Here is a 41,721-nt window from a genome sequence, read left to right as displayed (position 1 = left end):
AAAATCTAAAATCTAAAATCTAAAATCTAAAATCTAAAATCTAAAATCTAAAATCTAAAATCTAAAATCTAAAATCTAAAATCTAAAATCTCAGCGAAGCACAACATCCTTCACAACCTCTCGCCCTAGCTCTTCATTAATCATCTTAACGATTTTATATTTTCCATGTGTTAATTCCTCGCGTAGAACCGAAGAACCTAACTCTACATAAAGCGTACTTCCTTTTAAAATCACATTTCTGGTATACGTATTTACACCATTTCCCATAAGCTGTCTCCAAGCCTCACGAACGTCAATTTGATCCATTCCAGGCTGTAATTTATTCACCTGAATAATTTGCTGTAAAACAGCTCCAATAGTAGATTCGTTATTTAGTCTTTTCGCCATCGTTCAAAAGATTTACTGGTCCAGCTTTTTTATAATGATATTCTATTTTTTGTGGATTTTTAACCACTAATTTGTCATCCGAAAGCGAAATAATCTCTTCGCTCCATTTTGTGTACTTCGTTTTATAATCTAGGAAAACCTGCTCGTCTGCAAAACGAACTGAAACATTCTCAAAAGTATCTGTTGTCAAGAAAGTTCCATCAAACTGTGGCATCACCTTCGTTCGAAGCCCTTTGTTATTCTTAATTTGAAAAAAATCAAAAGTTTCGTTCATTTTATACTCCTTCTCTTCACCTTTCTCAAAAACCACTTTTTCAATTTCCCAATAGCCATTCAATTTAACAATATCTGCTGGCTTTATTTCTTGTTTACAGCCTGCAACCAAAAGTGCAAAAAACAAAATCGCAAAAATGTTTTTCATAATAAAAATATTAAAAATTATTCTTTTTTCCTTTAAATGAAGTCGAAGATTTAGGAGCTGAATCCTGCTGTCCGCTGTATCTTTTGTTTTTTAAAGAAAAAAACAAAAGGATGCCGCTCCCATCAGGGCTAGGGCTCCCGTTTTCAAAAGAAATTTTCCTTGGACAACAAAGATAGCCTTATAATCATCAAAAGAAATACTTTCTGTCCTATTATTTTTTCATATAAAATCAACCCTATTTTATTACAATAATAACTTACAAAGACATAAATCATATTTATTTATATTGAATTTTGAATCATTTTTATCTTACAGAAAAAATGTCTTTACAAAAATTAAAAAACAAAACTCAAAACGTTTTGATTCACAGTTAGATACAATGAAAAAAATAGCAATTATACTTATTGGCATATTCTTTTTTAATTGCAATTATCCAAAAAAAGAAAATAAAATAGCTTTTAAAGAAGTGAAAAACAATATTAGTCTTAAAGATAGCACCACAATGCAAAAAAAAAATATTTGAAAGAAAATCTCCCACTGAACTCTTGCATAAAAATAATAAAAGCTAAGTTGGTGAAAAATCATTATTCAAATCACAAAGACATAGAAATAACTTATAAGAATTTGGGCAAGAAAAACATAAAAGCAATAAAATTTGAATGGTTTTGCCTAAACTCCTTTAATGAACCCGCACACGGAAGACACTTTTACGGCGAAGGGAGATTCAGAGAAAATTCTACTGAATTAATAAAATCTAACGAAACTAAAACTCAATATTGGGAAGATTTTTCAACAGATGCAAATGAAATTATTAAAACAAGAGCATATTATATTGTTTATCAAGATGGCACAATATGGGAATTAGTTGAAGACGATTTTTCTTTCAACAAAACCATTCAACAATAAATTCATTAGAGTTTAAGCTAAAGTATCTAATTTTTTCGTTGAAATTTAATTCCAACCGGACCAAGTGATATCTTTATGGTCTTACAAGAAAGAAGAAAACATGTGCTATTCTAAACAAAAAAATATCTATTATAAAAATGAGAGATACTGCAGATAATATAAATACAGCTTTATTTGATTTTGACAAAACCTTATCGGAGAAAATTAATGCTCCCTCATAATAAAGAAAGAGTTTTTAAACAAAAGTCATTAGATTTTTATTTAAAAACTCAAATATTTTAGGACAATATATAAGAAAACTAGCGGTTAGTTTTTATTCTTTTAAGAACTCCCAAAAAGAATAAAACAATTCCTAAAACCAGAAGACTATAATATACTGAGAGATTCTTATCCTTTAAAACATTTGCCAAAACAAAAGATAGTACACTGGCAAAGTAGAATGTTAAAGCTGATATGTTTTTCATTACAAATTATTTAAAGAAACTATCAACGAATTCATATTTATTAAAGACTTGCAAATCTTCAATTCCTTCGCCGACACCAATGTATTTAACTGGAATTTGAAATTGATCTGAAATACCAATTACAACTCCACCTTTTGCAGTTCCGTCCAATTTAGTTACCGCTAACGAAGTAACTTCTGTTGCTGCTGTAAATTGTTTCGCTTGTTCAAAAGCATTCTGTCCTGTTGATCCGTCTAAAACTAAAAGTACATCATGAGGTGCATCTGCTACCACTTTCTGCATTACGCGTTTTACTTTTGTAAGCTCATTCATCAAATTGATTTTATTATGAAGACGACCAGCTGTATCAATAATAACAACATCGGCATTTTGAGCAACCGCAGATTGCAATGTATCAAAAGCTACAGAAGCAGGATCACTTCCCATTTGCTGTCTTACAATTGGCACATTTACACGATCTGCCCAAACTTGCAATTGATCAATCGCAGCAGCACGAAAGGTATCTGCAGCACCTAAAACCACATTATGACCCGCTTTTTTAAATTGATAAGCCAATTTACCAATCGTAGTTGTTTTTCCAACTCCATTTACCCCAACAACCATCAAAACATATGGCTTTTTATCTTTCGGAACTTCAAATTCAGTTGCTTCACCAGTATTCGTTTCAGACAGCAAAGCCCCAATTTCATCACGAAGAATTTGATTTAATTCGTCAGTTCCTAAATATTTATCTTCAGCAACACGTTTTTCAATTCTTTCAATGATTTTTAATGTTGTATTTACCCCAACATCAGAACCTACCAGAACTTCTTCAAGATCATCCAAAACATCATCGTCAACTTTAGATTTTCCTGCAACTGCCTTGCTTAACTTCGAGAAAAAAGTAGTTTTTGTTTTTTCAAGACCTTTGTCTAAAGTCTCTTTTTTTTCGGTAGAGAATAATTTTTTAAAAAAACTCATTTTTTGTAGTTTATTAGATTATTAGATTTCTTGACAAGAAACCCAAATCTTTAAAGAAAGCGTAATTGTTTTTCTAAAAAGAGCCAATTCTTACGATTCTTTAAATTTTTAGACAAATATAGGTAATAAAAAAGCTACTTCCGAATGAAAGTAGCTTTTCTATATATTGTAATTGCAATTATTTCTTTTTCAAGAATTCATCAACTTCTTCAGGAGCCATAATAGATTCTACGAATGTATATGCACCAGTTTTAGGAGATTTTACCATTTTGATGGCTTTTGACAATCTCTTAGAAGCTGTTTGTAACGATGCTACGGTTTTCTTTGCCATGATTCAAATGTTATTTGAAGTTTTTCATAAAACTCGAAATGGCTAAACCATTTGAGATTTATAAAAATCTCTAATTATTACTTAATTTCTTTGTGAACAGTTACTCTTTTCAAAACTGGATTAAATTTTTTAATCTCTAATCTGTCTGGAGTATTTTTTTTGTTCTTAGTTGTAATATATCTAGAAGTTCCTGCAACACCAGAAGCTTTGTGCTCAGTACATTCTAAAATTACCTGGATTCTATTACCTTTCTTTGCCATCTTGCTATATATTTATTTAGGAAAAGATTATTTGATAAATCCTTCTGACTGCGCTTTTTTCAAAACTGCAGTGATTCCATTTTTATTAATTGTTTTTATCGTAGATGCTGCTACTCTAAGAGTAATCCATCTATCTTCTTCTGGAAGATAAAAACGCTTTTTAACTAAGTTTACAGAAAACTTTCTCTTAGTTTTGTTCATAGCGTGAGAAACGTTATTTCCTACCATCGCTCTTTTACCTGTAAGGTCACAAACTCTTGACATTATACTTATCTTTTATCGTTATTCAAAATCAGGGTGCAAAGAAAAGAAAAATAAACCATTGTAGCAAAAAATTATTGCACAAATTTTAAAATTTCTTTCTGTAATATTTCCAAACTCTTAACAGATGCCCTATCTATCACTTTTTCACGCGGTTGTCCGAAGTTAAATTCTTCTACAATTACTCCATCTGGTGTCGCCAAAGCGATAAAAACAGTACCAATTTCGGCATCAGAATCGCCTTTTGAAGGCCCTGCGTTACCCGTGGTTGCTAGCGCATAGTCGGTTTTCAGCAATCCTCTAACATTCAAAGCCATAACTGATGCGACCTCAGCACTAACTACTGAAAACTGATCTATCAAATCTTGTGCAACTCCCAAAACATTAACTTTGACCTCTGTTGCATAAGAAACAACGCTTCCTTTAAAATAGCTTGACGAACCCGGAACAGACGACAGCAACGAAGCAATTCTTCCTCCTGTACAACTTTCTGCAGTTGAGATTGTTTTATTTTGTTTAGAAAGCAATTTGCCAATTACGGTTTCGATAGTTTCATTTTCGTCGTAGCCCACAATTATATCGTGAATTATGGCGTCCAATGATTGCACATTACTTTCTATAGCCTCTTCTAATTCTTCCTTATTCGTTCCGCGAGCTGTCAGACGGAGACGAACTCGTCCTGGATTTGGCAGATAAGCCAATTTTATAAATTCAGGAAGATTGTTTTCCCATTGCTCAATACGTTCTGCAACTAAACTTTCGCCTTGTCCATAAGTTAGAATGGTTTTATGAATAATATAAGGGCGTTTGTATTCGCGAACGATTTTTGGAATTACTTCTTCTTCAACCAAATATTTCATTTCGTAAGGAACTCCTGGAAGCGAAATAAAAACCGTATTTTCTTTTTTCATCCACATTCCTGGCGCCGTCCCCACTTTATTATGCAACACCGTACAAGTTGACGGAACCAGAGCCTGATCTTTGTTCATTTGAGAAATTGGCCTTTTATAAAAACCTTCTATCAGTTCTGTAACGTGAGCTAAAACTTTTTGATCTACAACCAACTCGTCATTAAAATACTCACAGAATGTTTTCTTGGTAACGTCATCTTTTGTTGGACCTAGTCCACCTGTCACAATAACAACATCTACTCTGTTTTGCAATTGCGCAAAAGTGTCTAAAATATGTTTTTTATCATCGCTTATCGATAGCATTTCTGCTACTTCAACCCCAATTCTATCGAGTGATTTAGCAATAAAAGCCGAATTTGTATCTACGATTTGACCAATTAAGATTTCATCTCCAATAGTAATAATTGCTGCTTTCATATCAGTGAAATATTTTTGTGTCTCACATAAAGCAAGACTATGATTTATAAGTAGAAAATTTAGATTTTGTCTTGGAGGAAGGTATTGACAGCTTTTACAGACTATAAGCCGCTTACAAAATTTAAAAAATGATTTTGACTTATTCCTTAATTTAAAGAAATCAGGAATAAGACAAATTTTATATTAAAGATCAAAATCTTTCTTTATTTCTTTAATCGCTTCTTTTACTTGTACTTTAATACTCTTAAAAGTTTCGATAATATCTTTTTTCTTGCCCTCAGCTTTTGTCCATGCTTCTACTTGCAAGATTTCTTCAAAAGCCACATTTAATCCCATCAAATCTAATGTTGGCTTTATTTTATGAGCGTATGAATAGGCATATTTATGATCCTTCTTTTTAATTCCTTCTTTGATTTGTTTTAAATCTTCTGGAACTTCTGTAACAAATAAAGTTAAAATCTGATTTACAAATTCAGGATCGTTATCTGAAAGCGCATATACTTTCGAAAGGTTGTACTTTAAAGCCATTATTTTACTTGTATTCTGAATAATTTTTTATCTTCTAAAAAGCCTTCTAAAACATCATTTGGTTTTACAGCCGCCACACCTGCCGGTGTTCCTGTAAAAATAATATCTCCAATTTTTAAGGTAAAAAACTGAGATACATGAGAGATTAATTCATCAATCTTCCAAAGCATCATACTCGAGTTTCCTTTTTGAACTGTTTCTGAATTGCTTCTTAATTCAAAATTAAGATTTTCCATAGAAACAAAATCAGTTTTTTGTAAAAAATCTCCAATAACTGCCGAACCGTCAAATGCCTTGGCTTTTTCCCACGGAAGTCCTTTTTCTTTCAATTTACTTTGCAAATCTCGTGCTGTAAAATCGATTCCAACACTAATTTCATCGTAGTATTTATAAGCAAATTTAGGCTCAATATATTTTCCGACTTTATTAATCTTTACGATTATTTCAATTTCATGATGAACATCTTCTGAAAATTCAGGAATAACAAACGGATGCTGTTTCAGTAAAACAGCAGAATCAGGCTTCATAAAAACAACAGGCTCACTCGGACGCTCGTTTTTTAATTCTTCTATATGATTGGCATAATTCCTGCCGACACAAATGATTTTCATTCTTTTTTAAGTTGCTAAGATACTGAGATGCTAAGATGCTAAGATACTAAGAATCTAAAAAACTTAGAATCTCAGAACCTTAGCATCTTAGAAACTTATTTGGTATTTAATTTTCTTAATTTAATTGCTGTCAAAACTTTTTTAGTGTACAACGGAAAATCGGCATTTTGAATCCAACTGAAATATCCAGGTTCTGATTCTAAAACTTTTTCCACTTTTGCTCCTTTGTGTTTTCCAAAAGTAAAAATTTCTTCGTCATCTTGATCAAAAGCTATCATTCCAGCAAAATCGGCAATTTTCTTACGAGTTGTAAATTCTGATAAAGATTTCATGTCGTTTTCCAATTCCGGATAACGGTCTAACTGCGCTTTCAAGATTTCGTAAGTCGCCATTGTATCTGCCTCTGCCGAATGCGCATTATCTAAACTTTTTCCGCAATAAAACTTTAAAGCAGCACTTAAAGTGCGCTCCTCCATTTTATGAAAAATAGTCTGAACATCTACAGAAACTTTGTTTTTCATATCAAAATCGACTCCTGCGCGAAGCAATTCTTCTGCCAAAAGCGGAATATCGAAACGATCTGAATTAAATCCGCCCAAATCACTATCTTTAATCATATTGTGAATATGTGGCGCAAGTTCTGCAAAAGTAGGTTCGTTGGCCACTTTTTCATCAGTGATACCATGAACTGCAGTTGTTTGTGGAGGAATTGGAATTGTTGGATTAACCAGCCAGGTTTTACTTTCTTTGTTTCCGTTTGGAAAAACTTTGAATATTGAAATTTCTACGATTCTATCTTTACCGATATCAATTCCCGTTGTTTCGAGATCAAAAAAGCAAATTGGTTTGTTAAGTTTTAATTCCATTTCTAATTTTTATAAGTTTACAAATGTAATTTTTAAAGCGGAATATCTTCCCTTATTCTGATTTTTTTTGCCAAAAATTGCTTTCAATTATGCAATTTTAACTTTTGAAAAATAAGCACTTAATAAGTCTACGTATTACTGCTTAATTCTTTTCTTACAAAAGAAAAAATCCGACAGGTTTTAAACCTATCGGACTTGAATTTATTTTTAAATTGAATTTTAGAAATCTCTATCTACATCAAAAGCTTCTAAATATTCTGCCACTCTTTTCACAAAACTTCCTCCTAATGCACCATCTACAACTCTATGATCGTAAGAGTGCGATAAGAACATTTTCTGACGGATTCCGATAAAATCACCTTCTGGAGTTTCAATAACCGCAGGTACTTTACGAATTGCACCAAGCGCTAGAATTCCCACTTGTGGCTGATTGATAATTGGCGTTCCAAAAACACTTCCAAAAGTACCAACGTTTGTTACCGTATAAGTTCCGCCTTGCGTATCGTCTGGTTTTAGTTTTCCAGCTTTTGCACGGTTTCCTAAATCGTTAACCGCTTTTGCCATTCCAACCAAATTCAACTGATCTGCATTTTTAATTACAGGAACAATTAAATTTCCGTTTGGCAACGCTGCCGCCATTCCTAAATTGATATTTTTCTTTTTAATGATATAATCTCCGTCAACAGAAATGTTCATTCCAGGAAAATCTTTTAAAGCTTTTGCAACTGCTTCCATCATAATTGGAGTAAAAGTCAATTTCTCGCCTTCTCTTTTTTCGAAAGCTGTTTTTACTTTATCTCTCCATTTTACAATATTTGTAACATCTACTTCAATAAAAGATTGTACGTGAGCCGAAGTTTGAACCGAAGCTACCATGTAACCTGAAATCAGTTTACGCATTCTGTCCATTTCCACAATTTCGTCAGCACCATTTACAGAAACAGGAACTGCTTGCTGGCTTTTTTGAACAATTGGCTCAACTGCTTTTGGAGCTTCAACCTTTGGAGTTTCTACAACTACTTTCGGAGCCGCTTCTACCGCTTGAGGCGCTTGAACAGAACCTGATTTGCGATCTTCTACATATTTCAGAATATCTTCTTTCGTAACGCGTCCATCTTTTCCTGAACCTGCAATACTTTCAAGTTCATTTAAAGAAACACCCTCTTCTTTTGCAATATTTTTTACTAAAGGAGAAAAGAATTTATCTGATCCTGAAAAATCTTGAGACGTTACCGTTTCTTTAACCGATTCGATTGTTTTTTCGATTTCGGCAACTTCTGCAGGAGCGGCTGTTTCTTGAACTGTATTTACAGCTTCTGGAGCTGCTGTTTCTCCTCCTTCAGTTTCAATAATGGCAATAGTTTGCCCTACCTGCACTAAATCATCTTTACCAAACAATTGCTCAACTAAAATCCCTGACACTTCACTAGGCACTTCGCTGTCAACTTTATCTGTTGCAATTTCGAGTACGGCTTCATCAGCCTCAATTTTGTCTCCAACCTCTTTCAACCAGTTTGTAATGGTTGCTTCAGCGACACTTTCTCCCATTTTAGGAAGCTTTAATTCAAATCTTGCCATATTGTTAATCTAAAAGATGTTTTTGATTTTCAGATTGCGAAATTAATGAAAATTTTAAATATAAATTTCATTTAATATAATTTTTTACTCAATTTTCACGATTTGCCCTCTGTCATTCCTTGAATTACTCCCAATAATAAAACCCGTATTTTTGGGAAAAATTTTAAAAGTAACCCGCTTATCTTTAAGAGTTTCTATGATTTCGATACATTTTTTGAATGAAATATAGTGATTATCCAAAATGATCTCTGCCTTTTTACCCTTTAAAATCAGGCACGAATTTACCAATTTTTCTCCTTTGAAATTTAAAAAAGCAACTTTATTTTCCAAAATCGAAGCCAGTTTTTTAGCGAAATTCTCATTTTCGGAGTATAAAAAATAACTTTCTGGTAATGTGTTTTCTTTTGATTTTCCTTGAAACATTTTAGCTATTGAAAACAAAAAAGCACCGATTTGAATAAAGATACTAAAGAACTGCGATTTCTTAAAATGTTTCTGATAAAAGAAATTCATAGCTTCCTGAAAGCGCATCATATACTTTTCGTCTTTTATGGTACTTTCTCCTTTATAATGCAAAACTGTGGTTTCATGAAAGTAATAATTTGCTTTCTGCATTTGTAGAGCGCGATACGACAAATCGATATCGTCGGCATACATGAAGCAATTTTCATCAAAACCATTTAACGCTTCATAAACTTCTTTTTCTAAAAACATAAAAGCTCCAACCAGAATAGCTACTTTTCCGGTTTCATTTTCATCTAAATGCTGAGCGTAATATTGGTTGAAAAATTTTGTTTTGGGAAAGATTTTATACAATCCGAAAATCTTTGTAAAAGCTACCCAAGGTGTCGGAATACCGCGTTTGCTTTCTGGAAGAAATGCTCCAGTTCCATCAATCAGCTTACAGCCAATAATTCCGAGATTGTTTTGCCTTTCGGCGAAAGCCAGAATCTTTTCAAATGTATCTTCTGCAACAACCGTATCGGGATTTAAAATACAAATATACTTTCCTTTCGCTTGACGAACACCAATATTATTACCTTTTGGGAAACCAAAATTTTCTTTGTTTTCAATCAGTTTTACATCGGGAAATTTCTCTTTCATCATCAAAACACTTTCGTCTGATGAATTATTATCGACTACAATAATTTCTGCATCGATTGACGCGATTGCTTCCTGAACACTTAAAATGCATAGTTCGAGAAAGTAACGCACATTGTAATTTAAAATAACAACCGATAATTGCATGAAATATTGAGTCTGTAGATTTTGGCCGAAGTTAGAAATTTTCTGATAACCCCAAACGCAGTGACCAATCGTTTTTACTGATTCCGTAATCTAGAGCTAGATTACTGCCATTACGTTTGTTCCATTTAATGCGAATTCCAGTTCCGACTGCAGGATCCCATTTTTTAAATTCGTAAGTATCAAGTTTGGAAACTGAAGAAACATTAGTAAAAAAAACAGCACCAAAAAATCCGTTGCGACTAATATCGGTTCTATATTCGGTTTCAAAATAAATTAAAGCGTTGCTTCTGTATCTATTTTTAGTAAAACCGCGACCCGTTTTTCCTTCGCGATCCCAACCAATACTTGGCAAATCCAAATAATGGGGTTTCCCTCCAAAAGTAGACCAAAAAAATGCTCTAGAAGCCCAAACTCTATGTTTGGTTTTACTAAAAGAATGATATTTTCTGGCATCAAAATATATAGACTGCCACTTATCTCCTTCCACTCCGCTGGTATTGAGCCGCAAATCGGCTTCGACATACAAACCTTGCTCTGGATTGATAATATTTTCTCTCGAATCGTACAAACCCTGAATTGCAAATCCAAACGAAGTCTCGTCTGAATAATCGCCATTCATATATTTGTAATAATCCGTTTCTCCTTCTATATAAGATTCTTCAGAAATATTTTTATAATTATCAAAAAGAAAACCAACCCCTAAACGATAGTTTCCTACAACCTGCCTCGTAATAAACTGATAAAAACGCCATTGCTGATAATCTAGCGTTGACATTTCTTCTTTAGAATTATCCTCTCCTAACCCATAAGTATCTTGAGGATAAATCATATAGCGATAATCTCCGATAAGATTCCATTTATTGTCTTTTGTATAAATATAAGACTGAATTGGAAACACAAATTGTTTGCTGAAACTAAAATAAGGCGAAAAGGTAATTTGTGACATTTTGGTTTTCTCTGAGTCACCTAAATTAAAAGTAGTCAGAAAAGAGACGACCAAACCTTCTCCAGAATTATTGCCAACAGGAACCGGCAATAATGAAAAAGCTAGTTTTCTTTTTCTTTCTGGCCGAATAGTATCTTTTTTGTCAAAAATTTTATGAATAACATCTAAGATATCTCTTTTCTCCACAGCCGTGCTATCATTTTGAGCGTGACAAAACGATCCAACCAAAAATAAAACTAAAAGGTATTTAATTTTTAAACTATTCACGCACAATATTTTAAAAACCCATTCTTACAAATTTAAAATTTTATTAAGAATAACGGTTAATTTTATGCTTGAAAGTTTTTTAGTCACGGTTTTTAGTTTTCAGTCGCAGTTTTCAGTCTCAGTTTACAAACTGAAAACTAAATCTTAAAGATGCAGTTGAATCTTATATCGGTTCAAAATTTTCATTACAAAAAGCATAATCGTAGAAAAGATCAAAGACCAGATAATTCCTGGAACTCCTTCTGTAAAATATTCTGGCAGAATATGAAGATTAAGCGCTTTATTGAAATAAAAAATAACGCCTGGCAAAATATAAATCAATAACGGATTTGCGGCAGCAGGCATAAAAAACTCACTCCATTTGGTTTGCTTTTTAACCTCCATAAGCCAATACAGAAAATAGAAAAGAACTGTACAAATTGCCGCTGAAAACATTGTCCAAGATGGCGTTCCTTTTATTTTTGAAATTCCAAAATACGGACGAAGCAAGATTGCTGTAATCGTAAATAAAACAATAAAGCCGATTACTGCCCAATTGATTTTGGAACTGATTTTTCGATCAAAAAACAATAACGAGATTATTATTCCCGCCGAAGTCAGAGAAACATGCGTAAGATGCCCAGCAATAAAACTTAACCAAGAAGTGCTTTGAACAAAAGAGTTTTCGATTAAGTTCAGAGAATTCATCGCGACGGCAAAAACTAAAAAAGCAATCATTGCCCATAAATTCCCAGAAACCAGCCAATAATAAATTACTGTAAAAAGATACGCCCAACCTATTAGCCCAAGAATTCCCCACCATTTTGGCGTCATTCCGCGATCTCCAGTATCTTGAACATATATAAAATAAAGCGCAATGAGAACTAAAATCCCACCATATTGAAGCACATTTTTTAACCAAACAGAAAAATCTTTTGGGTATTTATTCCAAATCGGAATTGGCATTGTGTACGCTAAAAGTCCCCAAAACGCAGGCGTAATAATCATTTTGGCTGCATCATAGCCATATTCTGCATTTACCATAAAAACACCAATTACGATAAGTGCAATCGCTCTTTTTAAAGTATGTGTCCAGATTGTTTTCGGACTGTCTCCTTTTATAAGTCGCGCATTAAAAGCAAACGGAATAGACATTCCGACAATAAATAAAAAAGCTGGAAAAACCAAGTCAACAAAAGTCATTGCATCTGCATCAGCGGGCATATGTTTCATCCATTGCGGTACATTTTTAATACTTGCAAGTTCGTTTACAAAAATCATTACAAAAATGGTAATTCCACGTAACGCATCAATAGAAATAATACGCTGATTAAACAAATTCTCTTTTATTTTCATAATTTTTTACTTTTTTACTAAAAATCAAATATAGTATAATTCTAAAATGTCTTATTACAAATTCTAGATTAATTTTGCGCGTTATAAAACTGATTTATACATTTTTGTTACATGTTATCATTCCTCAAATCAAAACCCGCATTAAAGGAACTGCTTGACGGCAGTTTTGTAGATATTCATTCTCATATTTTACCTGGAATTGATGATGGAGCAAAAAACATGACAAAATCAATTGAATTGGTGCCGGCTTTACAAAAGCTTGGAGTTTCTCAAATGGTAACAACGCCGCATATTAACCATTATATTTGGAATAATTCTCCTGAAATTATTCAGTCTAAACTTCAAGAAACTCAAAAGGAATTAGAAGAAAATAAAATTAAAATGCCTGTTCAAGCTGCCGCAGAATATTTTATTGACAGCTGGTTCGAAAATCATTTCAAAGAAGAAAAATTGCTGACTTTAAAAGACAATTATGTTTTGGTGGAAATGTCTTATTTAAATGCTCCGTTAAACATTTACAAAACGATTTTTGAGATACAAGTTGCGGGTTATATTCCAGTTTTGGCACATCCAGAACGATATGTTTTTTATCACAATAGATTTTCCGAATATGAAAAATTGAAAAATGCGGGCTGTCTTTTTCAGCTGAATCTGCTTTCTACTGTAGAATATTATGGCTCTCAAATCGCTAAAATTGCCAATGACCTTTTAGCAAAAGGAATGTATGATTTTTGCGGAACCGATGTTCATCATAAAAAACACATCGAGGCTTTTGAAAACAAAATAAAAATTAAAAACCTTGCTCCTTTAAAAGAAGTTATTACCAATAATCAGTTTTTTAAATTCTGAGAAACCTTAATAAGCGTTTTCTTCACCTTTAAAAATATTGATAATAGTCTTTACAATAATTTTAATGTCAAGCAGAAAACTCCAGTTTTCGATATACCAAATATCATATTCCACTCTGTTTTCCATATCGCTTAAGACTTTTGTTTCTCCCCTAAAACCATTTACCTGCGCCCAGCCTGTAATTCCTGGTTTAGCATATTGTCGCACCAAATAATTATTGATAAGATCGCTATATTCTTTTGCGAGATTAACCATATGAGGTCTAGGCCCTACAACAGACATATCCCCAAGAAAAACATTAAAAAATTGTGGCAGTTCGTCTATACTTGTTTTACGAATAAAAGCTCCAAATTTGGTAATTCGGCTGTCGCCTTTCTCTGCTTGTTTATTATGGGCCATACCATTTACGTACATACTCCTAAACTTTATGCACATAAATGATCTATTGTCTCTTCCCGATCTTTCCTGCTTAAAAAAAACAGGCCCAGGCGATTCCAATTTTATAATGAGCATAATAATCGGGAACAGCCATGGAAACACGAGTAAAATGACTAGACTCGAAAAACAAATATCAAAAGCCTTTTTTAAAAGCCTGTTGGATGCAGATTCTAAAGGTTCTGGACGAAACATTAAAACTGGCGTATTTTCGTAAAAAGCTACTTCTACTTTGCTTGCTTTTGTATAAAGCTGAAAATCGGGAATGAATTTGATACGAATCATATTTTGTTCACAAATTCTAGTCAATTCATTAATGATTTCGATATTGTCAATATGCAGCGCCACATATATTTCGTCAATTTTTTTGTCAATAGCAAACTTTTCAATGTCATGGAATTTTCCAATAATCAAATCTGAATCAACATCTTGATTGTTATTTGTTTCATCAAAAAAACCTAAAAAACGATATCCGAAGGTTAAATCCTTTGCAAGCACTTTTCGAATTTTTTCACCCGATTTATTGGCTCCTACTATTATAAAAGTTTTAAAATTATATCCTTTTGCGCGAACATATTTTAAAAGCTTCATTGACAAATAGCGCGAAATCATCAGCAATCCAAAAAATATCAGATAAAAATAAACCAAGCGAAGTCTTGAAATATCAACGTATTTTAAGTAAACGACAAATATTGACACTAACGCCGCATGAATAGAAATCTTTTTGATTGTTCTCCACAAGATCGATTCTATTGGCTCTACCCTCACGCTTCTATTGGAATCTTTTTGGAGCAGTAAAGCAACCCATATTAAGATCGCTAAAAGCGAAATGGTTCTTTCGTCTTTAGACAATAGTTTGTCTAAATTGCCGAACCTAGCCAGTGCAGAAAGAATCGTCGCAAGATTTAATAATACAATATCAACTACCACAAACAAAAGTTTGTAATAACGTGAAATTCGGTAATGTGATAATTTTTGTAAAATTTTCATCGTGAGGCCTCGTTTTATCCAAAAGAATAAAAAAAAACTTTTATACTTAAAGCGATGCAAAATAACACTTAAATTATATTTTTTTAATACTTATTTCTTTCTATTATTTAAAACTTTACTTTTATCTTATGCAGACCTAACCCTGTACCCATGCTAAAAATTCTATTTTTCTTCCTAACCATTACCTCTTCGGTTTATTCCCAAACTTCTGGCTGTACAGATCCGCAAGCAGAAAATTACAATTCTACATCTGAACAAAATGATGGAAGTTGTGACTATAAAAAACTGAAACTAAAACCCGAATATTCTATTCGCTTGAGCGATTCATTAAAAGAAACTTCTGGTTTAATTGCGTTTGAAAATTTTCTTTGGACGCATAACGACGATCACGACAAAACGATTTATGGTCTAGATTCTTTAGGAAAAATTAAAAATAAAATTGTTTTGGAACAGACGGTAAATCACGACTGGGAAGAAATCTCGCAAGACGATACTCATATTTATATTGGTGATTTTGGAAATAATTATTCCGGAAACCGATCGGATTTGAAAATTCTTAAAATTGAGAAAAAATCTTTTTTGCAAGCCAATCCAAATATTGAAACCATCACGTTCACCTATTCCGATCAAACTGATTTTTCTATTTCAAAACCCAACAAAACCGATTTTGATTGCGAAGCTTTTATTGTTTCTAGGGACAGTATTTATCTATTTACCAAACAATGGAAATCATCTAAGACCAACATTTATGTTTTGTCGAAGCAAACAGGAACACAAACTGCCAAACTTAAAGCAATACTCAACACCAAAGGTTTGGTTACTGGCGCCACTTATTTGGAAGATAAAAAGCTCATTACTTTGTGCGGCTATACCAAAGTCGGAAGACCATTTTTGTACTTGCTTTACGATTTTAAAAATCAGGATTTTTTGTCTGGAAACAAAAGACGAATCGATTTAAAACTTCCTTTTCATCAAGTAGAAGGAATTGCAACAAAAGATGGTCTTCATTATTTTATTACGAATGAATCTTTGGTTCGCAAACCTGTTTTAAACAATCCGCAACAAATTCATTACTTAGATTTGAGCTCAATTTTAAATCAATATATCAATCCGCAGAAATAGCTTTATTTTTTGCTCCCATTATTAAAAGCCATAAACAAGTTCCTATTTCTCCAAGGCTTGCAGGAAGTCGGACATAAGATGATATTCCGAGTGCAGAATAATTAGGAAACAAAGTATTTGCAAAGAAATTTATCAAATAGCCTAGACAACCAAGCATCAATAATATTCCGAAAAATTTGGGGATTATTCCAGATTTGAAGATTAAATAACCAAGCGGAAACAGCCAAAGCCCCCAAAATATCTGAACAATTAGATTTCCGTAATCATATTGATTTAAATAAAACATGACCTGTTCTGCGTCTTGTTTATGAGAATCAATTATAGACAGCACAGCAAATTTATTTTGCATGTTTGCAAAAGAAATCGGCACACTAGCAACCGCCAAAACGACCATATAAATCGCATAAGTTTTATGAACTGGTTTTAATAATTTATAAAAAACAAAAGGTAGAAATAGAAAGAAAGTGTAGCAAATTAATCCGCTAACAATTCCAAGCCTGAAAAGAAATTCGGAATGAACAATATTATTAAAAGTTACAGAAACATTGTCCCAAATGATTAATTTGGATGGAACATATCCTAAACTAAAAATACCTGTTAACACAACTACTAAATACAATAAACCGGCAATTCTCCCAGTATTTCTAAACGATAGATTTGATTCTTGATTCATACTTTTATCTTTTAAAATTTTAAAACTGTTTTGGCCATTTCAATGCAGTCCAAAATATTATTGATGTCAGAACACTTTCTATTAATGCAAAAAAAACGTAAAAACTCCACCATGGTGCAATTGTCGTAAAGGCGATTAAAACCATTATTAAGGTATAAATAACTCCAAAAATCATATTGAGAAGACGGTTAAATTTTGGTTTTAAAACAACCGATGCAAAAATCATTAGCGCTGGAATTGCCATTAAAATCGCAGCAAGAAATAATTTTATTGGAGAATCTAGAAGCGTTTCTCCACTTATAAAATCCTCAACTTTCTTCGGAACATAAAGTGAGAAATAATCTCCATAGACGTAGCAAAACATTACTGAGGTCCACAATGCAGCAAGTTTGATTTTTGCATTAATCTTAAAATCTTCATAACTACTGGTATTTGTTTGTTTCTCGATCATAGCTTAGGGAGTTAAATTTCAAATATGACGAATGTAGTTTTAAAATGTTACAATTCATTTTCACAATCAACTTTCTTCTCAATTTTATAAAAGCGTGAAAACCAGTTTTAACACCCGTTTTTTTTCTCTAATTCAAAAACCTATCTTTGCGCAGTATTATTAGAATTTTAATTAATAGAAACTGATATTTCAGTTAAAAATCTTCATGAATTACTTATCTGTAGAAAATATATCAAAGTCATTTGGCGAAAGAGTCCTTTTTGACAACATTTCTTTTGGAATCAATAAAGATCAAAAAATCGCTTTTATTGCTAAAAATGGCTCAGGAAAAACAACCATTATGAGTATTATTAATGGACTGGAAGAGCCAGATACAGGGCAGGTTGTTTTGAGAAAAGGAATTAGAATGGCTTTTCTGTCACAAGACAATAATCTGCAAGATGAACTTACGATTGAAGAAAGTATTTTCGCTTCAGACAATGAAACACTTAAAGTGATTGAAGCTTATGAAAAAGCTTTAGAAAATCCTTCAGACGAAGAAGCTTACCAAAAAGCCTTCGATGCAATGGATCAGCATAATGCTTGGGATTTTGAGACACAATACAAGCAAATTCTTTTTAAACTAAAGCTAGAAGATTTTAAACTTAAAGTAAAAAATCTTTCTGGAGGGCAGAAAAAACGTCTTTCTCTGGCTATAATCCTAATTAACCGCCCCGATTTATTAATTCTGGATGAGCCTACCAACCACTTAGATTTAGAAATGATCGAATGGCTGGAAAGTTATTTTGCTAAAGAAAACATTACGTTGTTTATGGTAACGCACGACCGTTTCTTTTTGGAACGTGTTTGTAATGAAATCATTGAATTGGACAACGGAAAACTATACCAATACAAAGGGAATTATTCTTATTACCTGCAGAAAAAAGAAGAAAGAATTACTTCTGAAAACGCAAGTATTGACAAGGCTAAGAACTTATTTGTAAAAGAGTTAGAATGGATGCGCCGCCAGCCAAAAGCGAGAACAACCAAATCTAAATCGCGTCAGGATGACTTTTACATTATTAAAGAAAAAGCGCAAAGTAGACGTAAAGAAAATAAAGTAGAGCTTGAAATTAATATGGAAAGAATGGGAAGCAAGATTATTGAGCTTCACAAGCTTTCTAAAAAATTCAAAGACAGAGTTATTCTGGATAACTTTAGTTTTGATTTTCAACGTGGAGAAAGAATCGGAATTATTGGCAAAAACGGAACTGGAAAATCAACTTTCTTAAATCTGCTGACAGGAACAATTCCACCTGATAGTGGACGTGTTGTTAAAGGAGATACCATAAAGATAGGCTATTATACACAATCTGGAATTAACCCGAAACCAGGTCAACGTGTTATTGATATTATTAAAGAATACGGAGAATATATTCCTCTTACTAAGGGAAAAATTATTTCCGCTTCACAACTATTGGAACGTTTTCTTTTTGATGCAAAAAAACAATACGACTATGTTGAGAAATTAAGCGGTGGAGAATTAAAACGTTTGTATTTATGTACCGTTTTGATTCAGAATCCGAACTTCTTGATTCTCGATGAGCCAACAAACGATTTGGATATTGTAACGCTTAACGTTCTTGAAAGTTTCCTTTTAGATTATCCTGGATGCTTATTGGTAGTTTCTCACGATCGTTATTTTATGGATAAAATTGTAGATCACTTATTTGTTTTTAGAGGCCAAGGCGAAATAGAGAATTTCCCAGGAAACTATTCTGATTTTAGAGCTTATGAAGACAGTGCAGATGTTGCGCAAAAAGAAGAAAACAAAGCAGAAAAGAAAGACTGGAAACAAAACAATCCAACAGGAAATTTAAGTTTCAACGAGCAAAAAGAATATCAGAAAATTGAAAGAGAAATTAAAGATTTAGAAATCGAAAAGACGAAAATCGAACAATTATTCTCTGACGGAAAAGTTGCTGATGCTGATATTGAGAAAAAAGCAAATGAACTTCAAAATATCATAAACAAAATAGATGCAAAAGAAGAACGCTGGTTTGAACTTTCTGCTAAACTTGAAGGATAATTTTTTGTTTTAGGTTTGAGCTGTGAATGTTAATATCTAAAAACCATCACTGCAACTAAAAAACTAATTTATATATTTACGGCTTTAAAAAATAAATACCACATGAAAAAATTATTAGTAGCATTTTCTATTCTTACATTTTTTGTTTCTTGCACAAGTGATTCAGGATTGGAAAGAATTCCAGAAAAAATAGATTATAGCGTTGAAAACGAGAAAGAAATTACAGATTATCTAACTAAAAATAATCTTACAGCGCAAAAAACTAGTACTGGCCTACATTATATTATTAAAGAAGAAGGAACAGGAAAACAACCAACTTTGCAATCAAATGTAACGGTTACTTATAAAGGTATGCTAACCAACGGAACCGTTTTTGATGAAAATGCTTCTGGAGCAACTTTTCCGCTAAGCAAATTAATATTAGGATGGCAGCAAGGATTACCATTTTTAAAAGAAGGTGGAAATGCTATTTTGTTTGTTCCTGCACATTTGGGATATGGAAGCACCAAAGTTCAAAACATCCCAGGCGGCTCTGTATTAATTTTTGAAATCAAACTAATTTCAGTTAATTAATTCGTCTGAAAAACTGATTACTAAATAAGAATGCTTTTTCAAATACAATCTTATCTAAAATTTCTTTGGCATTCTAAAAACGAACATGCAGTTCATTCTCCCTTTGTTTTTAGTTTACTGACAAAGTGTTTTTATGATAAGAAATCAAAACCAGAATATGAGATTCTTAAAAAGTATAGAAAAACGCTTTTAGAGAACAAAAACTTTATTGAAGTAACCGATTTTGGAGCAGGCTCGAGAGTTTTTAAATCAAACAGAAGACAAATTTCTAAAATTGCACAAACAGCAGGAATTTCGCCAAAACGTGCCGAATTATTATTTAGAGTTACCAATTATTTTCAGCCAGAAAATATTCTCGAAATAGGAACATCTTTAGGTTTAGCAACTTCTGCATTGGCTTTAGGAAATCCGAAAGCGAAAGTAGTTACAATTGAGGGCTGTCCAAACACAGCAAATGTTGCCCAAAATCAATTGACTGATTTTGATTGCAAGAATGTTGAAAATGTAATTTCTGAGTTTGAATCTTTTTTAGTTTCTGAGAACATTCAAGCGACAAATTACAACCTTATATATTTTGACGGAAATCATTCTAAAAAAGCAACTTTAGAATATTTTGAGCTTTTATTGCCAACTATAGATAATGATTCTGTTTGGATTTTCGATGACATTCATTGGTCAGAAGACATGGAAGAAGCTTGGGAGATAATCAAAAATCATTCTAAAGTAAAAGTCACAATTGATACTTTTCAATGGGGTTTTGTATTCTTTAGAAGGGAACAGCCGAAAGAGCATTTTATAATAAGAGCATAAAAAAAAGACGATCAAAAACGATCGTCTTTTTTATCTAATTCAAAATTTTAAAAATCTATTTTTTTGCTTCTTTATTTTCTTCAGATTTAGCTCCCATTCTGTTTATCTTATACATTGGTGCAAACTTGATTTTCAAACCAGCAATTTTTCGGTTATCCTCAGCTGTAAGGCCCTCTTTTTCTACTGTATTTTTACGGCTATCCAGAGCTTCATACATTAATTTAATTTCATCCCAGTCTTCTCTAGAATATTTGTCCTTATTATTTTCTACAGTATGAACAAACTGCTGATAAACGCTATGAATGTTTTGGGCGTTAACCCAACTAAAACTCATATCATCACCAATTTTTCCTGCACCAAACAAAGCATCTCTTAATTGTTGTTTTGGGCTAGGAGCTGGAGGGGCAAATTGGGCGGTCATTTCATTTTTAAATTCCTCGTACTTAATTTTACTTGCATTTATTTTTTCTGTCGCAGCGGCGTTATCTTTAATATCAGCCAAAGCAGCTTGAGCTTCTTGAGATCTTCTATCGTATTCGGCTTCTACACTTTTCCAATTGTCTTTCAAATCTGCGGCAGCAACATTTTTAACAGAGTCAACATAGATAACATAGTTTTCTACTGTTTTTTGAGCTTTTTCTTGTTTCTCATCTTTACATGATACAAGTCCTAATACTAATAATGCAATTCCTGTGGCTATTTTTATGTTTCTCATAATCTTAGTTATTAATTAATTATACCCAAATTTACTTAATCCCTATCTTAATAAATTACATTATTCTCACATTTTAAAAAACAAAAATCTATTAAATCTGTAAAAAAAGAAAAAGAATGAGAATTATGCAAAATATTTCAAAAATGATATAACCTAATTTCAGATTAAAAACGTATTAATTTTGCTGCCTCAATACATTTAAGAACGAAAAACGGATTTTGTAACAAAAACCAATTATCAACTACTTATTCAAAAGTGTTTTGTACTTTTAAATCCAAAATTGTAAAATAAAATGGCTGAACCATTAATTAAAATAACCGACATTAAACGAAATTTTACTTTAGGAAACGAAATCGTTTATGTTCTAAAAGGAATAGATCTAGAAATACAAAAAGGCGAATATGTTGCTTTAATGGGACCTTCTGGATCAGGAAAATCTACCTTAATGAATTTATTAGGCTGTTTAGATACACCTACTTCGGGTCGTTATATTTTAAATGGTAAAGATGTCAGCAAAATGAAAGATGATGAATTGGCCGAAATTAGAAATAAAGAAATTGGTTTCGTATTCCAAACTTTTAATCTTTTGCCAAGAACAACTGCCTTAGACAATGTTGCACTGCCAATGATTTATGCAGGTTATGGAAAAGCTGAAAGAATCGCTCGAGCAACTGAAGTTTTAAAACAAGTAAATTTAGCTGACAGAATGGATCACCAGCCGAATCAGCTTTCTGGAGGACAGCGCCAGCGTGTGGCTGTTGCAAGAGCGTTAGTAAACAAGCCTTCGATTATTTTGGCCGATGAACCTACAGGAAACTTAGACAGTAAAACTTCTGTAGAAATCATGAAGCTTTTTGGAGATATTCACGCACAAGGAAATACTGTGATTCTAGTAACTCACGAAGAAGATATTGCAGCTTATGCGCACAGAATTATTCGTCTAAGAGATGGTTTAATTGAAAGCGACACAAGAAAATCGGTTTAACCGTTTATTTGGTTAATCGTTTAATCGCAAAGAAAAAACTTAGAATCTCAGCATCTCAGAACCTTAGCATCTTAAAAAAAATGAAAGTATATACAAAAACCGGAGATAAAGGAACAACGGCTCTTTTTGGAGGAACCCGAGTACCAAAAGATCATATCCGCATTGACAGTTATGGAACTGTTGATGAACTAAATTCTTATATCGGATTAATCCGCGATCAAGAAATGGATTCACATTATAAAACCATTTTAATCGAAATTCAAGACCGTCTTTTTACAGTTGGTGCCATTTTGGCAACTCCACAAGAGAAAGAAGTTTTAAAAAACGGAAAACTTCGCTTAGAAAATCTCGGCATAATTGATTCGGATATTGAATTGCTAGAAAACGAAATAGATAAAATGGACGAAAGTCTTCCGCCAATGACTCATTTTGTTTTGCCTGGAGGCCATCCGACCGTGTCACATTGTCATATAGCGCGCTGTATTTGCCGTCGTGCAGAACGTTTAGCGGTGCATTTAAGTCATAATGAACATGTTCCCGAAATAGCAATCACCTATTTAAACCGACTTTCTGACTACCTTTTTGTCTTGGCACGAAAGTTGTCCTCAGACTTAAAAGCGGAGGAAGTGAAATGGATTCCGAGAAAGTAAAATTTTAGATTTTAGACTTCAGATTTTAGATTTTGAGAGTTCCCAAATCTGAAATCAACAATCTAAAATCTGCAATTAATGGGACGTTCTTAAATTTTATTAAAATAAATCAAAATTTACTTGTCTTTTTCAGTAAAAAATTTATTTTTGCACAAACTAAACAGATAACAGATGTATTGGACATTAGAATTAGCATCTTATTTAAGTGATGCGCCATGGCCTGCTAACAAAGATGAACTTATTGACTACGCCATTAGAGCAGGTGCTCCATTAGAGGTAGTAGAAAACCTTCAATCAATCGAAGATGAAGGTGAGATATATGAATCAATGGAAGAAATTTGGCCTGATTATCCAACAGACGAAGATTATCTTTGGAATGAGGATGAATATTAAAAAATAAACCAAAGGAAAAAGTCTCATCATAGAGACTTTTTTTTTGGTTCAAATACATATTATATAATAAAGAAATACAATAAATCATGAGTTTCATAAACAGTATTATTAAAGTCTTTGTCGGCGATAAGTCGCAAAAAGATGTCAAAGCTTTACAACCTTACTTAAATAAAATTAAAACATTCGAAGCTCCTTTAATGAGTCTTTCAAACGACGAGTTAAGAGGAAGAACCGTTTATTTTAAAGATAGAATTAAAGAAGCTAGAGCTGATAAAGATGCTAAAATCGCTTCACTTAAAGCTGAAGTAGAAAACATCGAAGACATCGATAAAAGAGAAGACATTTATGATGCTATAGATGCTCTTGAAAAAGAGGCTTATGAAATCTCTGAAAAAACTTTATTGGAAATTCTTCCAGAAGCGTTTTCTGTAGTAAAAGAAACGGCTCGCCGTTTTAAAGAAAACTCACATATCGAGGTAACTGCAACTGCAAAAGACCGCGAATTCTCAGCAACAAAATCATACATTACCATTGATGGCGACAAAGCAGTTTGGGCTAACAAATGGAATGCTGCCGGAAAAGATATCACTTGGGACATGATTCACTATGATGTTCAGTTAATTGGTGGTATGGTATTGCACGAAGGTAAAGTTGCCGAAATGCAAACAGGGGAAGGTAAAACGTTAGTAGCTACTCTTCCACTTTACTTAAACGCTTTGACAGGAAACGGAGTTCACTTAGTAACAGTGAACGACTACTTAGCAAAACGTGATAGCACATGGAAAGCTCCTTTATTCGAATTCCACGGTTTATCTGTTGACTGTATCGATAATCACCAGCCAAGTACAGAACAAAGAAAGAAAGCATACGATGCCGATATCACTTACGGAACCAACAATGAGTTTGGTTTTGACTACTTAAGAGATAACATGGCACACTCTCCTAGCGATCTAGTTCAGAGAAAACACAATTTTGCGATTGTCGACGAGGTTGACTCTGTATTAATTGATGATGCTAGAACACCGCTTATTATTTCTGGACCAGTTCCTCAAGGAGATCGACACGAATTCAACGAATTGAAACCAAAAATCGAAAACTTAGTTGCGCAACAACGTCAGTTAGCGAATGGTTTCTTAGCTGAAGCTAAAAAATTAATCAAAGAAGGTAATACTAAAGATGGAGGTTTCCAATTATTGAGAGCTTACAGAAGTTTACCTAAAAATAAAGCATTAATTAAATTTTTAAGTGAAGAAGGAATTAAACAATTACTTCAAAAAACTGAAAATCAATATATGCAAGATAACAATCGCGAAATGCACAAAGTTGATGAAGCTTTGTATTTTGTGATTGAAGAGAAAAACAATCAAGTAGAATTAACAGATAATGGTATTAAATACCTTTCTGGAGATACAGATTCAGATTTCTTCGTTTTACCAGACATTGGAACAGAAATCGCTGCGATTGAAAAACAAAAATTAGACAAAGACGCTGAAGCGGAAGCTAAAGAAAGATTATTCCAAGATTTTGGTGTAAAAAGCGAGCGTATCCACACTCTTACTCAACTTTTAAAAGCTTACGCTTTATTCGAAAAAGACGTAGAGTATGTTATCATGGACAACAAAATTATGATTGTCGATGAGCAAACAGGTCGTATCATGGACGGACGTCGTTACTCAGACGGTCTTCACCAAGCGATCGAAGCTAAAGAAAACGTAAAAATCGAAGCTGCAACTCAAACTTTTGCAACTGTAACGTTACAAAACTACTTCAGAATGTACAACAAACTGGCTGGTATGACTGGTACAGCGGTTACAGAAGCTGGAGAGTTATGGCAAATCTATAAATTGGACGTTGTTGAAATTCCAACTAACCGTGGAATCGCGAGAATTGACAAAGAAGATTATATCTACAAAACAACACGTGAGAAATTCAACGCTGTAATCGAAGATGTAACAGAATTATCACAAGCTGGAAGACCAGTATTGATTGGAACAACTTCTGTAGAAATTTCAGAATTATTAAGCCGTATGCTTAAAATGAGAGGAATCACGCACAACGTATTGAATGCTAAAATGCACAAGCAAGAAGCACAAATCGTTGAAGAGGCTGGTAAAGCTGGAGTTGTAACAATTGCAACAAACATGGCTGGTCGTGGTACCGATATTAAATTATCGCCAGAAGTAAAAGCTGCGGGAGGTTTAGCAATCGTTGGTACAGAGCGTCACGATTCTCGTCGTGTAGACAGACAGTTACGTGGTCGTTCTGGTCGTCAAGGAGATCCAGGAAGTTCTCAATTCTATGTTTCTCTTGAAGATAACTTAATGCGTTTATTCGGTTCTGAAAGAGTTGCGAAAGTAATGGACAGAATGGGACTAAAAGAAGGTGAAGTCATTCAGCATTCTATGATGACTAAATCTATCGAACGTGCTCAGAAAAAAGTCGAAGAAAATAACTTTGGTGTTCGTAAACGTTTATTAGAGTATGATGACGTAATGAACTCTCAACGTGAAGTAGTTTACAAACGTCGTCGTCACGCATTGTTCGGAGAGCGTTTGAAATTGGATATCGCTAATATGCTTTATGATACTTGCGAATTAATCGTAAGCAATAATAAAGTAGCTAATGACTTTAAAGGATTTGAATTTGACTTAATTCGTTATTTCGGAATCACTTCTCCAATTTCAGAAGCTGATTTCACAAAATTAAATGATATCGAAGTTACTGGAAAAGTATACAAAGAAGCTTTAGCATTTTATACTGAAAAAACAGAAAGAAGCGCAAGAGAAGCTTTCCCAATTATCAAAGGAGTTTACGAAGAGCCAAACAATCATTTCGAAAGAATTGTAGTTCCATTTACAGACGGAATCAAAACTTTGAATGTTGTAACTGACTTGAAAAAAGCTTACGAAAGCGAAGGTGCTCAATTAATCGCTGATTTTGAGAAAAACATCACACTTTCTATTGTTGACGAAGCTTGGAAAAAACACTTGCGTAAAATGGATGAATTGAAACAATCTGTTCAATTGGCTGTTCACGAGCAAAAAGATCCATTGCTTATTTACAAATTAGAAGCTTTCAATTTGTTTAGAGGAATGTTAGACAACGTTAATAAAGAAGTTATTTCATTCTTATTCAAAGGTGATTTACCAGCTCAAAACGTTCCTGAAATTCACGAAGCAAGAGAAGTGGCTCGTCCAAAAGAAAACTTACAATTAAGTAAAGACGAAATTCCAAATAGCGAAAGCTTGAACCGTGAGGCTGGAGAAACTCAACAGCGTCAGGTTACTGAAACTATCGTTAGAGATATGCCAAAAATCAACAGAAACGATACTGTTGTAGTTCAAGAAATTGCTACTGGTAAAACAGAAACCATGAAGTACAAAAAAGCTGAAGCTTTAATAGCTGAAGGAACTTGGATTTTAATTAACTAATAATTTCTATTTCAAATAGTAAACATAAGTGACCCGTCAGATTTTTGAAATCTGTCGGGTTTTTCTTTTCTAATGCCTCCAGTTGTGCTTTTTTTATATTAAATGACAAAAATCGTTCTTGTAAATAAATTTAAAATGTATTTTTGCTCTCGAAAACAACGAAACATATTTTGAAACGACTTTTCGTCATATTTCTTTCTTGCATGCTATTAGTCCCTTCTTTTGGCAGTTTCTTTGTTTATACCTCATTCAAATTAAATCAGGAAGAAATTTCTAAAACAATCTGTGTACAACGTAAATTGGTTTTCAATAGCTGTAATGGTCGTTGTGAACTTCAAAAAAGCTTAAAAAAATACGCAGACAACGAAAAAAGAATGCAAAACAATCTGAAAGAAAAAGCAGAAGTGGTTTACATTCAGACTTCAATCTTAAACAATTTCAAATTAACGGGACTTATTGAATCAAAAGCAAAAATTTTCGCTTCATTCGATAAAAAGCCTATTGCAATCGCAAATTCGATTTTTCACCCTCCATCCTATTTTATATAAATTTTAAAAGTCAAAATTCTAAGACTTGCAGTTCGCTTACGGCCTAAAGCCTATAGCTTACAGCTTTAATTTATATAATTCAAAATGAAAAAAATATACTTTACCCTATTAATCATAGGGCAATGTGTTTTTGCACAAAACAAAACCGAGCAAGACACAACAAAGCAAGAACTTGAAAATGTTTTTGTAACCGCCAATCGTACGGCAACTTTAAGAAAAGAAACGCCAGTCGCCATAAGTAAATTGACAGCAAAAACAATCAACGAAGCCAAAGCAACAGCAGTTTACGAAATCATAAATAAAACTCCCGGAGTCTTGATGGTAAATCTAGGTAACGAACAGCACATGATGTCTATTCGCCAGTCTATGACCACAAATGCCTACTATCTATATTTAGAAGACGGGTTGCCAATACGTCCAATGGGAATTTTCAACCACAATGCATTATTGGAAATAAATCAATACAATCTGCAAAGTATTGAAGTTATAAAAGGTCCGGTTTCTTCTTTATACGGGCCAGAGGCTGTTGGCGGAACCATCAATTTAATTTCGATTAAACCACCAGTTGATCCTGAGTTTAAATTCGGAATTCAAGCTGACAATTATGGTTATAGAAGATTTCAGGCGGCTGGCGGCGCAACAATTGGAAAAGTTGGCTTTCATATTGCTGGAATTTCAAGTTTACAGGAAAATGGCTGGATGACTTATTCTGATTATAATAAGGACAATTTGAATGCAAGAATTGACTACAACATTTCTCCTTCTACCCGATTGATCAGCAATACGATGTATGGAAAATATTATTCAGACATGAGCGGAACTGTCAATGAAGAAGCTTTCAACAACAGAACTTATAAAAGCACTTCTGATTTCACGTATAGAAAATCGGACGCTTTGAGAACCCGTTTAACACTAGAACACGACTGGAACAGTAATTCTAGCAGTTACATCACCACTTATTTGCGTGACAATAAATTAGGCCAAAATCCATCGTACGGAATCAAATGGAGTCCAACTGTAAATCCAACAACAGCCAAAGGTGAAGTAAATTCAAACAACTTTAAAAGCTATGGCGCAATCGGGCAGCACACTCAAAAGTTTGATTTTTTAAGCACCAAACTTGTGGCTGGAGCTTTATATGATTATTCTCCTGTAACGTATTGGTCGTATGTAATTGATTTAAAAGCCAATTTAAATCCAGGGCAGCCAGGAAAACAAACGGTAGATTCGTATGAAATCATCGCTGAACATCCTGATTCTAAACTTTCTGATTATACGGCTGATATTTTCAACACAGCAGGTTATGCTCAAATCAATTTTAATCCGATCGAAAAATTAGTTATTACAATTGGCGGGCGTTATGACAATATGAAAGTGAATTATGACAATGCCATTGATTTTTCTACAGGAAGCAAAGTTTATGACAAATTTACTTTTAAAGCTGGAGCCAATTATAATCCTGTAGAATCTGCTGGTTTTTACGGCAATTATTCACAAGGTTTTGCACCTCCCGGAATTACTTCTATTTTTAGAGCTAAACCAGGAACTGGTGGTACATCAGGCGTTCCCGCTGAGTTTTATTACAATCTGAAACCTGCAGATTTCAATAATTATGAAATTGGCGGATGGCTTTCTTTCTTCGAAAATAAGCTAAACTTTGATTATGCTTTTTATTATATGGAAGGCAAAAATGAATTATTAAACATCAAACTTCCAGATAATTCAACAGATTATCGTTCAGCTGGAGAAACACGTCATAAAGGAATCGAATTTGGTGCTTCATACAAACCATCAAAACAATTCAATATTCGTCTTGGGGGTACTTATGCACAACATACTTATATTGATTTTAAACTTTCAGATAAACCATCAGATCCAATCCAAGATTTAAACGGAAAAGAAATGCCTTCAGCTCCAAAATGGTCAGGAAATTCAGAAGTTAGTTATTATCCTAATTGGCTTCCAAACCTAAGAACGTCTTTAGAATGGCAACTTGTAGGCAGTTATTATCAAGATCAAATCAATACGGTAAAATATGACGGCTATAATATTTTCAATGCCAGAATTGGTTATCAATGGAAAAAAATTGAGGTTTATGGAAACGTATTAAATCTTACTGACAAATTGTACGCTTACAATGTTACCAGAACCAATGTTGCCAATGCTCAGCCAACTTATACTGCCGCAGCACCTAGAACTTTTGTATTCGGACTTCAATATAACTTCTCATTAAAAAAATAAAATAAAATTTCGCCACAGATTAAAATGATTAACACAGATTAAATAATCTTTTCTAATCTTTTAAATCTGTGGCAAAAAAAAAATGACCATGAGTAAAGAAACACATAAAAAATCTTCGAAGAGAAAAGATTCCAAATTCATCAAAAAAATCAAGCAACACATTTACAAATGGCATCGTGTTATTGGATTGATTACAATTGTTCCTGTAATTTTCTGGACCTTTTCTGGTTTAATGCATCCTTTTATGGCGCATTTTTTCAAACCTGAAATTGCTCATGATAAAATTGAACAATCCATTATCGATAAAAGCCAATTGCATTATTCTATTCAAGAAGTTTTACTGAAAAATGAAATATCGCAATTCAAAAATTTCAGAATTGTCACTTTTAATAATTCAACTTATTATCAAGTAAAAACTATTCTTGGCGAACTTTGGTATTATGACACTTCGACTACTAAAAAACTGGAAAACGGAGATCAAAAATATGCAGAGTGGCTTTCTCGTTATTTCTTAGACGATCAAAAAAGTCCTGTAAAAAACAGCGAAGTTGTAACCGAATTTACTTCGCAATACAAATATGTAAATCGGTACTTACCAGTTTACAAATTAACTTTTGATCGTCCAGATGGCATGCAGGTATATGTAGAAACCTCATCGAGCAAATTGGCGACTTATAATCCGATTTCTAGACAAGCTTTTATTTGGTTTTTCGACACTTTTCATAACTGGTCTTTTATCGATGTCATAAGCAATAATAGTATCCGAATTATTACGATGATTTTCTTATTATCAATTATTGGGTTTTCTGCCTTGAGCGGGATTCTAATTTATGGTCTGCTTTGGAAACAATTCAAAAAAGCAGATAGTTTAGAGCCAAAAAAAGGTTTGCGACAATACCATCGTCAAATTGGAATTTGGATTTCGCTTTTTACTTTAACTTTTGCTTTCAGCGGCGCATATCACGCAACTACAAAATGGGCGCCTTATACGCTATCGCAAATGGTTTACGAACCGACTTTTGAAACCAAAAAAATTCCTGGTGCAAACAATAATCTTGATTTAGATTGGAATCGTTTTCAAAACATTAGCTTAATTACGTTGAATGACACTATTTATTACAGATGTCAATTGCTTGAAAAAGAATCAAAAAGGTTCAAAATACCAAAATCAGATTCTAAATGGAATAAAAAAGAAGATTCAAAATCTGAAGTGATTTACATTAATGCAACAACCAATAAAGTTGCGCCAAATCTGGATTTAGAATATGCCGAATTTTTAGCATATTATTTTACCGATGGAGCGCCAAAAGCGTCTTGTTGCGAAATGATCGAAACTTCAGAAGATGATTCCCAACCTTCATTCGAAAATATAAAATTGCTTGAGTCAAAAGTATTGACAGATTTTGATGGCAGAGAATACGGTTTTGTCAACAAAAGGCTTCCGGTAGTGAAATTGGCTTATGACACGCCAGAAAAAACAACTTATTTTATTGAAACTTCAACATCAAGATTGGCTGCAGTTGTCAATAATTCCGATCGAGTTGAAGGCTATTCTTTTGCTATTTTACACAAATTTTTATTTATGGATTGGGCTGGAAAAAATATTCGCGATCTGACAACAGTTTTAGCTGCTTTGTCGATTCTAATTGTTAGTATTTTAGGTTTTGTTCTTTTTCTGAAAAAGTAAAGAAAAGGTTCTGAAAGACTAAGATTCTGAGGCTCTAAGAAAAAAACTTAGCATCTCAGAATCTTAGTATCTTAGAATCTTAAAAAATTTATCTTGGGTTATCTTGGTAATAACGCTCTTCAATTCGTTTTATATCTTTTATCGAGTTTTTCGCCCATAATAAACGTTTAACTAAAATTTCTTCTTCAGATAATTTCCAATCAATATCTGATCTACGAAGCCTATTTGTCAAGCTTTGAATAATAATTGCAGCAGAAACTGAAATATTCAAACTTTCTGTAAAACCTACCATTGGTATTTTTAAGAAACCATCGGCATTGTCCATAATTTCTTTTGATAAACCTTCTTTTTCTGTTCCAAAGAATAAAGCGCTTGGTTTTGTAATATCAAAATCTTCCAACATACAATCTTTTTCGTGCGGTGTTGTAGCAATAATTTGATATCCCTTGCTTTTCAAATCAGAAAGGCATCCTGAAACCGAATCAAATCGATTAATGTCAACCCATTTTTGCGCGCCTAACGCAATTTCTTTATCGATTCTTTTTCCAAAACGCTGCTCAATTACATTTAATTCCTGAATTCCAAAAACTTCACAGCTTCGCATCACGGCGCTTGTATTGTGCATCTGATAAACATCTTCTACTGCAACTGTAAAATGTTTTGTTCTATTTTCTAGTACTTTTAAAAAATTAGCTTTTCTATTTTCAGTTAATATGTTTTCTAAGAATGCGAGATAATCTAAATCAATCATTTTATTTATGTTTGGCGCAAAAATACATAAATTAAAGAGAAAGAGGTATCCGTCTAAACTTTCAACGTGCTAAATCTTCAATGAAATTAGCATTAAGTTTTTCGTGAAGCAGATTAACCGCATTCAAATCGACAGATAAAAAATCATCTTTATAAGAATCTCCAATAAAAACAGCATTTTCATTTTTAGAATGTTTTTTAAGACGTTCCAACATTAGATTTATTTCGTTTTCAAAAAAATTAACATCAATAAAAGATATAAATCGTTCTATAACATTTTTCATTCCGTCATTGTAATTAAGCATAATGACATTGCTGTCCGCTTCATAAAAATCTACAAAACCTTGAAAATACTTTTCTAACACCAAAGCTTGATACTGCTGGAAACTTATTTCTTGAATTTCTTTAGAAGTAATTCCAAAAACACTCGATGGAATTATATTTGGCACCATATGCATTCCTGCCATCTTTTGGTGCGATCTCAAAACCTCATCAGGATTTCTATACAATAAAGCAAAAGGAAGTTTAGAAAAAATCGATCTTAAATAAGAAGCTTTGAAAATACTCCAAGCATCCAGTTTCAGAATAAGATTCTTTTGTTCTGGAAATCTTTTCTGTCCTAAGAATCTCAAAACCGATTTCAGCAAAATTGTTTTGATATTCAAATCGAAAGCATCACTTCTTAAAATCTGATCAATAATTGGAGCTTCAGAAATCATAATGTTTTCAGATGAAGTTGCGAGAGATTGACTCAACATCGTAGATCCGCATCTTGACACATGAAAAACCAATCCTTTCAATTCTACAAAATCGAGTTCTTTAGACCAATCAATCAGGTTTTCTGCCGTGCTTATCGTTTTAAATGGTTTTGAATTATAACTATGGCTTTTGCATTTTGCAATTGTTTCATCAAAAAAAGGTTCTGCAAAAGGAATATCTGACAAATAAAGCCATTCAAAATAGACTTCATTTTCTTTTTCAATCAATTTAATCGGAATCCAATTTGAAATAAAATCTTTTACATTTTCCATATTACGAGTTCATTTGTGATTGAAGTTCGGCAATAATTTTAGTATTAATTTCAGATGGATTTCTAGAAAGTTCTGCAATAATCTGCTGTTTTACCTCATCTGAGTATTGTCTTTTGGGCACGAAATTCACATCAAAACCCATTTTAGAAAACAATTCATCCGACCAATCATTTCTGATACAATCTAATGTTAAATGAATTCTAGGTTCTGAACTTTTATTTTGAACACTGTGCGGCAATTGAAAATTGGCGTACCAGCATTCTCCCATTTTCATAGGAACGAGTTTTTTATCTATATAAAAATAAACTGCAGAATTGGTAATAATGGGAACGTGAATTCTAAAAAAACCATCTTCATACGACGTATCATTATCAACATGCTCTTTTATCTCACTATTAGGATCGAGTCTTAACAATCTCACTGCTTCTTTTTCGCATTTAAACCAATCCATTATCTCTTTAAAATAAGAACAGCTTTCGAGCAAAGGCGTATTTTTATATTCTTTATCTGGAAAAGAAAGAATATCGTTTTCTAAACCCGATTGCGATCGTAAAGAAATACTCGTCCATTTTCCTTCATAGCGATAAGTATTAAAATGCGGTGTCCATAAATTGGTTTCGCAAGTCAATAAATCATTTTGCAATTTTTCTATCGAAAAAGAAACAGGAAGTTGGCAAGAAGAAGGATTCATAAACCTTAATTTTTTAAATTACTAATTATAAAATGATACAATTTATCGGTAGAAACCGAAACAGATTCTGAATCTGTTTTTAATACCAAATCTGCTTTTTCTGGAGTTTCATAAACATCACTTATTCCTGTAAAACTTCTAATTTTATTTTGATCATGATCTAGTAATAAAGCTCTTTTGTATAATCCTTTTGGATCTCTTTCAATCAAATTGCTAATCGAACAATCCAGAAATACTGTTTTTACAAATTCAAAAGTTCTTAATTCATTTCTAATATTTTCATACGGATTTATAACCGACATCAGAACGATTTTATTTTCTTCAATCAAACTTCGGCCAACATTAAAAAGACGTCGAACATTTTCGCAGCGATCTTCTTTAGAAAAACCTAAATCTTTACAAATCGTCTGTCGGTAAACATCGCCATCTACTATTTCGGCTTCATAATTGTTTTGAAGCAATAGATGCCTAACATTTTCCGCCAGCGTTGTTTTTCCTGAACCAGACAGTCCTGTAAATTGAATTAAAATCATATTGAATACTTTTACCAAACCAAACATTAAAATTAAATAATTCGAAAAGAGAGACAAAGCGTATAAACCCCCATTCTTTTATCTAAAAAAGTATAGCTACTCCTTATTATTTACTAGACATTTGAATAAAGAAATCACTATTTTTATCTTTTAATAAAACTAAGAATGAAAAAGAAACTTGTTGTTTTAACAGGAGCAGGAATCAGCGCTGAAAGCGGAATCAAAACCTTTCGCGACAGTGATGGTTTATGGGAAGGACATGATGTAATGGAAGTTGCAACGCCAGAAGGCTGGCATAAAAATCAGGAATTGGTTCTCGATTTTTACAACAAAAGACGCCAACAGTTAAAAGAAGTAAATCCGAATTTGGGTCACACGATTTTAGCTGAATTAGAAAAAGACTTCGACGTGCAGATTATCACGCAAAATGTTGATGATCTTCATGAACGCGCGGGAAGCACAAATGTTTTGCATTTGCATGGCGAGTTGCTAAAAGTACGAAGCACTCAAAATAAAAACCTGATTTTAGATTGGACAGAAGATTTGCTTACGGGAGATTTAGATTTGAACGGACATCAATTACGCCCGCATATTGTTTGGTTTGGCGAAGAAGTTCCTGCGCTCGAAGAAGCTATTGACATTACAGAAACTGCAGATTATTTTGCTGTTATTGGCACTTCATTGCAAGTATATCCTGCTGCAGGATTAATTTCTTATACACCTAGCACAACACCTGTTTTTTATATTGATCCGAAACCCATTTCGATTCCGAATCTTCGAAATAAAGTAGAGACCATTGCTAAATTTGCTTCTGAAGGAGTTGCCGATTTAAGAGAAAAATTACTGAACTTAGAAAAAACAACATGATTTTTGAAAGTTGGCTGCAGCAGTTATTCCAATTTAATATTGGCTGGCTCTTTGTTTTCTTTTTAATAGAGAACTCGTTGTTGGTAGGTTTATCAATTTTAATTGGAAAAATACTGGAACCAGAAAACACATTTTTAAAGAATAAAGATCGAAAATGGGTACTTTCTACTCTACTTTGCAACACCTTCATCACTTTAATTGGTTTTGAATTGTATCGCTACGGAATCCTAAAAATAGATTTTTCGGCATCTATTAAACTTATTATTTTTGATACGCTTTTATTGATTCTTTTAATGGATCTTTTCATGTTCGTTTTTCATTTTTTAGTTCATCATTTAAAATGGCTTTACCCAATTCATAAACTGCATCACACGCATGTAGAAACCAATGTTTACAGCTTATATGTCCTTCATCCGATAGAAACTCTAGGCTTTGGTTTTATATGGCTATTTTTAATTACAATTTTGAAATTTAATTATTTGAGCATCATCATTTATCTTGTTCTAAATCTATCTTATGGAATATTCGGGCATCTAAAAAAAGACATATTTCCCTCTTTCTGGTACAGCAATTACTTCACAAAATGGATTTCGACCACTAAATTCCACAATGATCATCATAAAAATGAAACTCATAATTACGGTTTTTACTTTACAATTTGGGATAAAATTTTCAAAACCATAATTTAAGCATCAATATAGCTTTCAGAAGTTTTAACAATACCTTATATTTGCACCTTTCGAAAAAACAACATCACAATGACTACTCTAAACGAATTGAATGCTATATCGCCAATTGACGGAAGATATAGAAATAAAACTCAAAATTTAGCACCTTTCTTCTCAGAAGAAGCTTTGATAAAATACCGCGTTTTGGTTGAAGTGGAATACTTCATTGCTTTATGCCAAATTCCATTGCCACAACTGCAAGGTATTGACTCTAGTTTATTTGAAAGCTTGAGAAACATCTACAAAAACTTCTCGACTGAAGATGCTCTTTGGATTAAAGAAACAGAGAAAGTAACCAACCACGACGTAAAAGCGGTTGAATATTTTATTAAAGATGCTTTTGAGAAGTTAGATTTATCTCAATACAAAGAGTTCATTCACTTCGGATTAACGTCTCAAGATATTAACAACACGGCAATTCCGCTTTCTACAAAAGAAGCGTTTGAGCAAGTTTATATGCCAACTTTAATTGCTGTAATTGCAAAATTAAAAGAATTAAGCGTTGAGTGGAAAGACATTCCAATGTTAGCACGTACACACGGGCAGCCTGCTTCTCCTACTCGTTTAGGAAAAGAAATTTTAGTTTTCGTAGAGCGTTTAGAAGAGCAGATGCGTTTACTATTCAACATTCCGTTTGCTGCTAAATTTGGAGGAGCGACAGGAAATTTCAATGCGCACCATGTAGCATATCCACAAATTGACTGGAAACAATTCGGAAATAAATTTGTTGAAACTGATCTTGGTTTAAAACATTCTTTCCCAACCACTCAAATTGAGCATTACGATCATTTTGCAGCTTTCTTTGATGCTTTAAAAAGAATCAACACTATTATCATCGACTTAGATCGCGATATCTGGACGTATGTTTCGATGGATTATTTCAAACAAAAAATCAAAGCTGGAGAAATTGGTTCTTCTGCAATGCCACATAAAGTAAACCCAATTGATTTTGAAAACTCTGAAGGAAACTTAGGAATTGCAAATGCTATTTTTGAACATTTGGCTGCTAAATTACCAGTTTCAAGATTACAGCGTGACTTAACTGACAGTACTGTTTTACGTAATGTTGGCGTTCCGTTCGGACATACAGTTATTGCTTTTGAGGCTACTTTGAAAGGTTTAAATAAATTACTTTTAAACGAAAGCAAATTTGCTGAAGATTTAGAGAAAAACTGGGCTGTAGTTGCTGAAGCTATTCAGACTATTTTACGTCGTGAAGCATATCCAAACCCTTACGAAGCTTTAAAAGGTTTAACAAGAACCAATGAAGCAATTGACAAAAATGCAATTCATAACTTTATTTCTACTCTGGAAGTTTCAGACGCTGTTAGAGCAGAATTATTGGCAATAACCCCTAGTAATTACACAGGAATTTAATTCGGATGAAATACCGTTTTTTACTCCTTTTATTACTTGCATTCAGCATATCTATTTATGCACAAAAAAAAGTAGTTAACGGAATTGAAATAGAAATTCTAAAGGCAAAAGAACCTTCAGAATTTTCTACTCTAATGTTGAGAGGCATAAAATTTGATCAATCGCAATATAAGTACATTATGGTCAAATGTAAAGTCAAGTCAATAGAAGAAAATCATGCCCGAATAAGTGCTTTTGCGTTACTAGATACTGTTAATAAAATTAGATACCGTCTTGGAGATTATTTAGGGTACGGAGCTATGGTAGGAAATCCTGAAAGAAATTATTTCAGAAAAACAAAATCTGAAAATAAAGATTACAGTAGTAACCTGCCTCAATACAAAAGCACTGAAATAGATCAATTTGACAAATTTAATATAGCAGGTTATACTAACTCTGAAATTGCAGTCGAGTTTGGAACTAAAAAAAATCCCGATTCCAGTATTGTATATTTTGGACAAACTGTTTATAAAAACTTTAAAGCTGAGTTATTTTTCATTATTCCGCTAACATTAAAAGTTTCTACATTTAGTCTTTATTACAGGGACGTTAATGTGGGTATAGTCAAAATAGAATAAAGAACACAATTCAAAAAAAACCGAGTAATTACGCAAGGAATTTAAGAAAAACACCAAATATTTTACCAAAAAAAGCTATCTTTATCGAGATAGCTTTTTTTTATTAAATCCAGAGGCAAATCCAGATTACACTCCTTTTATTTTAATCGGAGCTCATGAATTTCATTTGAAATAAAAAACTGGATCAGCCGCTTAAAAAAAATACCACATTTTTATATGATTGCATTAAATGCCGCTGCGGAAACCACACATCATTTACAACCTTTAATTAGTGATTTAGGATTAATCCTAATGACTGCTGGAATCGCCGTTCTATTATTTAGAAAAATGAAGCAACCTTTGGTTCTGGGCTACCTAATCGCAGGATTTCTGGCCGGAAACCATTTTGATTTTTTCCCATCTATCACCGACATGAAAAGTGTTGAAGTTTGGGCAGAAATTGGGGTTATCTTTTTACTTTTTAGTTTAGGTCTTGAATTCAGCTTTAAAAAACTAATGAAGGTTGGAGGAACTTCGTCTGTCACCGCCATAACCCAGATTTTGTTTATGACCGTAATTGGTTATGCAGTCGGGCAATGGATGGGCTGGGGAAAAATGGATAGTATTTTCTTGGGTGCAACACTTTCTATTTCGTCCACAACAATCATCATCAGGGCTTTTGATGAATTGGGAGTAAAAGGAAAAAAATTCGTTGGAATTGTTTTCGGAGCTCTAATCGTAGAAGATATTGTTGCCATTTTAATGTTGGTTTTATTATCCACTATTGCCGTTAGTGATCAGGTTTCGGGCGCCGAATTACTTCAATCTGTTTTAAAACTAGTATTCTTTTTAATTATCTGGTTCTTAGGAGGTATTTTTATTATTCCAACTATTTTCAAAAAAGCAAAACATCTCTTAACAGATGAAATGCTGCTGATTATTTCATTAGCATTATGTTTAATGATGGTAATTTTTGCTTCAAATGTTGGTTTTTCTCCGGCTTTAGGTGCCTTTATTATGGGTTCTATTATTGCTGAAACTACGATGGCTGAAAAAATTGAGCATTTAATTCAGCCTGTAAAAGATTTTTTTGGTGCTGTTTTCTTCGTATCAGTCGGAATGTTAATTAACCCTGTAACTTTGGTTAATTATGCTCTTCCTGTTGCTATAATTACTTTATTGACCATTTTTGGAAAAGCCTTTAGTTCTTCTATCGGAGCTTTAATTTCTGGCCAGCCATTAAAACAATCGGTTCAAACTGGAATGAGTTTGGCGCAAATTGGGGAGTTCTCGTTTATTATTGCCACACTCGGAATGTCACTAAAAGTTACAAGCGATTTCTTATACCCAATTATTGTAGCTGTGTCGGCAATTACCACCTTTACTACTCCATTCTTAATTAAATATTCAGAAGGATTTGCCTTATACTTAGAGGCTAAAATGCCGAAGAGATGGATTAAAAACATTAACCGTTATAGTGTGAACGCGCAAGCCATTAAATCTGTCAGCACTTGGCAGATTGTTCTTCGCTCTTCAATCACACAAATAATTCTTCACACTATCATTATTACTGCCATTATATTATTGTCTTCTAAATTTGTTGCGCCATTGGTTGCCGATACAAGATTTGGAAATACATTGGCGGCTTTGCTTACGCTAGTTGTAATTGCACCATTTTTATGGGCGCTTTCGCTTCGTCGTGTAAAAGTTGATGAAGTTGAAGCGCTTTGGGAAGAGCGCAAATATCGTGGGGCACTTTTAATGCTGATTCTGATTAGAATGAGTCTTGGTCTATTCTTTGTCGGGTTTTTATTAAACATTTTCTTCTCGCCTTTGGTGGCTTTCGTTGCACTAATTATTGCAATCGGAGCTTACCAAATCTTCCCTAAAAAACTAAATGAACAATATCATAAAATTGAAAATCACTTTTTGAAAAACCTCAACGATCGTGAAAACAAAAAGATCGACAGAAGATATGCCAATTTAATGCCGTGGGACGGACACATGTCATTTTTCGAGATTAAAAAAGAATCTAATTTAGTTGGGCAAACTTTGCAGGAATTAAAGATTCGCGAACAATTAGGAATTAATATTGCTTACATAAAACGAGGTGAAGTCACCATTCCGATTCCTACCAAAACGGAACGACTATTTCCAGGCGACGAAATCTGTGTAATTGGAACTGACGCACAAATCGCAGAATTCACAAAATTCTTAACTCAAAACGAAACAGAACCACCTACAAAAGTAGAAGAAACCGATATTGTTTTACGTCAGCTTGAAGTTTCTCAAGATGAATTCATTCAAAAAAGCATTGGACAATTTAGAGCCAAAACAGACGGAATGGTTGTTGGAATTGAACGAAATGGAAATCGTATCCTAAATCCAGAATCTAGTTTGATCTTAGAAAAAAATGATATTCTGTGGGTTGTAGGAGATAAGAAAAGAATGAATGCTTTGATGGCTTTTGAAGGTGCAAAGATTCAAAGGGACAGAGGTTCAAAGATCTCGTAGAAAGTAAAAAGGCTGGGATTTTTCCAAATGGAAAAATCCCAGCCTTTTTACTTTGTCCCTCTGTCCCTTTGAACCTTTGTCCCTTAAAAGTTACTTATTCGGCTGTGGTGTCAATCTCAAATAAGGTTTTATTGGTGTGTGTCCTTTTGGGAATTTTGCTGGAATATCGCTGTCTGGAATTGCAGGCGCGATTACCACATCTTCTCCGTCTTTCCAGTTGGCTGGAGTTGCAACGCTGTAATTTGCTGTTAATTGCAAACTGTCGATTACGCGAAGCAATTCATCAAAATTTCTTCCTGTTGAAGCTGGATAAGTCAGCGTTAATTTGATTTTTTTATCTGGTCCAATAACAAAAACAGAACGCACTGTAAATTTGTCACTTGCATTTGGATGAAGCATATCGTATAGATTAGCCACTTTTTTATCCTCATCGGCAATGATTGGGAAATTTACTTCTGTATTTTGAGTTTCGTTGATATCTTTAATCCACTCTTTGTGTGAGTCTAAACCGTCTACGCTTAAAGCAATAACTTTTGTATTTCTTTTGGTAAACTCAGGAACATAATTTGCCACAGTTCCCAATTCAGTTGTACAAACAGGAGTAAAATCTGCTGGATGCGAAAATAAAACACCCCAAGAATCTCCTAACCATTCATGAAAACTAATTGGTCCTTGCGTAGTTTGTGCCTGAAAATCTGGTGCTATATCGCCTAATCTTAATGTTGACATAATTTATCTTTTTTAGTTCCTCTAAAATTAACTAAAAAATACATTTAGAAAACATTGAAAAGGTAAAAAAAAGTTAAAATTCTACTTTCTCTATCTAGTTAATATTTTACTTTAAATAAAACTCAAAATAAAATACCAGAAAGCAAGCGTAATAAAAGAAATTGGAATTCCGAAACCGATCATCATACTGCTTAATTTTGGCTTTAATCCGTACGTTGAAGCTAAGATTGCTCCCGTTATCATAGGTGCCATAGCGGTTTCCATGATCGTAATTTTTATAACTTCAGAATGCTGATTGAAAATAAAAACGTACAGCACAAAAATTATAAAAGGAATCAAAAGTAGTTTAAAGAAAAGTCCAAGACGTAAAAATTTCCAGTGCTGGCTTTTTCGATCAAAAGTCAATTGCAAGCCCACAGAAAGCAATGCCAAAGGTGTTACCAAACTACCAATTTTTAGTAATACAGACTCAATATTTTCATTTAAATTATAATCAAAAATATTCATCAAACAGGCTAAAACAAACATCAGAAATGGTGGAAACGTGATGATTTTTTTGAAAATCCCTAATGCGTTCGGACTGCCTT

At 33.2% G+C, this 41,721-nt stretch carries 42 protein-coding genes (1 of these 42 cut by a window edge); 18 read left to right on the top strand and 24 right to left on the bottom strand.

Translation table 11 applies throughout. The features are described from left to right. Nucleotides 1–90: 90 nt before the first annotated feature. The gene (locus ABXT06_RS20440) at nucleotides 91–387 is read right to left on the bottom strand and encodes a DciA family protein (RefSeq protein WP_354592395.1); all 297 of its coding nucleotides are present in this window, start codon (nucleotides 385–387) and stop codon (nucleotides 91–93) included. Next, nucleotides 368–808, bottom strand: a complete 441-nt coding sequence (locus ABXT06_RS20435) for a lipocalin family protein (RefSeq protein WP_354592394.1) — start codon at nucleotides 806–808, stop codon at nucleotides 368–370. Before ABXT06_RS20435 ends, ABXT06_RS20440 begins: the two co-directional genes overlap by 20 nt. 519 nt (nucleotides 809–1,327) lie before the next feature. On the opposite strand from ABXT06_RS20435, the gene ABXT06_RS20430 reads away from it, so the two are divergent. Continuing rightward, a complete protein-coding gene (locus ABXT06_RS20430) occupies nucleotides 1,328–1,714 on the top strand; it encodes a hypothetical protein (protein ID WP_354592393.1) in 387 nt (128 codons plus the stop codon). 470 nt (nucleotides 1,715–2,184) lie between these two features. Here the strand turns inward: ABXT06_RS20430 and ftsY are convergent, their stop codons facing one another. From ftsY to ABXT06_RS20370, 12 genes are all read right to left on the bottom strand, one after another. After that, on the bottom strand, nucleotides 2,185–3,138 hold the full coding sequence (gene ftsY / locus ABXT06_RS20425; protein WP_354592392.1) for a signal recognition particle-docking protein FtsY: 954 nt from the start codon (nucleotides 3,136–3,138) through the stop codon (nucleotides 2,185–2,187). A 178-nt stretch (nucleotides 3,139–3,316) separates the two neighbouring features. After that, complete coding sequence (locus ABXT06_RS20420; RefSeq protein ID WP_070261881.1) at nucleotides 3,317–3,469, bottom strand: DUF4295 domain-containing protein; 153 nt, start codon at nucleotides 3,467–3,469, stop codon at nucleotides 3,317–3,319. Between the two features lie 77 nt (nucleotides 3,470–3,546). Beyond that, complete coding sequence (rpmG, locus tag ABXT06_RS20415; protein WP_011963553.1) at nucleotides 3,547–3,729, bottom strand: 50S ribosomal protein L33; 183 nt, start codon at nucleotides 3,727–3,729, stop codon at nucleotides 3,547–3,549. Nucleotides 3,730–3,756: 27 nt separating this feature from the next. After that, a complete protein-coding gene (gene rpmB / locus ABXT06_RS20410) occupies nucleotides 3,757–3,993 on the bottom strand; it encodes a 50S ribosomal protein L28 (protein ID WP_008468080.1) in 237 nt (78 codons plus the stop codon). A gap of 71 nt (nucleotides 3,994–4,064) precedes the next feature. Then, the gene (locus tag ABXT06_RS20405; RefSeq protein ID WP_354592391.1) at nucleotides 4,065–5,318 is read right to left on the bottom strand and encodes a competence/damage-inducible protein A; all 1,254 of its coding nucleotides are present in this window, start codon (nucleotides 5,316–5,318) and stop codon (nucleotides 4,065–4,067) included. A 183-nt stretch (nucleotides 5,319–5,501) separates the two neighbouring features. Then, entirely contained in the window at nucleotides 5,502–5,846 is a 345-nt protein-coding gene (locus tag ABXT06_RS20400; RefSeq protein ID WP_008468078.1) for an Hpt domain-containing protein, read from the bottom strand. Continuing rightward, a complete protein-coding gene (locus tag ABXT06_RS20395; RefSeq protein ID WP_354592390.1) occupies nucleotides 5,846–6,457 on the bottom strand; it encodes a fumarylacetoacetate hydrolase family protein in 612 nt (203 codons plus the stop codon). Before ABXT06_RS20395 ends, ABXT06_RS20400 begins: the two co-directional genes overlap by 1 nt. A 95-nt stretch (nucleotides 6,458–6,552) precedes the next feature. Then, nucleotides 6,553–7,323, bottom strand: coding sequence for an exonuclease domain-containing protein (locus tag ABXT06_RS20390; protein WP_354592389.1), 771 nt, complete (start codon nucleotides 7,321–7,323; stop codon nucleotides 6,553–6,555). Between the two features lie 219 nt (nucleotides 7,324–7,542). Next, nucleotides 7,543–8,901, bottom strand: a complete 1,359-nt coding sequence (locus tag ABXT06_RS20385; RefSeq protein WP_354592388.1) for a dihydrolipoamide acetyltransferase family protein — start codon at nucleotides 8,899–8,901, stop codon at nucleotides 7,543–7,545. Nucleotides 8,902–8,985: 84 nt separating this feature from the next. Beyond that, entirely contained in the window at nucleotides 8,986–10,149 is a 1,164-nt protein-coding gene (locus ABXT06_RS20380) for a glycosyltransferase family 2 protein (protein WP_354592387.1), read from the bottom strand. Between the two features lie 31 nt (nucleotides 10,150–10,180). Further along, nucleotides 10,181–11,362 carry a BamA/TamA family outer membrane protein gene (locus tag ABXT06_RS20375; protein WP_354592386.1) on the bottom strand — a complete coding sequence of 394 codons (1,182 nt, stop codon included), beginning with the start codon at nucleotides 11,360–11,362 and terminating at the stop codon, nucleotides 10,181–10,183. 144 nt (nucleotides 11,363–11,506) lie between these two features. Then, the gene (locus ABXT06_RS20370; RefSeq protein WP_354592385.1) at nucleotides 11,507–12,697 is read right to left on the bottom strand and encodes a DUF5009 domain-containing protein; all 1,191 of its coding nucleotides are present in this window, start codon (nucleotides 12,695–12,697) and stop codon (nucleotides 11,507–11,509) included. A 111-nt stretch (nucleotides 12,698–12,808) separates the two neighbouring features. Here ABXT06_RS20370 and ABXT06_RS20365 point away from each other — a divergent pair, with 111 nt between their 5' ends. Then, nucleotides 12,809–13,546: a tyrosine-protein phosphatase gene (locus ABXT06_RS20365; RefSeq protein WP_354592384.1), complete on the top strand. Its 738-nt coding sequence runs from the start codon at nucleotides 12,809–12,811 to the stop codon at nucleotides 13,544–13,546. A 6-nt stretch (nucleotides 13,547–13,552) separates the two neighbouring features. Here the strand turns inward: ABXT06_RS20365 and ABXT06_RS20360 are convergent, their stop codons facing one another. Next, complete coding sequence (locus ABXT06_RS20360) at nucleotides 13,553–14,971, bottom strand: undecaprenyl-phosphate glucose phosphotransferase (protein ID WP_354592383.1); 1,419 nt, start codon at nucleotides 14,969–14,971, stop codon at nucleotides 13,553–13,555. Nucleotides 14,972–15,121: 150 nt separating this feature from the next. Here ABXT06_RS20360 and ABXT06_RS20355 point away from each other — a divergent pair, with 150 nt between their 5' ends. Next, entirely contained in the window at nucleotides 15,122–16,093 is a 972-nt protein-coding gene (locus tag ABXT06_RS20355) for a T9SS C-terminal target domain-containing protein (RefSeq protein WP_354592382.1), read from the top strand. Here the strand turns inward: ABXT06_RS20355 and ABXT06_RS20350 are convergent. Then, entirely contained in the window at nucleotides 16,077–16,766 is a 690-nt protein-coding gene (locus ABXT06_RS20350) for a DUF4386 domain-containing protein (RefSeq protein WP_354592381.1), read from the bottom strand. The two genes, ABXT06_RS20355 and ABXT06_RS20350, sit on opposite strands and share 17 nt — an antisense overlap. Nucleotides 16,767–16,785: 19 nt before the next feature. Further along, on the bottom strand, nucleotides 16,786–17,217 hold the full coding sequence (locus tag ABXT06_RS20345) for a DUF6326 family protein (protein ID WP_354592380.1): 432 nt from the start codon (nucleotides 17,215–17,217) through the stop codon (nucleotides 16,786–16,788). Nucleotides 17,218–17,422: 205 nt separating this feature from the next. Between ABXT06_RS20345 and ABXT06_RS20340 the strand changes: the two genes are divergently transcribed. From ABXT06_RS20340 to ABXT06_RS20330, 3 genes are all read left to right on the top strand, one after another. Next, entirely contained in the window at nucleotides 17,423–19,285 is a 1,863-nt protein-coding gene (locus tag ABXT06_RS20340; RefSeq protein ID WP_354592379.1) for an ABC-F family ATP-binding cassette domain-containing protein, read from the top strand. A gap of 102 nt (nucleotides 19,286–19,387) precedes the next feature. Continuing rightward, nucleotides 19,388–19,858, top strand: coding sequence for an FKBP-type peptidyl-prolyl cis-trans isomerase (locus ABXT06_RS20335; protein WP_354592378.1), 471 nt, complete (start codon nucleotides 19,388–19,390; stop codon nucleotides 19,856–19,858). A gap of 30 nt (nucleotides 19,859–19,888) precedes the next feature. Further along, nucleotides 19,889–20,668, top strand: a complete 780-nt coding sequence (locus ABXT06_RS20330) for an O-methyltransferase (protein WP_354592377.1) — start codon at nucleotides 19,889–19,891, stop codon at nucleotides 20,666–20,668. Between the two features lie 55 nt (nucleotides 20,669–20,723). On the opposite strand, the gene ABXT06_RS20325 is transcribed toward ABXT06_RS20330, so the two are convergent. After that, nucleotides 20,724–21,383, bottom strand: coding sequence for a DUF6565 domain-containing protein (locus ABXT06_RS20325; protein WP_354592376.1), 660 nt, complete (start codon nucleotides 21,381–21,383; stop codon nucleotides 20,724–20,726). A 292-nt stretch (nucleotides 21,384–21,675) separates the two neighbouring features. Between ABXT06_RS20325 and ABXT06_RS20320 the strand changes: the two genes are divergently transcribed. The 7 genes from ABXT06_RS20320 (at nucleotide 21,676) to ABXT06_RS20290 (ending at nucleotide 31,318) form a co-directional block, all read left to right on the top strand. After that, entirely contained in the window at nucleotides 21,676–22,368 is a 693-nt protein-coding gene (locus ABXT06_RS20320; protein ID WP_354592375.1) for an ABC transporter ATP-binding protein, read from the top strand. A gap of 80 nt (nucleotides 22,369–22,448) precedes the next feature. Further along, complete coding sequence (locus ABXT06_RS20315; protein WP_095931074.1) at nucleotides 22,449–23,018, top strand: cob(I)yrinic acid a,c-diamide adenosyltransferase; 570 nt, start codon at nucleotides 22,449–22,451, stop codon at nucleotides 23,016–23,018. Nucleotides 23,019–23,189: 171 nt separating this feature from the next. After that, the gene (locus tag ABXT06_RS20310) at nucleotides 23,190–23,411 is read left to right on the top strand and encodes a DUF2795 domain-containing protein (RefSeq protein WP_007138072.1); all 222 of its coding nucleotides are present in this window, start codon (nucleotides 23,190–23,192) and stop codon (nucleotides 23,409–23,411) included. Nucleotides 23,412–23,497: 86 nt separating this feature from the next. Next, nucleotides 23,498–26,842: a preprotein translocase subunit SecA gene (gene secA, locus ABXT06_RS20305; protein WP_354592374.1), complete on the top strand. Its 3,345-nt coding sequence runs from the start codon at nucleotides 23,498–23,500 to the stop codon at nucleotides 26,840–26,842. 203 nt (nucleotides 26,843–27,045) lie between these two features. Further along, nucleotides 27,046–27,390, top strand: a complete 345-nt coding sequence (locus ABXT06_RS20300) for a hypothetical protein (RefSeq protein ID WP_354592373.1) — start codon at nucleotides 27,046–27,048, stop codon at nucleotides 27,388–27,390. An 84-nt stretch (nucleotides 27,391–27,474) separates the two neighbouring features. Further along, the gene (locus tag ABXT06_RS20295) at nucleotides 27,475–29,631 is read left to right on the top strand and encodes a TonB-dependent receptor (protein ID WP_354592372.1); all 2,157 of its coding nucleotides are present in this window, start codon (nucleotides 27,475–27,477) and stop codon (nucleotides 29,629–29,631) included. Between the two features lie 88 nt (nucleotides 29,632–29,719). Continuing rightward, nucleotides 29,720–31,318, top strand: a complete 1,599-nt coding sequence (locus ABXT06_RS20290; protein ID WP_354592371.1) for a PepSY domain-containing protein — start codon at nucleotides 29,720–29,722, stop codon at nucleotides 31,316–31,318. Nucleotides 31,319–31,406: 88 nt separating this feature from the next. Here ABXT06_RS20290 and ABXT06_RS20285 read toward each other — a convergent pair whose 3' ends face one another. The 4 genes from ABXT06_RS20285 to cysC form a co-directional block, all read right to left on the bottom strand. Continuing rightward, on the bottom strand, nucleotides 31,407–32,069 hold the full coding sequence (locus tag ABXT06_RS20285) for a TrmH family RNA methyltransferase (protein ID WP_354592370.1): 663 nt from the start codon (nucleotides 32,067–32,069) through the stop codon (nucleotides 31,407–31,409). Between the two features lie 61 nt (nucleotides 32,070–32,130). Then, on the bottom strand, nucleotides 32,131–33,099 hold the full coding sequence (locus ABXT06_RS20280; protein WP_354592369.1) for a sulfotransferase family protein: 969 nt from the start codon (nucleotides 33,097–33,099) through the stop codon (nucleotides 32,131–32,133). Between the two features lies 1 nt (nucleotide 33,100). Further along, nucleotides 33,101–33,790, bottom strand: coding sequence for an aspartyl/asparaginyl beta-hydroxylase domain-containing protein (locus tag ABXT06_RS20275; protein ID WP_354592368.1), 690 nt, complete (start codon nucleotides 33,788–33,790; stop codon nucleotides 33,101–33,103). Nucleotides 33,791–33,795: 5 nt separating this feature from the next. After that, the gene (gene cysC / locus ABXT06_RS20270) at nucleotides 33,796–34,323 is read right to left on the bottom strand and encodes an adenylyl-sulfate kinase (RefSeq protein ID WP_354592367.1); all 528 of its coding nucleotides are present in this window, start codon (nucleotides 34,321–34,323) and stop codon (nucleotides 33,796–33,798) included. A 165-nt stretch (nucleotides 34,324–34,488) separates the two neighbouring features. Here cysC and ABXT06_RS20265 point away from each other — a divergent pair, with 165 nt between their 5' ends. The 5 genes from ABXT06_RS20265 (at nucleotide 34,489) to ABXT06_RS20245 (ending at nucleotide 40,405) form a co-directional block, all read left to right on the top strand. Continuing rightward, nucleotides 34,489–35,190: an SIR2 family NAD-dependent protein deacylase gene (locus tag ABXT06_RS20265; RefSeq protein WP_354592366.1), complete on the top strand. Its 702-nt coding sequence runs from the start codon at nucleotides 34,489–34,491 to the stop codon at nucleotides 35,188–35,190. Beyond that, a complete protein-coding gene (locus ABXT06_RS20260; protein WP_354592365.1) occupies nucleotides 35,187–35,879 on the top strand; it encodes a sterol desaturase family protein in 693 nt (230 codons plus the stop codon). The genes ABXT06_RS20265 and ABXT06_RS20260 overlap by 4 nt, the downstream gene beginning before the upstream one ends. A 69-nt stretch (nucleotides 35,880–35,948) precedes the next feature. After that, on the top strand, nucleotides 35,949–37,295 hold the full coding sequence (purB, locus tag ABXT06_RS20255; protein ID WP_354592364.1) for an adenylosuccinate lyase: 1,347 nt from the start codon (nucleotides 35,949–35,951) through the stop codon (nucleotides 37,293–37,295). Nucleotides 37,296–37,300: 5 nt separating this feature from the next. Next, nucleotides 37,301–37,912 (top strand): hypothetical protein, encoded by a 612-nt coding sequence (locus ABXT06_RS20250; RefSeq protein ID WP_354592363.1) that lies wholly within the window; start codon nucleotides 37,301–37,303, stop codon nucleotides 37,910–37,912. Between the two features lie 216 nt (nucleotides 37,913–38,128). Beyond that, nucleotides 38,129–40,405 (top strand): cation:proton antiporter domain-containing protein, encoded by a 2,277-nt coding sequence (locus tag ABXT06_RS20245; RefSeq protein ID WP_354592362.1) that lies wholly within the window; start codon nucleotides 38,129–38,131, stop codon nucleotides 40,403–40,405. A 90-nt stretch (nucleotides 40,406–40,495) separates the two neighbouring features. Here the strand turns inward: ABXT06_RS20245 and ABXT06_RS20240 are convergent, their stop codons facing one another. Together ABXT06_RS20240 and ABXT06_RS20235 are read right to left on the bottom strand one after the other, a co-directional pair. Further along, nucleotides 40,496–41,134 carry a peroxiredoxin gene (locus ABXT06_RS20240; RefSeq protein WP_109194642.1) on the bottom strand — a complete coding sequence of 213 codons (639 nt, stop codon included), beginning with the start codon at nucleotides 41,132–41,134 and terminating at the stop codon, nucleotides 40,496–40,498. Between the two features lie 111 nt (nucleotides 41,135–41,245). After that, a protein-coding gene (locus ABXT06_RS20235; protein WP_354592361.1) for an AEC family transporter crosses the window boundary here: on the bottom strand, nucleotides 41,246–41,721 show its 3' portion. The gene runs 436 nt beyond the window's last position; 476 of the gene's 912 nt are visible here — the last part of the coding sequence; the start codon falls outside the window, past its right edge; it ends in the stop codon at nucleotides 41,246–41,248.

Origin of the sequence: Flavobacterium sp. UW10123, from assembly GCF_040538975.1 — a bacterium.
Lineage (GTDB): Bacteria > Bacteroidota > Bacteroidia > Flavobacteriales > Flavobacteriaceae > Flavobacterium.
This window is presented reverse-complemented; position numbering and strand designations above follow the sequence as displayed.

Excerpts from the sequence above, each read along its gene's own strand:
- ABXT06_RS20440 (WP_354592395.1), bottom strand. The coding sequence starts at position 387 with ATGGCGAAAAGACTAAATAACGAATCTACTATTGGAGCTGTTTTACAG.
- ABXT06_RS20435 (WP_354592394.1), bottom strand. The coding sequence starts at position 808 with ATGAAAAACATTTTTGCGATTTTGTTTTTTGCACTTTTGGTTGCAGGC.
- ftsY (WP_354592392.1), bottom strand. The coding sequence starts at position 3,138 with ATGAGTTTTTTTAAAAAATTATTCTCTACCGAAAAAAAAGAGACTTTA.
- ABXT06_RS20420 (WP_070261881.1), bottom strand. The coding sequence starts at position 3,469 with ATGGCAAAGAAAACCGTAGCATCGTTACAAACAGCTTCTAAGAGATTG.
- rpmG (WP_011963553.1), bottom strand. The coding sequence starts at position 3,729 with ATGGCAAAGAAAGGTAATAGAATCCAGGTAATTTTAGAATGTACTGAG.
- rpmB (WP_008468080.1), bottom strand. The coding sequence starts at position 3,993 with ATGTCAAGAGTTTGTGACCTTACAGGTAAAAGAGCGATGGTAGGAAAT.
- ABXT06_RS20405 (WP_354592391.1), bottom strand. The coding sequence starts at position 5,318 with ATGAAAGCAGCAATTATTACTATTGGAGATGAAATCTTAATTGGTCAA.
- ABXT06_RS20400 (WP_008468078.1), bottom strand. The coding sequence starts at position 5,846 with ATGGCTTTAAAGTACAACCTTTCGAAAGTATATGCGCTTTCAGATAAC.
- ABXT06_RS20395 (WP_354592390.1), bottom strand. The coding sequence starts at position 6,457 with ATGAAAATCATTTGTGTCGGCAGGAATTATGCCAATCATATAGAAGAA.
- ABXT06_RS20390 (WP_354592389.1), bottom strand. The coding sequence starts at position 7,323 with ATGGAATTAAAACTTAACAAACCAATTTGCTTTTTTGATCTCGAAACA.
- ABXT06_RS20385 (WP_354592388.1), bottom strand. The coding sequence starts at position 8,901 with ATGGCAAGATTTGAATTAAAGCTTCCTAAAATGGGAGAAAGTGTCGCT.
- ABXT06_RS20380 (WP_354592387.1), bottom strand. The coding sequence starts at position 10,149 with ATGCAATTATCGGTTGTTATTTTAAATTACAATGTGCGTTACTTTCTC.
- ABXT06_RS20370 (WP_354592385.1), bottom strand. The coding sequence starts at position 12,697 with ATGAAAATAAAAGAGAATTTGTTTAATCAGCGTATTATTTCTATTGAT.
- ABXT06_RS20365 (WP_354592384.1), top strand. The coding sequence starts at position 12,809 with ATGTTATCATTCCTCAAATCAAAACCCGCATTAAAGGAACTGCTTGAC.
- ABXT06_RS20360 (WP_354592383.1), bottom strand. The coding sequence starts at position 14,971 with ATGAAAATTTTACAAAAATTATCACATTACCGAATTTCACGTTATTAC.
- ABXT06_RS20355 (WP_354592382.1), top strand. The coding sequence starts at position 15,122 with ATGCTAAAAATTCTATTTTTCTTCCTAACCATTACCTCTTCGGTTTAT.
- ABXT06_RS20350 (WP_354592381.1), bottom strand. The coding sequence starts at position 16,766 with ATGAATCAAGAATCAAATCTATCGTTTAGAAATACTGGGAGAATTGCC.
- ABXT06_RS20345 (WP_354592380.1), bottom strand. The coding sequence starts at position 17,217 with ATGATCGAGAAACAAACAAATACCAGTAGTTATGAAGATTTTAAGATT.
- ABXT06_RS20340 (WP_354592379.1), top strand. The coding sequence starts at position 17,423 with ATGAATTACTTATCTGTAGAAAATATATCAAAGTCATTTGGCGAAAGA.
- ABXT06_RS20335 (WP_354592378.1), top strand. The coding sequence starts at position 19,388 with ATGAAAAAATTATTAGTAGCATTTTCTATTCTTACATTTTTTGTTTCT.
- ABXT06_RS20330 (WP_354592377.1), top strand. The coding sequence starts at position 19,889 with ATGCTTTTTCAAATACAATCTTATCTAAAATTTCTTTGGCATTCTAAA.
- ABXT06_RS20325 (WP_354592376.1), bottom strand. The coding sequence starts at position 21,383 with ATGAGAAACATAAAAATAGCCACAGGAATTGCATTATTAGTATTAGGA.
- ABXT06_RS20320 (WP_354592375.1), top strand. The coding sequence starts at position 21,676 with ATGGCTGAACCATTAATTAAAATAACCGACATTAAACGAAATTTTACT.
- ABXT06_RS20315 (WP_095931074.1), top strand. The coding sequence starts at position 22,449 with ATGAAAGTATATACAAAAACCGGAGATAAAGGAACAACGGCTCTTTTT.
- ABXT06_RS20310 (WP_007138072.1), top strand. The coding sequence starts at position 23,190 with ATGTATTGGACATTAGAATTAGCATCTTATTTAAGTGATGCGCCATGG.
- secA (WP_354592374.1), top strand. The coding sequence starts at position 23,498 with ATGAGTTTCATAAACAGTATTATTAAAGTCTTTGTCGGCGATAAGTCG.
- ABXT06_RS20300 (WP_354592373.1), top strand. The coding sequence starts at position 27,046 with ATGCTATTAGTCCCTTCTTTTGGCAGTTTCTTTGTTTATACCTCATTC.
- ABXT06_RS20295 (WP_354592372.1), top strand. The coding sequence starts at position 27,475 with ATGAAAAAAATATACTTTACCCTATTAATCATAGGGCAATGTGTTTTT.
- ABXT06_RS20290 (WP_354592371.1), top strand. The coding sequence starts at position 29,720 with ATGAGTAAAGAAACACATAAAAAATCTTCGAAGAGAAAAGATTCCAAA.
- ABXT06_RS20285 (WP_354592370.1), bottom strand. The coding sequence starts at position 32,069 with ATGATTGATTTAGATTATCTCGCATTCTTAGAAAACATATTAACTGAA.
- ABXT06_RS20280 (WP_354592369.1), bottom strand. The coding sequence starts at position 33,099 with ATGGAAAATGTAAAAGATTTTATTTCAAATTGGATTCCGATTAAATTG.
- ABXT06_RS20275 (WP_354592368.1), bottom strand. The coding sequence starts at position 33,790 with ATGAATCCTTCTTCTTGCCAACTTCCTGTTTCTTTTTCGATAGAAAAA.
- cysC (WP_354592367.1), bottom strand. The coding sequence starts at position 34,323 with ATGATTTTAATTCAATTTACAGGACTGTCTGGTTCAGGAAAAACAACG.
- ABXT06_RS20265 (WP_354592366.1), top strand. The coding sequence starts at position 34,489 with ATGAAAAAGAAACTTGTTGTTTTAACAGGAGCAGGAATCAGCGCTGAA.
- ABXT06_RS20260 (WP_354592365.1), top strand. The coding sequence starts at position 35,187 with ATGATTTTTGAAAGTTGGCTGCAGCAGTTATTCCAATTTAATATTGGC.
- purB (WP_354592364.1), top strand. The coding sequence starts at position 35,949 with ATGACTACTCTAAACGAATTGAATGCTATATCGCCAATTGACGGAAGA.
- ABXT06_RS20250 (WP_354592363.1), top strand. The coding sequence starts at position 37,301 with ATGAAATACCGTTTTTTACTCCTTTTATTACTTGCATTCAGCATATCT.
- ABXT06_RS20245 (WP_354592362.1), top strand. The coding sequence starts at position 38,129 with ATGATTGCATTAAATGCCGCTGCGGAAACCACACATCATTTACAACCT.
- ABXT06_RS20240 (WP_109194642.1), bottom strand. The coding sequence starts at position 41,134 with ATGTCAACATTAAGATTAGGCGATATAGCACCAGATTTTCAGGCACAA.